The organism is Prochlorococcus marinus str. MIT 1214, from assembly GCF_027359355.1.
GTDB classification, from domain to species: Bacteria; Cyanobacteriota; Cyanobacteriia; order PCC-6307; family Cyanobiaceae; genus Prochlorococcus_B; species Prochlorococcus_B marinus_F.
The window spans coordinates 1-57,671 of the sequence record NZ_CP114777.1; the positions used below are offsets into that span (position 1 = coordinate 1).

At 36.3% G+C, this 57,671-nt stretch carries 52 protein-coding genes and 1 tRNA gene (1 of these 53 running past the window's edge); 24 read left to right on the top strand and 29 right to left on the bottom strand.

Annotated elements, in window-relative coordinates:
- Positions 1-129 precede the first annotated feature (129 nt).
- Entirely contained in the window at positions 130-1,530 is a 1,401-nt protein-coding gene (gene dnaA, locus O5639_RS00005) for a chromosomal replication initiator protein DnaA (protein ID WP_269624485.1), read from the top strand.
- Positions 1,531-1,566: 36 nt separating this feature from the next.
- On the opposite strand, the gene O5639_RS00010 is transcribed toward dnaA, so the two are convergent.
- Positions 1,567-2,808, bottom strand: coding sequence for a glutathione S-transferase N-terminal domain-containing protein (locus O5639_RS00010; RefSeq protein ID WP_269624486.1), 1,242 nt, complete (start codon positions 2,806-2,808; stop codon positions 1,567-1,569).
- A 41-nt stretch (positions 2,809-2,849) separates the two neighbouring features.
- On the opposite strand from O5639_RS00010, the gene gorA reads away from it, so the two are divergent.
- A complete protein-coding gene (gorA, locus tag O5639_RS00015; protein WP_269624487.1) occupies positions 2,850-4,211 on the top strand; it encodes a glutathione-disulfide reductase in 1,362 nt (453 codons plus the stop codon).
- A 14-nt stretch (positions 4,212-4,225) separates the two neighbouring features.
- On the opposite strand, the gene O5639_RS00020 is transcribed toward gorA, so the two are convergent.
- Positions 4,226-5,320 (bottom strand): calcium/sodium antiporter, encoded by a 1,095-nt coding sequence (locus O5639_RS00020; RefSeq protein ID WP_269624488.1) that lies wholly within the window; start codon positions 5,318-5,320, stop codon positions 4,226-4,228.
- Positions 5,321-5,468: 148 nt separating this feature from the next.
- Between O5639_RS00020 and pyrC the strand changes: the two genes are divergently transcribed.
- From pyrC to O5639_RS00050, 6 genes are all read left to right on the top strand, one after another.
- Positions 5,469-6,533, top strand: a complete 1,065-nt coding sequence (gene pyrC, locus O5639_RS00025; RefSeq protein WP_269624489.1) for a dihydroorotase — start codon at positions 5,469-5,471, stop codon at positions 6,531-6,533.
- A gap of 141 nt (positions 6,534-6,674) precedes the next feature.
- Positions 6,675-6,761: transfer RNA gene (locus O5639_RS00030), tRNA-Leu, on the top strand.
- Positions 6,762-6,763: 2 nt separating this feature from the next.
- The gene (gene ndhL / locus O5639_RS00035; RefSeq protein ID WP_269624490.1) at positions 6,764-7,033 is read left to right on the top strand and encodes an NAD(P)H-quinone oxidoreductase subunit L; all 270 of its coding nucleotides are present in this window, start codon (positions 6,764-6,766) and stop codon (positions 7,031-7,033) included.
- Positions 7,034-7,035: 2 nt separating this feature from the next.
- Entirely contained in the window at positions 7,036-7,368 is a 333-nt protein-coding gene (locus O5639_RS00040) for a DUF3007 family protein (RefSeq protein ID WP_269624491.1), read from the top strand.
- Between the two features lie 82 nt (positions 7,369-7,450).
- Entirely contained in the window at positions 7,451-8,251 is an 801-nt protein-coding gene (trpA, locus tag O5639_RS00045; protein ID WP_269624492.1) for a tryptophan synthase subunit alpha, read from the top strand.
- An 87-nt stretch (positions 8,252-8,338) separates the two neighbouring features.
- Positions 8,339-8,608 carry a YciI family protein gene (locus O5639_RS00050; RefSeq protein WP_269624493.1) on the top strand — a complete coding sequence of 90 codons (270 nt, stop codon included), beginning with the start codon at positions 8,339-8,341 and terminating at the stop codon, positions 8,606-8,608.
- On the opposite strand, the gene O5639_RS00055 is transcribed toward O5639_RS00050, so the two are convergent.
- The 5 genes from O5639_RS00055 to hisIE all read right to left on the bottom strand — a co-directional run bounded on the left by O5639_RS00055 (position 8,584) and on the right by hisIE (position 11,668).
- A complete protein-coding gene (locus O5639_RS00055; RefSeq protein ID WP_269624494.1) occupies positions 8,584-8,934 on the bottom strand; it encodes a c-type cytochrome in 351 nt (116 codons plus the stop codon). The genes O5639_RS00050 and O5639_RS00055 overlap by 25 nt on opposite strands.
- Positions 8,935-8,947: 13 nt before the next feature.
- The gene (locus tag O5639_RS00060; protein ID WP_269624495.1) at positions 8,948-9,280 is read right to left on the bottom strand and encodes a hypothetical protein; all 333 of its coding nucleotides are present in this window, start codon (positions 9,278-9,280) and stop codon (positions 8,948-8,950) included.
- Positions 9,277-9,642: a YkvA family protein gene (locus O5639_RS00065; protein WP_269624496.1), complete on the bottom strand. Its 366-nt coding sequence runs from the start codon at positions 9,640-9,642 to the stop codon at positions 9,277-9,279. Before O5639_RS00065 ends, O5639_RS00060 begins: the two co-directional genes overlap by 4 nt.
- A 2-nt stretch (positions 9,643-9,644) precedes the next feature.
- Positions 9,645-10,568: a sigma-70 family RNA polymerase sigma factor gene (locus tag O5639_RS00070; protein WP_269624497.1), complete on the bottom strand. Its 924-nt coding sequence runs from the start codon at positions 10,566-10,568 to the stop codon at positions 9,645-9,647.
- Between the two features lie 455 nt (positions 10,569-11,023).
- Complete coding sequence (hisIE, locus tag O5639_RS00075) at positions 11,024-11,668, bottom strand: bifunctional phosphoribosyl-AMP cyclohydrolase/phosphoribosyl-ATP diphosphatase HisIE (RefSeq protein WP_269624498.1); 645 nt, start codon at positions 11,666-11,668, stop codon at positions 11,024-11,026.
- Positions 11,669-11,747: 79 nt separating this feature from the next.
- On the opposite strand from hisIE, the gene O5639_RS00080 reads away from it, so the two are divergent.
- Entirely contained in the window at positions 11,748-12,218 is a 471-nt protein-coding gene (locus O5639_RS00080) for a 6-carboxytetrahydropterin synthase (protein ID WP_269624499.1), read from the top strand.
- Positions 12,219-12,269: 51 nt separating this feature from the next.
- On the opposite strand, the gene clpB is transcribed toward O5639_RS00080, so the two are convergent.
- The 9 genes from clpB to O5639_RS00125 all read right to left on the bottom strand — a co-directional run bounded on the left by clpB (position 12,270) and on the right by O5639_RS00125 (position 23,021).
- The gene (gene clpB / locus O5639_RS00085; RefSeq protein ID WP_269624500.1) at positions 12,270-14,861 is read right to left on the bottom strand and encodes an ATP-dependent chaperone ClpB; all 2,592 of its coding nucleotides are present in this window, start codon (positions 14,859-14,861) and stop codon (positions 12,270-12,272) included.
- Between the two features lie 385 nt (positions 14,862-15,246).
- Complete coding sequence (petE, locus tag O5639_RS00090) at positions 15,247-15,597, bottom strand: plastocyanin (RefSeq protein ID WP_269624501.1); 351 nt, start codon at positions 15,595-15,597, stop codon at positions 15,247-15,249.
- Between the two features lie 54 nt (positions 15,598-15,651).
- Positions 15,652-16,638, bottom strand: coding sequence for an NAD-dependent epimerase/dehydratase family protein (locus tag O5639_RS00095; protein ID WP_269624502.1), 987 nt, complete (start codon positions 16,636-16,638; stop codon positions 15,652-15,654).
- Positions 16,635-17,693, bottom strand: a complete 1,059-nt coding sequence (gene hemE, locus O5639_RS00100) for a uroporphyrinogen decarboxylase (protein WP_269624503.1) — start codon at positions 17,691-17,693, stop codon at positions 16,635-16,637. Before hemE ends, O5639_RS00095 begins: the two co-directional genes overlap by 4 nt.
- Positions 17,694-17,854: 161 nt before the next feature.
- Complete coding sequence (gene glgB, locus O5639_RS00105) at positions 17,855-20,122, bottom strand: 1,4-alpha-glucan branching protein GlgB (protein WP_269624504.1); 2,268 nt, start codon at positions 20,120-20,122, stop codon at positions 17,855-17,857.
- Between the two features lie 56 nt (positions 20,123-20,178).
- Positions 20,179-21,753, bottom strand: a complete 1,575-nt coding sequence (locus O5639_RS00110) for a CocE/NonD family hydrolase (protein ID WP_269624505.1) — start codon at positions 21,751-21,753, stop codon at positions 20,179-20,181.
- Positions 21,754-21,761: 8 nt separating this feature from the next.
- A complete protein-coding gene (locus O5639_RS00115; protein WP_011293556.1) occupies positions 21,762-22,031 on the bottom strand; it encodes a hypothetical protein in 270 nt (89 codons plus the stop codon).
- Between the two features lie 47 nt (positions 22,032-22,078).
- Positions 22,079-22,495 (bottom strand): DUF4332 domain-containing protein, encoded by a 417-nt coding sequence (locus O5639_RS00120; protein WP_011823368.1) that lies wholly within the window; start codon positions 22,493-22,495, stop codon positions 22,079-22,081.
- Positions 22,488-23,021 carry a Ycf51 family protein gene (locus tag O5639_RS00125; protein WP_269624506.1) on the bottom strand — a complete coding sequence of 178 codons (534 nt, stop codon included), beginning with the start codon at positions 23,019-23,021 and terminating at the stop codon, positions 22,488-22,490. The genes O5639_RS00120 and O5639_RS00125 overlap by 8 nt, the downstream gene beginning before the upstream one ends.
- 73 nt (positions 23,022-23,094) lie before the next feature.
- On the opposite strand from O5639_RS00125, the gene O5639_RS00130 reads away from it, so the two are divergent.
- From O5639_RS00130 to O5639_RS00145, 4 genes are all read left to right on the top strand, one after another.
- Positions 23,095-27,054, top strand: a complete 3,960-nt coding sequence (locus O5639_RS00130; protein WP_269624507.1) for a translocation/assembly module TamB — start codon at positions 23,095-23,097, stop codon at positions 27,052-27,054.
- Positions 27,055-27,199: 145 nt separating this feature from the next.
- Positions 27,200-28,516: a glutamate-5-semialdehyde dehydrogenase gene (locus O5639_RS00135; protein ID WP_269624508.1), complete on the top strand. Its 1,317-nt coding sequence runs from the start codon at positions 27,200-27,202 to the stop codon at positions 28,514-28,516.
- Positions 28,513-28,902: a dihydroneopterin aldolase gene (locus O5639_RS00140; protein WP_011823372.1), complete on the top strand. Its 390-nt coding sequence runs from the start codon at positions 28,513-28,515 to the stop codon at positions 28,900-28,902. The genes O5639_RS00135 and O5639_RS00140 overlap by 4 nt, the downstream gene beginning before the upstream one ends.
- Complete coding sequence (locus O5639_RS00145; RefSeq protein WP_269624509.1) at positions 28,903-29,505, top strand: esterase/lipase family protein; 603 nt, start codon at positions 28,903-28,905, stop codon at positions 29,503-29,505.
- Here O5639_RS00145 and O5639_RS00150 read toward each other — a convergent pair.
- From O5639_RS00150 to O5639_RS00180, 7 genes are read right to left on the bottom strand one after another with little or no spacing between them, the layout of a single operon-like run.
- Positions 29,502-31,613 (bottom strand): M3 family metallopeptidase, encoded by a 2,112-nt coding sequence (locus tag O5639_RS00150; protein WP_269624510.1) that lies wholly within the window; start codon positions 31,611-31,613, stop codon positions 29,502-29,504. The two genes, O5639_RS00145 and O5639_RS00150, sit on opposite strands and share 4 nt — an antisense overlap.
- 16 nt (positions 31,614-31,629) lie before the next feature.
- On the bottom strand, positions 31,630-33,183 hold the full coding sequence (locus tag O5639_RS00155) for an NAD(P)H-quinone oxidoreductase subunit 4 (RefSeq protein ID WP_420063679.1): 1,554 nt from the start codon (positions 33,181-33,183) through the stop codon (positions 31,630-31,632).
- 57 nt (positions 33,184-33,240) lie between these two features.
- Positions 33,241-34,188 carry a homoserine kinase gene (gene thrB / locus O5639_RS00160; RefSeq protein WP_269624511.1) on the bottom strand — a complete coding sequence of 316 codons (948 nt, stop codon included), beginning with the start codon at positions 34,186-34,188 and terminating at the stop codon, positions 33,241-33,243.
- Between the two features lie 11 nt (positions 34,189-34,199).
- Positions 34,200-35,243, bottom strand: a complete 1,044-nt coding sequence (locus O5639_RS00165) for a glucokinase (RefSeq protein WP_269624512.1) — start codon at positions 35,241-35,243, stop codon at positions 34,200-34,202.
- Positions 35,244-35,266: 23 nt separating this feature from the next.
- A complete protein-coding gene (gene thrS, locus O5639_RS00170; RefSeq protein WP_269624513.1) occupies positions 35,267-37,192 on the bottom strand; it encodes a threonine--tRNA ligase in 1,926 nt (641 codons plus the stop codon).
- 6 nt (positions 37,193-37,198) lie between these two features.
- Complete coding sequence (trpS, locus tag O5639_RS00175) at positions 37,199-38,212, bottom strand: tryptophan--tRNA ligase (RefSeq protein ID WP_269624514.1); 1,014 nt, start codon at positions 38,210-38,212, stop codon at positions 37,199-37,201.
- The gene (locus O5639_RS00180) at positions 38,213-38,743 is read right to left on the bottom strand and encodes a hypothetical protein (protein WP_269625552.1); all 531 of its coding nucleotides are present in this window, start codon (positions 38,741-38,743) and stop codon (positions 38,213-38,215) included.
- Between the two features lie 229 nt (positions 38,744-38,972).
- On the opposite strand from O5639_RS00180, the gene O5639_RS00185 reads away from it, so the two are divergent.
- The 5 genes from O5639_RS00185 to O5639_RS00205 all read left to right on the top strand — a co-directional run bounded on the left by O5639_RS00185 (position 38,973) and on the right by O5639_RS00205 (position 44,221).
- A complete protein-coding gene (locus O5639_RS00185; RefSeq protein ID WP_269624515.1) occupies positions 38,973-40,328 on the top strand; it encodes a YcjF family protein in 1,356 nt (451 codons plus the stop codon).
- Between the two features lie 74 nt (positions 40,329-40,402).
- Positions 40,403-41,368: a metal ABC transporter substrate-binding protein gene (locus O5639_RS00190; protein WP_269624516.1), complete on the top strand. Its 966-nt coding sequence runs from the start codon at positions 40,403-40,405 to the stop codon at positions 41,366-41,368.
- A complete protein-coding gene (locus O5639_RS00195) occupies positions 41,368-42,165 on the top strand; it encodes a metal ABC transporter ATP-binding protein (protein WP_269624517.1) in 798 nt (265 codons plus the stop codon). The genes O5639_RS00190 and O5639_RS00195 overlap by 1 nt, the downstream gene beginning before the upstream one ends.
- Positions 42,158-43,030 carry a metal ABC transporter permease gene (locus tag O5639_RS00200; protein WP_269624518.1) on the top strand — a complete coding sequence of 291 codons (873 nt, stop codon included), beginning with the start codon at positions 42,158-42,160 and terminating at the stop codon, positions 43,028-43,030. The genes O5639_RS00195 and O5639_RS00200 overlap by 8 nt, the downstream gene beginning before the upstream one ends.
- Positions 43,031-43,042: 12 nt before the next feature.
- Complete coding sequence (locus O5639_RS00205) at positions 43,043-44,221, top strand: DUF4336 domain-containing protein (protein ID WP_269624519.1); 1,179 nt, start codon at positions 43,043-43,045, stop codon at positions 44,219-44,221.
- Here O5639_RS00205 and O5639_RS00210 read toward each other — a convergent pair.
- Both O5639_RS00210 and lepB read right to left on the bottom strand, forming a co-directional pair.
- Positions 44,218-44,562: a DUF760 domain-containing protein gene (locus O5639_RS00210; protein WP_269624520.1), complete on the bottom strand. Its 345-nt coding sequence runs from the start codon at positions 44,560-44,562 to the stop codon at positions 44,218-44,220. The two genes, O5639_RS00205 and O5639_RS00210, sit on opposite strands and share 4 nt — an antisense overlap.
- A gap of 62 nt (positions 44,563-44,624) precedes the next feature.
- On the bottom strand, positions 44,625-45,191 hold the full coding sequence (lepB, locus tag O5639_RS00215; RefSeq protein ID WP_269624521.1) for a signal peptidase I: 567 nt from the start codon (positions 45,189-45,191) through the stop codon (positions 44,625-44,627).
- 63 nt (positions 45,192-45,254) lie between these two features.
- On the opposite strand from lepB, the gene menD reads away from it, so the two are divergent.
- From menD to O5639_RS00235, 4 genes are read left to right on the top strand one after another with little or no spacing between them, the layout of a single operon-like run.
- Positions 45,255-47,051, top strand: coding sequence for a 2-succinyl-5-enolpyruvyl-6-hydroxy-3-cyclohexene-1-carboxylic-acid synthase (gene menD, locus O5639_RS00220; protein WP_269624522.1), 1,797 nt, complete (start codon positions 45,255-45,257; stop codon positions 47,049-47,051).
- Positions 47,052-47,066: 15 nt separating this feature from the next.
- On the top strand, positions 47,067-47,960 hold the full coding sequence (gene menB / locus O5639_RS00225) for a 1,4-dihydroxy-2-naphthoyl-CoA synthase (protein WP_269624523.1): 894 nt from the start codon (positions 47,067-47,069) through the stop codon (positions 47,958-47,960).
- A gap of 48 nt (positions 47,961-48,008) precedes the next feature.
- Entirely contained in the window at positions 48,009-49,472 is a 1,464-nt protein-coding gene (gene glgA / locus O5639_RS00230) for a glycogen synthase GlgA (RefSeq protein ID WP_269624524.1), read from the top strand.
- A gap of 45 nt (positions 49,473-49,517) precedes the next feature.
- Complete coding sequence (locus tag O5639_RS00235) at positions 49,518-50,915, top strand: UDP-N-acetylmuramoyl-tripeptide--D-alanyl-D-alanine ligase (RefSeq protein ID WP_269624525.1); 1,398 nt, start codon at positions 49,518-49,520, stop codon at positions 50,913-50,915.
- Positions 50,916-50,929: 14 nt separating this feature from the next.
- On the opposite strand, the gene glmU is transcribed toward O5639_RS00235, so the two are convergent.
- Genes glmU through O5639_RS00255 form a run of 4 tightly spaced genes read right to left on the bottom strand, consistent with a single transcriptional unit; the run spans position 50,930 to position 56,172 of the window.
- Positions 50,930-52,270 carry a bifunctional UDP-N-acetylglucosamine diphosphorylase/glucosamine-1-phosphate N-acetyltransferase GlmU gene (gene glmU, locus O5639_RS00240; RefSeq protein WP_269624526.1) on the bottom strand — a complete coding sequence of 447 codons (1,341 nt, stop codon included), beginning with the start codon at positions 52,268-52,270 and terminating at the stop codon, positions 50,930-50,932.
- A gap of 31 nt (positions 52,271-52,301) precedes the next feature.
- Positions 52,302-53,204 carry an MnmC family methyltransferase gene (locus O5639_RS00245; protein WP_269624527.1) on the bottom strand — a complete coding sequence of 301 codons (903 nt, stop codon included), beginning with the start codon at positions 53,202-53,204 and terminating at the stop codon, positions 52,302-52,304.
- Between the two features lie 12 nt (positions 53,205-53,216).
- Positions 53,217-54,551: a 3-phosphoshikimate 1-carboxyvinyltransferase gene (aroA, locus tag O5639_RS00250; protein WP_269624528.1), complete on the bottom strand. Its 1,335-nt coding sequence runs from the start codon at positions 54,549-54,551 to the stop codon at positions 53,217-53,219.
- A gap of 55 nt (positions 54,552-54,606) precedes the next feature.
- Positions 54,607-56,172 carry a UbiD family decarboxylase gene (locus tag O5639_RS00255; RefSeq protein WP_269624529.1) on the bottom strand — a complete coding sequence of 522 codons (1,566 nt, stop codon included), beginning with the start codon at positions 56,170-56,172 and terminating at the stop codon, positions 54,607-54,609.
- 64 nt (positions 56,173-56,236) lie between these two features.
- Between O5639_RS00255 and O5639_RS00260 the strand changes: the two genes are divergently transcribed.
- Positions 56,237-56,965 carry a 2-phosphosulfolactate phosphatase family protein gene (locus O5639_RS00260; RefSeq protein WP_269624530.1) on the top strand — a complete coding sequence of 243 codons (729 nt, stop codon included), beginning with the start codon at positions 56,237-56,239 and terminating at the stop codon, positions 56,963-56,965.
- Between the two features lie 29 nt (positions 56,966-56,994).
- Positions 56,995-57,671, top strand: the 5' portion of a protein-coding gene (locus O5639_RS00265; RefSeq protein ID WP_269624531.1) for a carbon-nitrogen hydrolase family protein. 148 nt of this gene lie beyond the right edge of the window; only the first 677 of its 825 coding nucleotides appear in the window; the start codon lies at positions 56,995-56,997; its stop codon lies beyond the right edge, outside the window.

Here is a 57,671-nt window from a genome sequence, read left to right on the forward strand (position 1 = left end):
TTGCCTTTATCTTCATAATCCATTGCGATAGTTAATTTTTGCGATCGTTCAATTCAAATTTACAACTGGATTCCCAAATTTAAGAATGACTGATTAAAGTTTTTGGCTAAAATCATATTCCATTAGGTAATGCATGTGCCAACTCGGAATGAGCTATGGACGAAGGTGCAGCAATTACTGCAAAAGAACTTAAGTAAACCTTCATATGAGACATGGATACGTCCTGCTGAATTCTTTGATTTCAAAGGTGGAAGCTTGACCTTGCTAGCTCCAAACAGCTTTTCTAGTGATTGGTTAAGGAAAAATTATTCTCATAAAATTGAAGAGATCGCATCAGAGATTTATGGTGATGAAGTTAAAGTTTATATAAAAGTTAAGGAAGAATATTCATCAAACAAAACTAATCAGAAAAAGACCTTATCAAATCAAGAAAATAATTCAATTGACGCGAGACATAATTCAGCCATCAAATCGAAGCAAGCCCCAGTAAAAAAATTCTTACCGAGTTTAAATCTTCGATATAATTTCAATAGGTTTGTCGTAGGTCCTAATAGTCGGATGGCTCATGCCGCTGCAATGGCAGTAGCGGAGGCTCCTGGCCGAGAGTTTAATCCGTTATTTATTTGTGGAGGGGTTGGTCTAGGTAAAACCCATCTCATGCAATCTATTGGCCACTACAGGTTAGAAATCGATCCAGAAGCAAAGGTTGCATACGTTTCTACTGAGACTTTTACTAATGATTTAATAGTTGCGATTAGAAAAGATGGAATGCAAGCTTTTAGAAATAGGTATCGAGAAGCTGATTTGATACTGGTTGATGATATTCAATTTATAGAGGGCAAAGAATATACACAGGAAGAATTTTTTCATACTTTTAATGCTTTGCATGAGGCAGGCAGGCAAATTGTTCTTACAAGTGACAGGCCTCCAAGTCAAATACCTCGTTTGCAAGAACGATTAATTTCAAGATTCTCAATGGGACTAATCGCAGATATTCAAGCACCTGATTTAGAGACGAGAATGGCAATATTACAAAAAAAAGCTGAGCATGAAAGGATGCGTTTACCAAGAGATTTGATTCAGTTTATAGCTGGACGATTCACGTCTAATATTAGGGAGTTAGAGGGGGCTTTTACTCGTGCTGTGGCATTTGCTTCAATAACTGGCTTGCCAATGACAGTCGAATCAGTAGCACCTATGCTTGATCCTACTGGACAAGGAGTAGAAGTTAGGCCTAAACAAGTACTAGAAAAAGTAGCTGAAGTCTTTGGAGTCACGGAGGAGGAAATGCGTAGTTCAAGTAGACGTAGACCTGTTAGTCAGGCAAGGCAGGTAGGTATGTATTTAATGCGCCACGGGACAGATTTAAGTCTTCCTCGTATTGGAGAGTCTTTCGGGGGGAAAGATCATACAACAGTTATGTATGCCATAGAACAAGTAGAAAAGAAATTAAAAAGTGAGCCGCAATTGGCAAGTCAAGTTCAAAAGGTAAAGGATCTTCTTCAGATCGATTCACGAAAACGCCGTTAAATTTAAGATTCGATAGTTAGAGGGATTTCAGATTTTTTAATTAAACTGTATAGGATTTTGATCTAGCCTATTTCTTGTAGGTATTTTAGGACCTTGATCACTACCATCAAGATTTGCTGTGCGTTCAAGTGCTTGCCTAAATAATCTTCCGGATAATAAAGGCATATCTCTTGGAACTGAAATTCTATCTCGGAGGTAACGTAATGCAGAGGCACTATTCTTTTCTGGGTGGCAATCTTTTTTTAAAATCATAGAAGTTAAGGCTGCTCTCAATGGCTGATCAAATAATTTATTTTTCATGGGGCTAACAGCAATGATCCTTTCTTTATGTTTGATAACTCTTTCTAAAGCTAATGCCTCAAATTGTTGTTCCAATTCTTGATCAACGTTGAAATCTACTAGTTCTAATTCCCCTAATCCAGAACCTATATCAATTTCTTTGGCAAATAATTTTTGGTTTGTATTTGAATAAGTAAAGCAACCTCCCATTTGAGGAGGTAAATCATGAGCATGAGTGTGAAAATCTCCCTGAGTCCCTCTATATTCCTCAAGCTTTTCAAGATTTTTAAGCCATGTATTTATAAAAGGGTGCTCTTTTCTAAGTGAATATCCTTTGTAGTAAGCCAATGAGGCATTCATTCTTTCCACATATGGAATGAAAATTACATCTGCTGATCCAGGCTTTTCACCATTTTTTGATGAGATTGGTGTTAGCCATCCTGAAGCATTTTTTTCTATTTCTTTTTCAAATTTTTTGGCAACATTTTTGAAATTCTCTCTCTTTTCATCTTCTTGGGCTTGGGAAAAAGAGTTGCGACATAACCAGTTACACCATGATGAAAATAGTTCTCTTTCAAGTCTCCTATTCTCTAAGACTTTCTTCTCATTTAGAGATTGACCTAAAGGACCATAAATTTCTTCTAATGCAAATAAGATTTCATCACTTTCTGTGATTACATGATTTTCAATTTCTATTGCGGGGAGCATTCCTGAGGGCACTTTTTTTAAATACCATCTTTCTTTTTCTCCGTAGCAACGCATTGTGACTTTTTTAATCCGGTAAGGAATTTTTTTAAGCTCTAACCAAATCCAAACTTTTTGGCAATAAGGACACCAAGCATGATTGTCTCTGTAAAGAGTAACAATTGCCTCGGACTCATTTTTTTTAAAAAGACGAAGTGAGGAATATGGGTTGTTTAACCCATTGATTTGATCAATAGGATCAGCTGTATATATTGCTAATTCTTCCCAACTCATTGCATTTCTGGTTGGATTCATTTATTTAAAGGAGAATAGGGAAATAATACTAGGTTGCAAATTTGAAAAAATCTTTTGATTTAATTGTCATTGGTGCAGGATCCGGTGGCTTAGCTGCTGCAAAGAAAGCAGCCAGTTATGGAGCATCTGTCGCGATCATCGAGGGAGATCTTGTCGGAGGAACGTGTGTAATAAGAGGTTGTGTTCCTAAAAAATTATTAGTTTGTGGCTCTTCTCTTTTAGAGAGTTTTTTGTCGGCATCATCTTATGGTTTTGATTTTGATAATTTAAAGATCAAGTCAGAGACTTTATTAGCTAATGTTCGAAAGGAAGTGCAAAGGCTGAATGAATTACACGAGAATTTTCTAAATAAGGCTAATGTTGAGCTTTTTAAAGGTTGGGGTGAATTTAAAAATTCAAATTGTATCGCAATTAAAAATCGAATAAATGGAGAGACTTTAAATGAACTTTATGGAGAAAGAATTTTGATTGCAGTGGGAGGGAGGCCTAAAAGACCAAGTATCGAGGGGGCATCTTTAGGTTGGACAAGTGATGATATGTTTCTTCTTAAAAGCTTTCCGAAAAAAATTACAATTGTTGGTGCAGGCTATATTGCATGCGAATTTGCATGCATATTGCACGGTTTAGGTGTTGAGGTTACTCAATTAGTTCGAGGTGATCGGATCTTAAGAGGATTTGACTTTGAACTTTCTTCAGCATTAACCGAGGCAATGAAAAATAAAGGAATTAACATAAACTTTGGTGAGAATATTTCTTCACTAAAAGGAACTCCTGGATCTTTAATTATAAAAACAGATACAGGTAAAGAATTTGACTCGAATGGATTGCTTTTCGCTACTGGTAGAGAGCCATTTTTAGAGGGGTTGAAGTTAGAACAAGCGGGAATAGAAATTCTTGAAAATAAAATTAAAGTTGATAGTGAAAGTAAAACAAATATTTCTAATATCTTTGCTATTGGAGATGTAACTGACAGGATCAACTTAACACCTGTCGCAATTGATGAGGGTAGAAAGTTTGCTGATAGAAATTATGGCGAATCAGATCATAAGGTTAACTATGATTTTGTTCCTTATGCCGTATTTAGTCAGCCTGAAATAGCTTCTGTGGGCATGACTGAAGAGAAGGCTGTCCAGTCGATGGGGAAAGATAACATTAAAGTATATAGATCAATTTTTAGACCCTTATCTAAATCATTACCAAAGACTGGCTCTAAATGTATTTTAAAGCTAATAGTTGATAAAAATAATAATAAAGTTTTGGGATGCCATATGATTGGTGATAATTCATCTGAGATTATACAGATGGCATCAATCTCACTAATGCTAGGAGCTGAAAAATCTGATTTTGATAATACAATGGCATTGCATCCTACAATAGCCGAGGAATTCGTGACAATGAGATGATTTAAATAAATGCATTAGTTATTAGAGCTTTTCCTTAGCCTTAACCAGTAAGCAATTGTTTTATAGATTATTATTATTATTGATAATGATATGGCGATAAAAACTAATTCTTTGAATGCTGAATGTAAAGTTGGTAGAGTTAGAGGTATTATTTTTTCTGCAATGTAAAGCATATACAATCCCAATAAAACCCCACCTTCTCCTCTACTTATTATTCCTTTTGTCCAAAAAATTGGCATGCACGCAAGTGTAGTAATCACCATGATAGGAATATCCTTAGTTATTAGTAAATTCTCAACAACTAAACCACTGCCTCTAGATAATACAGAACAGCTACCTAAAACTAGTAATTGATTTAATAAACAACTTCCAATTACATTGCCTATTGCTAGATCAGTTTGACCACGAATAGCGGCCACTAATGAAGTGATTAACTCAGGTAAAGAGGTCCCCAGTGAAACTATCGTTAATCCAATTATAGCTTCGCTTACCCCTAATAATCCTGCAATTGTAGATGCGCCTTCTATTAACAGCCGTGATCCAAGAGTTAGCAAGAAAATGCCACCTAATAATTTCACGCCTGCATTTAATAAACTTGTTGAGTCTTTTTCCATATTGATTTCTGGCTCTGCTTCTTGGGTTTTTTGAGGTTCCTCTCTTGCTGTGCGAATTTCCCAAGTGGTATTTATTATTAGCGCAACTATCAAAGCTACTCCAAATTGCCAAGTTATCAGCTCTGAAGCGGCCATCCCCCAAACGGCAGTTGAGACTGCCAAAAGAAGAGGTATGTCTCTCCTTACAAGACGACTTTCAACTTTTAAAGGTCGTAAAAGTGCACTTCCTCCCAGAACTACCATCACATTGAAAATGTTGCTGCCAACAATGTTGCTCAAAGCCAGACTATCTGATCCAGTCAGGGAGGAGCTAACACTCACAAATAGTTCAGGTGCACTTGTCCCTAGAGACACTATTGTTAAACCTATAACTAGTTGAGGGATCCCAAGGATTAAGGCCAAAGCTACAGATCCTTGAATAAAGAACTCCCCACCGCTAAAAAGTAAAAGTATCCCAGTAATAAGCTCTAGAAATGACAATAATATTGATGGCATAATTGAGTAGTTTATTGAGAAACTAAATTCGTGAATTAATTTATATTATTTCCATTTGGTATTATCTTAATATCTTAGCTCTTTATTGATACTTGAAGACTTATAGACCAAGGTTGCATAAGATATATATTGAAAAAGCTTTAATCCTGTGATTGCGTCTGTGAATCAAATCTCATTATTAAAGCCGGATGATTGGCATCTGCATTTGAGAGATGGAAAGATTCTTAAAGGCGTTTTAAGTCATACCACTGATGTTTTTTGCCGTGCAATCATTATGCCTAATCTTGATCCGCCAATAACTACTTTAAACCAAGCACAAGAGTATAAAAAAAGAATTATTCAGTCTATCCCTGAAGGTGTTTCTTTTACTCCATTAATGACAGCATATCTTACAGATGATATGTCTACGGAGGTTTTAGAGAGAGGCTTTAGAGAAGCTGTTTTTCATGGGGCAAAGCTCTACCCAGCTAATGTGACAACTAATTCCTCTTATGGGGTTACAGATATAAGTAAAATCGACAATTTATTTGAGACGATGGAAAGGATTGGTATGCCATTATTGATTCATGGAGAAGTGACCGATTTCAATGTTGATGTGTTTGATAGAGAAGCTGTTTTTATTGAGCGTCATCTTGAACCATTATTACGAAGATTTTCATCACTTAAAGTGGTTTTAGAACACATCACGACCATTGATGCAATTGACTTTGTAGAAAACAGTGAGTTTGATATAGCCGCTACAATTACACCTCATCATCTACATATCAATCGAAACGCAATGTTCAATGGTGGATTAAGGAGTGATTTTTATTGCTTACCCACCGCTAAACGTGAAATTCATCGTATTGCCCTAAGACAAGCGGCTACCAGCGGTAAACCTTGCTTTTTCCTTGGAACTGATTCAGCGCCTCACACCCGAAGATTTAAGGAAAGCTCATGTGGATGTGCAGGAATCTTTAATGCCCCTTTCGCTTTGGAAAGCTATTTACAAGTTTTCGAAGAAGAAAATGCCCTAGATAGATTTGAAGCTTTTGCAAGTATTAATGGAGCAACTTTTTATGGATTACCTTTAAACACAGAGAGAATAACTTTAGTTAAAAAAGATATTTCCGTACCTCAAGTGATTGATGTTGGACTAGATGGTGACCCCAATGATTTTGTAAAACCATTTCATTCAGGAGAAACTCTTAGCTGGGTAATCGGGGATGTTTAGTGAGATTGGTGAATGATTCTTCCAAAGATTGTTTAACTCTAGACATTCTTAAGAGTACTGATTTAAGCACATACGTTTACGCTAATATGTATATGGCTTAGAGTTGAATCTCTAGCATTTTGACAATCCTTGCTATCACTGGGGAGTGTGGCGGAATTGGTAGACGCACCAGACTTAAAATCTGTTGGCCGCTTTTTGGCCGTGGGGGTTCAAGTCCCCCCACTCCCATTATGTTTTCTATCTTGATTGTGTTTTTAATACCTTTTGGATTAATGGGAGCGGTTAATCCAATAATTACATTATCTTCTTATGCGGTATTGGGAGGGATGTATTTATTGGTAGTTCCTTTGTTTCTTTTTTATTGGATGAATAATCGTTGGAATGTTATGGGAAAGTTAGAACGTCTTTTTATATATGGACTTGTGTTTCTTTTCTTCCCTGGAATGGTTTTGTTTGCACCGTTTCTTAATTTAAGAATGAATGGAAAAGAGGAGTTTTAACTTTGACAAGAGCACAGGTTTTTCAAATAGGTTTGATTGTTTTTGTTATTGGCGGCTTGGGATATGAAGTTTTTCAGTTACTTGGATTTGAATCAATATCAGCTGGTATTGCAGCACAGACAATATTAATTTTAATTATTTTTGCATGGACCGCTTCTTACCTTTTTAGAGTTTTTTCTGGAAATATGACTTTTATGGAGCAACGTAAAAGATACAGAGAGGCTTATGAAAAATTGACTGATGAAAAAATTAGAGAAAAATTTGAGACCATGACGGATGAAGAAAAAGTTGAATTACTAAAAACCATTGAGGAGGAAAGTATTGAACAAACTTAAGTTTTAATTACTAAATCTCAATAATTTTTTCTCTTAGGGATACAAAAATGATAAAAAATATAGATACCTAAGGCTTAGAACATTGAAAAGTACAAATATCAGTAAGTCTTTTTCAAAAATAAAAAAGGAGAAAAGAATTGCATTAATGCCTTTCCTCATGGCAGGTGACCCTGATTTGGAAACTACAGCAAAGATTTTGTTAGAACTTCAGGTAAATGGTGCTGACATGATTGAGCTAGGCATTCCATACAGTGATCCTTTAGCAGATGGCCCGATTATTCAATTAGCAGCTTCTCGAGCTCTCTCTGCAGGAACTTCTCCTGATAGGGTTTTTAAAATGTTGTCTGAATTGAGAGATCAATTGACAATACCAATAATTTTATTTACTTACTCCAATCCACTTATTAATAAAGGTCTGGAAGAATTTTGCTCACAAGCTTCGGAAGTAGGTGTTTCAGGACTTGTAGTGCCGGATCTTCCTTTAGAGGAAGCAGAAAAGCTTTCTGATATAGCTGAATCTAAAGAAATTGATTTGGTTTTGCTTGTTGCTCCTACAACACCCAAGGATCGTATGAAAAAAATCGCAGAGACCTCTAATGGATTTACTTATCTTGTTAGTGTTACTGGGGTGACAGGAGAAAGGTCGTCGCTGGAAGATAATGTTGGAACTCTTGTTAAACACCTAAAACACTCTTCATCTAGTCCAATTGCTGTGGGTTTTGGAATCTCGGAGGTAAAGCATATTAAACAAGTTAGAGAATGGGGCGCTGATGGCGCAATTGTTGGTAGTGCTTTAGTTAAAAGAATTGCTAATGCCTCTATCGGAATGAAAGTCGAAGAAGCTGGTTCTTTTTGTAAGGAACTAAGAGCCGCCACTAATTAATATTGTTTAAATAGCAACAGATCAAGTTGAAAATTGAATTGTCTATATTTTATCTTGTGAAGTCTCGTCTTTGTCTAACTTAGAGTTATGGATCAATTTGTACTCTTTGGATCTTACTGTCAAGATGCTCTAATAAAGAGAGCACCCTTTAGGGAGGAGCATCTTCACAGGCTTTCCTTACTCAAGAAAGAAGGTATATTAATAACATTAGGACCAACAAAATGTAATAAACATGTTTTTGGGATATTTAAATCTGAGGACATTGAACACATAAGAAGTCTTATCAAAGAGGACATTTACTGGAGAAAAGGAATATGGACTGATTTCGAGATTTACTCCTGGACCCAAGCTTTTTGAGCTTGTTCCCAGACCCAATTAGCTACAATTTGATCGCCATTGTCTTTGAGCTCATCTTCATAACCACTCATTATCCCTATCCCTTGTCTTGCTATCTTCGCTATGGCTTCTGGATTGTCAATTCCATTACGCTTTAAGGATGAAATCTTCAAATTCTTTGATCTCCTGATTATGTTCCCGCCATTAAGGTGACAGCCAGCACAGTTGTTTTTGAAAAGATTTTCCCCTAAATCTGCCTCAAAAGCATTTAGCTCTTTCGGTAAACTTAAATAAAAAAATATGCAAGAAAAACTGATTAGAAAAAAATATCTTAATTTTTTGTTCATTGTTTTGTATATTTTATTGATTGAAATTAATTTTTGAAAGATCCTCGCAAATCTCGTCAAGAAGATCGAGTTGTCCCGAAGCATTCAAGTCAAAACTTTTTTTCTTTTTCCCTACTTCACCGTTTGTCCAGAACTCTTCAACTTCACAAAGTCTGCTTGCGATTCTTGGAATTCCACCAGAGAAAAAATCTTTTTTTAAAAATTCAACTAGAGTTGGCATTCTTGCCGAAGGGAGATTAAGACTTTGGCAAAGTTCAGATTGTGTTCTACCTGTCTGCCTCAACCAATCTTTAATAAGAAGTATTAGATCTTCTTCAATCTCTTTTGACCAGCGCTCTTTGCTCATAGAGGAAACCATTTATCCAGCTTAGATTTTGCTCTGAATTTCATCTCGGGGGTTATGTAATTTTGCCAAAGACTAATTACAGCTGTTAGAGCTACAAGATCATCGCTAAAACCAGAGGCAGGAATAAAGTCAGGAATTAAATCAACAGGAACAATCAAATAAGTAAGTGCTCCCATTATGGATATTCTGACCTGGGGGGGGGTTGAATTATCCATGATAAGTTCAAATCCTTCTAAAGCAGGCTGTGCAATCGCTCTGCCTGCTCTTAATAAAATCTTTTTAAGTATTCCCTCGTCGATAACATAACTTTCAAGGACTTCTGCTTCAAATATTTCGTTATCTGGGTTTCTTGAACTAACCACAATTAAATACTTGTCTCTAAAAGGCCACTTTGAATGCCTGTCTTTCTCAATTTTCTTAATGCGCGTTGAACTACTTGTCTGCAATATTCTCTGCTGCAATTCATTTGTCTAGCTACTTCAGCTAACGTCCTCCATTCATTAGATCCATCTAGGCCAAATCGAAGACTTAGTATTGTTCTCTCTTTGGGCGTGAGATTTGATTTATCCAATAGTGACCAAGCTGAGGCACTCCTTTCTGCTAATTCGGCTAGTTCCATAGGAGGAACTTCTTCACTTGGAAGAATATCGACAAGCTCTGAAGGATCTGCTTTAGATTTGACTGCGCCTTGCAAACTTACTGTGATACTTCTCAACTCGCATGCAAGCAATTCTTCGACTTCCTCTAATGGAATTTTCATTTGTATTGCTATTTGGTTCGTTGAGGGATGAACCCCAAGTTCTTGCATTAGTTGAGACTTTGCAGCACGAAGTTTTGTTAGCTTTTCGTTTATGTTTACAGGGATTCTTATGGTTCTACTTTGCGTTGACAACGCTCTATTTAATCCTTGTCTAATCCACCAGTAAGCGTAAGTTGAAAATCTATGCCCTCTTTTGGGATCGTATTTCTCAACAGCTCTTGTTAATCCTAATGTGCCTTCTTGAATCAAATCAAGCAAATCAAGACCTTTCCCTTGATAACGTTTAGCTAAATTCACAACAAGCCTCAAATTAGCTGTGATCATTAGATTCTTTGCACGCTCACCTGCTTTAAGTGTTTTCTTTTCTTCTTTTGAATATTCGCACTCTGGGCCATTGCCTCCAGCTTGTTGGCAGCGTTCATTAAGTGCAACCATTGCCTGCACTTCTCTACCCATTGTGAGCTCTTGCTCAGGTGTGAGCAATTCGTGCCTTCCTATTTCTCCAAGAAAGTCGCTTAATGAACTCACGATTTGTTCCTCCTTGTATTAACAACCTAGAGAGAAATTGTTTACTTTCAATAGGCGTAATAAAGTGTTCGGAATTTATTATTTATCCTTTATCTATTTTTATATGCCTTAACTAGGTCAATTCAATCATAAGAAAGCTCATATGTTTTTTTGCTTGGCTCCTTGAAAATGCGTTTAAATAAATTATTTTCTAATTAGAATATCTCAAAACCTTTGATATCAATGACTTTTTACAATAGTTTTTTGATCTATAAAACTCTATAATAATTTTTTAGTCTCGAATAATTATTTCCAAGCGCTATCCCTTATTTTAGGGAAACGATAAATTACCAAAGATTTAAGAAAATCGATTGATTTGTTTTTTTCTCTTTCAAGACTTTTTTAAGAATATAATCCTTTGTCTTTCTACCAAAGCAATTAATTTTTAAATAAATAATTTAAGAGTTAGTTTTTTGCTAATGAGTTCTTCTTGGAGCACCTCTTCTTTTAACTAAAACTTTTAGAACGTCTTCCCAGGAAACATTTTGGTGGGTTAGAGAAACTTGCAGATGGAAAAGTAGATCGGCAGCCTCATTAGCAACTGAGATCGGATTTTTATCTTTACAAGCCATAATAAATTCGGCTGTTTCTTCTCCTATCTTTTTTAGGATTTTATTATCACCTTCCTTCAGAAGACTATTTGTATAACTTCCTTCCTCAGGATTACTTTTACGATTCTCTATGACTTTGAATAATTCACTACAAGCATCAGATGGAGGGTAAAGAACGTTTTCATTTGTTTCTAAATCTTTAAAGAAACAACTTCTTTTCCCTGTATGGCATGCGATTGAACCAATTTGCTCAATTGATAAAAGTATTGTATCTGAATCGCAATCAGTCCTAATTCCTTTCAATTTTTGAAAATGACCACTCGTCTTTCCTTTGTGCCAAAGCTCTTTCCTTGAACGACTCCAATAGTGAACTTCACCAGATTCTAATGTTTTCGTAATGGATTCTTTGTTCATCCATGCCATCATTAAAATTGAGCCATCAAGCCAATCTTGCGCTATGGCTGGGATCAATCCGTTTTGATCAAAATGTAGATTATCTATAAAAAGCATTTTTAATTAAGCCAATTAGGCTTTTTATAACTCTAGTTATTTAAATTTAATCCTCTATAGGTTTTTTATTCATCTTTTTATGACGATTAAAGATATTCCATTTAATTGCTCAAAGCATTTTAAAGACTATCCATGCTCTCACCGTCAATGGAAACATAAAGGAAACTGTCGTTATGTTCATGGATACAGTCGAAGCTTTACCTTCTGTTTTGCTTCAAATCAACTTGATCTAAATGGCTTCGTTGTCGATTTTTCAAGTCTGAGGCCTTTGGAAGAGAAGTTAAGAGATCATTTTGATCATACTTTTCTAGTCAATTTTGATGATCCTTTTCTAGAAACATGGAAAAAACTTCACTCTGAAGAAGTACTGAATCTTAGAGTCATGAAAAATGTTGGGATGGAGGCAACTGCTGAATTGGTTTGGGGATGGGCTAATGATTTTTTATTTTCAAGAGAGAAAGCTAGAGCTTGTTGTTGGAAAGCAATAGCACATGAAAATGAAATTAATTCTGCTAGTTTTACCTTTTTCCCTGAGTGGTTTAAACCTTGATAGTTTAAAATCTTTTAGTCAAGATGTAATCTGCTTTCAGATCTTATATTTTTAGTTGAAAATTAATTTTGAATCTTTCTTATCTATTTTGATTGTGCTTCCTTCTTTGTATTTACCTTTTAATATATATTTTGCTATTTCACTTTCTAATTCTTTTTGAATGACTCTTTTTAAGGGTCTAGCACCATAGCTCGGATTATATCCAATTTCAGTAATTAAAGATAGAACATCATTATTTATCTCAAGCTCAATTCCTTTCGCTTCTAATCTTTCTCTTAAACGATTTAATTGTAAATCAACTACTTTAAGTAAAGTTTCTTTTTTGAGAGGTTCGAAATTAATTATTTCATCAAGTCTGTTTAGAAACTCAGGTCTGAAATTTGATTTCAGTTCTTGATTAATAAGTTCATCTATATTTGTCGACAGATTATTCGTTATATCCTTATCAACGATTAATTCGCTTCCTAAATTACTGGTGAGAATAATAATAGTATTTTTGAAGTTTGTTGTTCTTCCTTGCCCATCAGTCACTCGGCCCTCGTCAAGTATTTGTAGCAATACATTGAAAACATCTTTATGTGCTTTTTCAATTTCATCGAATAGCAAAACACAATAAGGTTTTCTTCTGATTGCTTCTGTTAATTGTCCACCTGCTTCGTAGCCAACGTAACCAGGAGGAGCGCCAATCAAGCGACTTATAGAGTGCTTTTCCATATATTCAGACATGTCTATTCTAATTAGGGCATTTTCACTATCAAAAAGTTGTGAAGCTAAAGCCTTAGACAATTCTGTTTTTCCCACTCCTGTCGGCCCCAAAAATAAAAAACTTGCGATTGGTCTGTTTGGATCACTAAGTCCTGTCCTGGATCTTTGTATCGCAGAAGATATTGATTGAACGGCTTTATTTTGACCAATAACTTTTTTATGAAGTTCAGATTCAAGATTGAGTAATTTCTCAATTTCAGTTTGAGCAAGTCTTTTAACTGGGATAGATGTCCACTTTGCAATTATTTCAGCCACATCATCGGCTATAACTTCTTCTCTCAAAAGTGATTTCTCGGCATTTTGAGAAGAATTTTTTAAATTAAGTTCTTTAGATTTTAAATTTTGTTGAAAATTTACAAGGGTCCCGTATTCAAGTTCAGCAGCCCTGTTGAGGTCATAATTCCTTTTTGCTTTTTCTATTTCTAGTTGTACTTTCTCAATTTCTTCTTTAAGTGTTGAAATTTCTTCGATTGACTCTTTTTCTTGTTCCCATTTCTTGTTTACTTCAATTTGATTTTTTGTTAATAATGTTAGTTCTGTAGTAATTAATTCGAGCCTATCTTTACTTGAAGTATCTGACTCACCTTCCAAAGATAATTTTTCCATCTCGAGTTGGATGATTTTTCTATCAATCTCATCGATTTCTTCTGGTTTTGATGTTATTTCCATTTTTAAACGTGAGGCTGATTCATCTATTAGATCAATAGCTTTATCAGGTAAAAATCTTTCGGATATATACCTATCACTCAATATCGCCGCAGCTATTAGAGCGTTATCAGAGATACGAACACCATGATGGACTTCATATCTTTCTTTTAATCCACGTAAGATCGAAATCGTATCTTGGACTGAGGGTTGTTTTACAAGTATTTGCTGAAATCTTCTTTCCAGCGCAGGATCTTTCTCAAAATTTTCTCTATGTTCATTGATGGTTGTTGCTCCAATACATCTCAATTCCCCTCTAGCAAGCATTGGTTTTAGGAGATTACTAGCATCCATTGCACCACCACTCGCGCCTGCTCCGACGACAGTATGTATTTCATCGATGAACAAAATTATTTTTCCTTCTGAATCTGTGACATTTTTTAGAACTGACTTAAGTCTCTCTTCAAATTCACCACGGAATTTTGCACCTGCTATTAGTGCCCCCATGTCTAAGGAAATTAGCTGACGGTCCTCAAGGGATGTAGGAACATCTCCGTTGATAATTCTTTGTGCTAAACCTTCAATAATTGCTGTTTTACCCACGCCAGCTTCCCCAATTAATACGGGATTATTTTTAGTTCTACGGCTAAGAATTTGAATCGTTCTTCGGATTTCCTCATCTCTTCCAATTACAGGATCTAGTTTCCCCTCTCTGGCTGCAGAAGTAAGGTCTAGGCCGTACTTTTGAAGTGCTTCGTAGCTATCTTCAGCATTTTTCTGGGTCACTTTTTTGTCACCTCTAATAGCATTTACAGCCTGAAGAAGGCTGTTTTTGTTGATTTGATTTTGTTCAAACAACCTATGACAAACTCTCTCGTCATCAAATAGGGAAATCACTAAATGTTCGCTTGAAATAAAATCATCTTTAAATGATTCTTTAATATTTTTTGCTCTTGAAATTGAAAAAGACATGTTTTTGCCAAAGAAAATTGATTCTTGAGCCTTTTGCATTTTTGGTTGGTTTTGTGTAAATTTCTCTATTTCTGTGAGTAGAATTTTTATTTTTCCGCCTGACCTTTCTATTACTTTTATTGCGATTTCATTTTTCTTTAAAAGAGACCAAAGAAGATGTTCTGTTTCTAAAGTCTGATGTTTTTCATTTAATGCTATATCTTTTGCATCAATGATCCCTTGCCAAGCACTGTTAGTAAAATCATCAGGATTAATCTTCATCCTTAAAAATAATTTATTCTTTGATACTATTCAAATCTGTTTATTGTATAAATATAAGAAAACCGACCTTTTTGATTTTGTAAAATATATTAGTGAGATCACTTTAATTTTTTGGAACGAATTAGATTAATTTTAAATATGTAAGTTTTATCTACTTAAGATCTATTATTTATATTGATTAGAAGTTTTATCGAAATTAAAATCATTCCATCTGATTACAAATTAAAACTTTTTCGCAACTAACAATAAATTCTTTGATGTTTAAAATTGCAATAGTTTATTTTTAAAAAATATTTATGCTCCAAGCTTTTGATTGAATTCCAAAATATATTTTTTCAAAAAAAAAGATGGGGTAGCCCCATCTTTAATAAATTCTTTTGAAGATTTATTTGACTACGACTTTTCCAACCATGCCAGCCCCCCTGTGAGGCTCGCAGTAAAAGTCGTATGTTCCAGCAGTGTTAAAAGTTCTCTCCCAAGATTCTCCTGGAGCAAAAGCTAAATCTGGATGACTTAGATCATCATTTCCGTCAAAAACAGCATTATGAGGAGCAAGTTTGTTGTTTACAAACTTTACGGTGTCACCAGCGCTTATGTTTAGGGTGCTTGGTTCGAAAGCAAGCATTCCTGCATCGGTGCCAAGCTTAACTTCAACAGTTGAAGCATTCACATTGGATACGCCAATTACAAGGAATGCAAAGAAAGCAAATAAAGCTGTTGAAATAGAACGAATCATGAAATTAATTCTTTTCTTTTTTTAATTTTACTACTTTAGCTTCTGTTTACCATTTTAGTGTTTAGTTAAACCAGAATTATGTAAAACTTGACTTAGCGTTTTGGCATAGCTGATACCTCCAAAGGTTTCAGGAGAGGTTACGGGCTCATGTATAAAGTGTTTTTGTCTAAGACTAAATCTATCCCAGTTTGTAATTTGAATTGGGAGTAAAATAACTAAAAGTTCAACAAGCCAGGTCCAAAGAGGGATTTGAGGGACTTTACTCATTCCTTTCCACCTTAGAAGCGTCTGAATTACTACATCTATACTTATATAAGGTTGCCCTAAAACGAATTTCCTTATTTTAGTGCCAGTAAAAGGTTGTTCAGGTTCGAAATCAGAGGTAGCCAGATGCCCGCAAATGAATGCGATATCTGCTGCGTGAATAAAATGAAACCTTGAGAAGAATTTTAACCATCTTGCAAGCCAGATCCATTTCAATGCATCTCTAAGTCCTTCTGTGAGATAACTAGTTGGGAATTTACTTTTACCGTCTAAACGTCCGCCAAAAACTAGTGTTGGGAAAACAGCTATGATCCTCGTAGCAAACTTGTGAGATTCAAGCTCTCTGAGGCATTGTGCTTTCGTTTGTATGTATTCTGTTCCATAGGTAAAAGCTTCTGGTAATAAATTTAAGTTCCTATCAAGAACACTTGCAGTTGAGAAATAAATAATTTGTTTGATATTTGAAGGATTTAGTAAATTAAGTAAATTTTTTACTGCATTAATATTGACTTCTTTGGCTCTTTTAGGATCACCCCAAGCAGTTGCTGTATGAATAACTCTGTTGACTTTTGAAAATTCTTTCTCGAACTTATCTGATTGTCTCAAATCTCCTACTAAAACTTTAATTCGAGGATTTTCTAAATTTATTGAAGTTATTTTTTTTGGATCTCTAACCAATAAAAATAATTCTGAAGTTGAGTTTTCGATTAGCCAATTTGTTATGTATTGCCCAACACATCCACTTGCTCCAGTGATCAGAATTATTTCGTTTTTCAAGACGAAACTTTTATAAGTTCATTGACATTTTTACCAGTCTCGAAAAATACCCTTGCATTTGCTTCCGGCGTCCCAGGCAGTATTCCATGACCAAGGTTAAGAATATGTTTTCTACCTTTTGCTTTTTTGACTACATCAACAATTCTTGATTTGATCGCATCAGGAGTACCAAACAAAAGTCCTGGATCAACATTCCCTTGGACTCCCACTGATTGAGGCAGCCTTTTTAGTCCATCTGCCATGTCAACGGTCCAATCTAGAGAGACTATATCTACTCCGGTTTTTCCCATCCTTTCAAGAACTCCCGCACTGCCAGAGATGTATAAAATCATAGGTGTATCTGGATGTTTTTCTTTTACTAAATTGACTACTTTTTGTTGATAAGGCGCAGCAAATTTGTCATAATCTTGTGGACTTAATTGTCCTGCCCATGAGTCAAACATTTGAACTACTTGGGCCCCAGATTTGATTTGATAGGACAAATAGTTCGCAATTGATTCTGCAAAGTGATTTAAAAGTTGATGCAGTAGTTCTGGCTCTTGGAATGCCATCGCTTTTATAACTGCATAATTTTTGCTGCTTTTCCCCTCTACAACATATGCAGCAAGAGTCCATGGAGCACCTACAAATCCAAGAACTGCAGCCTTGTTCCCAACGCTTTCCCTTAACCTTCCAAGGACATCACCAACAAAAGACATGCTTTCTTCTGGTTGAAGGGGCTTTAGGTCTTTAACCTGTTTGAGGCTTCTTATTGGGTCATTTATCAAGGGCCCTTTACTTTCAACGATGTCAAAGTTAATTCCCATTCCAGGAAGAGGAGTCAAGATATCTGAAAAAAGTATTACTCCATCTGGTTCAAAAGCTTTAAAAGGCTGCATTGAAATTTCATAAGAAAGATCGGGGTTTTCGGACCTTTCCCTAAAACTTGGATGATTATCACGCAGGTCGCGATATACCTTCATGTATCTCCCTGCTTGTCGCATCATCCAAACCGGTGGCCTTTCAACATTTTCTCCGCGAGCGGCACGAAGTAGTAAAGGAGTAGTTTCGTTCATTATTTTGTCCTTTTAATCGAAAAACTTACATGAAGCAGTAACTTGAAAATCATGAAATACGTTCTCTGCAAAAGTTCGTCATACCTTTTGAATTTTTACATCCAGACGACAGTTGAAATTAGTTTTTGAGGCAAGGTTGAAACATTTCTATTCGAGGAAGGTTAATTCTTCTTGGATTTATGCTTTAGAACCAGAACGCTAAGAGGAGGAAGGCAAAGATCTATCGAATTTTCATAGCCATGTATGTTGTAGAAATCTGTTGATTTACCCCCCATATTACCTAGATTTGAGCCTCCATATTGACTCGCATCTGTATTGAAAATTTCTTCATAGAATCCATCAACAGGCACACCTATTCTGTAATTAGAATGGTTTTGAGGGGTAAAGTTTGCAACTATTACTAACCATTCTCCATCAGTTTTTTCTCTTCTCATAAAACTGATTACTGAATTTTTATTATCATCGCAATCAATCCACTGGAATCCATATTCGTCAAAATCATTTCTCCATAAAGCTGGTTCTCTTTTGTATAAAGTATTCAAATCACCTACTAATTTCTGTATTCCTTTGTGAGGTTCATAATTTAGAAGATCCCATTGCAAATCATCCCAAACATTCCATTCTTGCCGCTGACCAAATTCCATTCCCATAAATATTGTTTTTTTACCTGGATGTGTCCACATATATGCAAGCAAAGCTCGTGTATTTGCATACTTCTGCCAGTCATCGCCTGGCATCTTGTGTAAGAGATGACTTTTCCCGTGAACAACTTCATCGTGGCTTAATGCAAGCATAAAGTTTTCGGTAAAGTTATAACAAATGGAGAAAGTAATATTGTTTTGATTAAATTGTCTAAACCATGGGTCAATTTCAAAATAATCGAGCATATCGTGCATCCAACCCATGTTCCATTTTAGGTTGAAACCAAGTCCATCCATGTCAGTTGGTTTCGTTACGCCTGTCCATGTGGTTGATTCTTCGGCAATAGAAAGTGCACCTGGAAAATGTTGAAAAAGAACATGATTAGCCTGCTGCAGAAATCTGACTGCTTCAAAATTTTCATTCCCTCCATCTTCATTAGGTATCCATTCACCCTCCGGACGAAGATAGTCTTTGTAAAGCATTGAGGCAACAGCATCAACACGTATTCCATCTATATGAAATTGATCAAACCAGAAAATTAAATTTGCAACTAGAAAATTACGAACTTCATTTCGACTGTAATTGAAAATTAATGTTCCCCATTCTTTGTGCTCTCCAATTCTGGGATCTGAATGCTCGTATAGATGGCTGCCGTCAAAATAAGCAAGTCCATGCTGATCTTTAGGGAAGTGACCTGGTACCCAATCGAGAATGATTCCTATCCCCTCTTTATGGCATGAATCAACGAAGGCACGAAACTCATCTGGTGATCCATATCTACTTGTAGGCGCATACCAACCAGTAACTTGATATCCCCAGGAGCCATCAAAAGGATGCTCTGAAATTGGCATAAGCTCGATATGAGTGAAGCCTCTATCTTTGACATAGGGAATGACCTTATTTGCCAGCTCTTTGTATGTAAGCAATCTTGAGCCAGGCTTCATATCTGCTGCTGGGACAGGGGCTCTCTGCTCTCCGTTTGAGTTGATAAATGGATCATCTGAGGAAGCATGCATCCAGCTCCCTAGATGCATTTCATAAACCGATATTGGTTGCTCTAAAGGATCTCTATTGTCACGATTGGATATCCAAGACTGATCATTCCATTGAAATGAATCGATTTTTGATATGACCGAGCTTTTTGCAGGTCTTATTTCATGTTGAAAACCATATGGGTCGGCTTTCTCGTAGCAATGTCCTTTTTCAGTTCTGATTTCATATTTGTATAAATCTCCCTCGCTTAGACCAGGTATAAATAGTTCCCAAATTCCTCCCAGACGTTTTTGCATAGGGTGATGTCGGCCATCCCACGAATTGAGATCACCAATAACAGAAACGCTTTTTGCATGAGGCGCCCATAAGCAAAACATAACTCCTTGCTTTTTATCTATTTCTGTAAGGTGAGCCCCCATTTTTCGCCATATGTGATGGTGATTTCCTTCCGCGAAAAGATGTCTATCTATTTCACCCATCCACTCTTTTCGGAAGCTCCAAGGATCATTTTGAACATGTTCAATGCCTCCTCTGTTTACCTTTACTTGGTAATCAGTGCCAGGATCTTTTTCGATAACTCCTTCAAAGATCCATTCGTGGTTTGGATTTTGTAGCTGGATTTTTTTTTCTTTTATTATTAGTTCAACTGCACTTGCTTCAGGCATCCATATTCGAATTATCCATTTATCTTTAAATGGTTGAGGACCAAGAATTGAAAATGGACTTTCATGTCTGCATTCAGAAAGTCTTTGTCCGTCATCTTTCAAAGAATCTAGAAGAATAGAGACGGTCATGACTTATCGCTTAAATAGCTAGTAAGCTTAATCCTATGCCAGTAAATATTGAACCCCTAAGAGGAAATAAGTGATTCAAATTTAAGTTTTGAATTTAAAAGTAAGAGAGAAATTGTAGTCACTAGGCAGTTAGGGCTAGGTCCCTCGCACAAATATTCACTCTGGCCAGGATTTATTCCAATTGCTGGCCATCCAGATCCTGAGAGTGAAATTCTTAAACGATCCCCTTCTTTAAATGTAGCGAGAATTGGTTGAAGTCTGATTTGTCTAGCGCTTTTAATACCTCTATCACAATTGGCAATTCTGAGTACACCAGTCGAAAGTTGCGTGGCAGTATTCTCAACCTCACTAGGAATTATTGATAATGCAACGAATAGATCAAAACTTTCCCTGTCACACTTGGTTTCTAAAAAAAGAGTTGGAATTCCCTCCAGCCTAAGATCATTCAAAATAGGTTCTGATGTAAATACTGCGACATCAGGTCGAATATCTAGCTTAAACCTGTTAGCTTCTCCAGCTGTATCACTGAGATGCCCTCCGATTGCTGGTATGGGCCTCCATGGGTCGTGAACTAAATTCACTTCACTATCTGCTTTCAAATCAGAATTAGGGACTAGGCATCCTTCAAGATGACTTATTGAGGCTAAACCTTCGCTACTAAGATTCCATGTAGGCGTTTTATTCTGAACCGAAAGCTCCCAGCTCTTAGTGGTTAGATTCCAAAGATTGATTTGAGGGATATGAATTTCTTTGTTTTCTTTTAAATGAGAATCAAAAAAATCTAACTGGGTGTGTTGTGCTCCCTCCCACCATTGAAGATGAGTCGCAGGACCAATTAGTAATTTAGGATTACCTCCTGCCTTTTTAGATTTCTCAAAAATATCTAAAATACCTTTTAAATGAGGATCCCACCAACCCCCAATTAGAAGCAAAGGTTTTTTTAACCAACTATCTAATGGCTCATGGGTTTTCCATTGTGGAGTTTTAGTACACGAAAGGTTTAGCCATTTATATGCCATACCTTCTGGGTCATTTTTTTTAAGTAAATTATGACCGTCATATAAATATTTTTTTGAGTTAAGACTCTCACGGATTTCGTGCCAAGCTGTCCAATTCTTCTCTCTTTTTGCTTTTTGAGCGGCTAATTGCAAACCCCATCCAATTCCCAAGTGCCACCAAAACGCTCCTCCTTCACAACTCCAATGTTCATTCTCTGAAAGGCCTGTCATTGCAGGAATAATGCAATCAGGTGGAGTAGTTCCTTCCTCCGCAATGAGTTGTGTTAACCCTTGATATGAAAAACCGTATGTGCCTAGTAGGCCATTGCATTCAGGCAAGGATCGCACCCAATCATGAGTTTGACTAGTGTCTGAAGCTTCTTGCTTGAAACCTGAAAAATCTCCTTCAGAACCACCTTGACCGCGTACATCTTGTATAACAACTAGATAGCCCTTACTGGCCCACCAAGATGGATGTGCATATGTAATTGTTGAAGCAATTTCTCTTCCGTATGGCTGGCGCATAAGCAAGACAGGCCACGGCCCGTTTCCTTGAGGCGACCAGATTCGAGATTTTAGTAATGTTCCGTCTTTAAGTTTTAAGTCTTCGTCTCTGTATCTTATTGAATTCATTATTTGTTTTAAAAAGTTTCTGGGCAATAAAGACCTCTTACGTACATAGAAAGGATCTCAGCATCTCCTTCGCTTATATTTTTTTGAATTGAGATTTTTTGAATAGATTTTTGTGAACCGGCTGAAATGTTTTCTTTATTTAGTTTTCTAAAGCTTTCACAAATAGACTTCGCTTCATCAGGATTCCTTTTTACACCTTCAAGAAGTCTTGATTGAGCGATTACACCTTGATTGATTCCAAATGATGCAAATATTAAAGTGATTAGTAAACCATTCATTTCAATTAGTTTACCAAGTTTCTATTGGATTAATTATATTCTATTACCTAATGGCACTTGGGTACATTAAATAAATTTTTTTTTGCTTTCTCTATTAAAAAATGAGCTTTTTTTAGATCTATTATTGGAATTCTTCCTGTTCGTAGAGTTCTTTCAAAGCGCCCAGTCTTTTGAACTAGCTCTTGAGGCGTAAGTCGTGAAATGGCCTTATTAGAAATTAACCCTGAGTGCATCAATAAGGCAGCTTCGCTAAGTTGAATATCTAAAGTACATATAAAATATGCTATGCATTTAAGTCTTTTTAGATTGCGAACACTTCCCAAGCTTCCATAGATTAGATTATTTATTTCTTCATCACTAATAGATAATAAAGAATCCCATGTTTTTATATTATTTGATATGAGTATTTTTTCTTCTTGATAAAAGCTTTTAGGAAGATCTTTCAATAATGACTTATTACTCATCAGTCTCTAATAAGGAAATTTCTTCAATATCAGCATCATTTGATAAATTTTCACTTGGAGAATAATTCCTGTCTGGTAATTCTATTATCTTTGATTCTTTTAAATCATTTATTAATTCACCTAGAATAATTGGTTTACTTATTCCATCACCAGCGGATTCTATTGTTCTGAGCCTGACTTTGACCTGAGCGCCATTTCTTCCTCCCCCTTTCAAATTTCCGGCTATTTGTAACAATGTTGGTTTTATTGCTTCTTTAGGGAAATCATTAGATGCTTGTGCAACAACTAAATCAAATCCATTGTCGTAAACAATAGGAGCATATTTGTAGCCCTCAACATTAAAGGGAGGAGTATAGCTTTGCTCAAAGGCCCAGCAACTAGCAGATAATAAAAGTGTGAAAATTGTTGTCCCAGTTAGTCGGAATTTAATTCCCCAGTTAAATAAATAAGCCAAAATAGTCAATACGCCCAGTCCTGCACCCCCCCAGGCTAGCCATTTTGTAACATCTTGGATAACTTCAATCATAGACATAGGCTGGTTTCTCCTGAATTGATTCTTTATAGTTTGTTAGCTCCCCCAAGTTTGAGAATAATGTTTCATGGGAGATGAGTGGAGCTCTAAAAGATTAAAGCGTTGGGGACTTGCTGGAACCTTTGCTGCGTTGGGTGGTGTTTTGATTTGGAGTGGCGCAGATCTACTAGTAGATAGAACTATAAGCCGTTTTTCTCCACAAATAGAGAAAACATTATCTAATTCATTAGGTCATCCTTTAAAAATAGGTTCATACAGGGGGCTCAGACCATGGGGAGTTGAATTGGGGCCAACAAGGCTTCTTCCAGGGACTAAAGATGCTTCCTCAGTTAATATTTCAAATTTAACAATTAAATTTGCTCCTTTTGCGAGTTTATTGAATTGGAAACCAGTAGCAATATTTAATCCAAAAGGAACAGAAATTATATTAAACAAAAATGATACTGGTTCATTTTGGGTTGTTCCCCAGAAAGATAATCCTAAACAAATCAATCTTCAACTAAAATTTAATTTAAAAGAACCAACCAAAATTGTATTTAATGCTGGGGATACGACATTATTAGCAAAAGGTAATCTATCTCTAAATCTTGGTGAGAAAAAAATTTTTGGTGCGATTAATCTAGAGTCCAAAGAACAAGGAAGCCTCTATCTTTCAGGAAAGGGTTATTGGGATGGAATCGAATTTCAAACTAAAGTAAAAATCAATAAACTTGGTCTTTCTATCTTTGAGAGAATTTTAGGAAATAATTCTAATTTTATTGCAAGAGGAAATATAAATGGAAGTCTAAAATTGGGAGTTAAGAAAGGCTTGATAAGGTGTAATGGTGGTTTATTGCTTAATAACTTAACTCTGAGGGGAGGACCTCTAAGTGATACATTGTCTACAAGTAATTCAAAAATAGAATGTGATAAAAATAAGCTTAAGTTAATTGATTCTAATTGGAATTATGGATATTTGGATATATCTAATTCATCTGAAATACCATTCTATAAAAAAGATAAAACTTATATAAATTCTGAAACTACTATTAAAATTAAAGATTTTGATCATAAACCACTTTCTTTAAAATTAAAATTACCAATCTCAGTAGTTGACAGACAATTTATTCCTGGGGAACTTAATGCTAATTTTAATTTAGAATCTTTTCCTTTAGGTGCTTTAAATCCAATACTAAATGCATCATTATCAGGGAAATTAAATACAAAAGGTGATTTTCAGGGTCCTTTATCTTCTCTGAACTCTACTATTAACCTTTCCTTGGAAAATCCACAAGTTAATGGTATTCGATTAAGGGAAAAATGGAGAGGTTCTTTTACTCGAATTCCAAGTGAAAAGAAGTGGGGGATTTTGAGAATGAAATCAGAAGGTGCTTCTATCCCAGGTAATCTTCAAATTAACTTTAATAAGGATGGTGATTTTAATGATTTAAATCTAAATAGATTAGGAGGTGAAATAAGTCTAAATCCTAAATCAAATGCTTTTGAATGGGAGGCTAATAAATTCAAATTAGATCGTGTAGAAGTGGCATTCCCGCCAGAGAAAAGTTTTAAACGAATCTTTGGGGAAGTTACAGGTAACGGATTATTTTCTCTTGACCCATTATTTCTTAATGGTGATTTGAGTTTAGATTATTTTAGATTGTTAGGTTTCAAATTAAAAAATGCAAGTATTAAAGGTCAAATTAAAAATTCAGAAACTAATTTAACAGGTGAATTAATACCATCTGAAAATGGAAAGATTAAATTTGATATTAATAATGGCTCCAAATTTTCTTTGTTAGCTCAAGTGAAGGATGTAAGCGCTAGTTGGATTACTGCTACAGCTTTAGAGTTTCCTAAATTAGGATTGAAATATTCAGATGCAATTGGGAAGGCTGAAGATTTAGAGAAATTTATAATTGGTTATCCAATTAGTTCTATAGATTCTCAGTTCGAAGCTTTAACTAGGTCTCAAGATTCATATAGAGAAGAGATTTCTAAGGTAAATAGTGAAAGCATTATTAATCCTTATGATCTAAAGGGGGATATTAATGCTGATATTAAATTAAGTGGTCCAAACCTATCTGATTTAAATTTAGAAGCAAAAGCTTTTGGTAAGGTTTGGACAAATAAATTAAAGATTATAAATTCTAATAAAATCAGACCCTTTAAGGTGACTTTTAATGGGAACCTAGCTTCAGGTCTGGGAGATTTTTCTTTACTTAATTTAAATTTTTCATTATTATCTCTAGTTGCACCAATACCTTCAGCGGTTGATGGGTATTTTGGTTTGAAAGGTAAATATAGTTTAGCTAATTCAACTCCACAAGTTACAGCAGATTTAATTATTAAAGATACAGTAATTTATAACAGAAAGATTATTTTAGATAATGGAAATATTATATTTAAAGACAATAATCTCGAATTTGATATCACTCTAAGGGATAAATCTTCGGCAAATCCTGTTCAGTTAGGTGGAACCTACCCATTAATTAGTTCTTATCCTATTGATCTAAAGATCGAAAGTCATGGAGATGGGTTAGCGTTCTTGACTGGGCTAACGAAAGGGAATGTCTCTTGGACCTTAGGGACAGCTGATTTAAGCTTGTTGATTAGAGGAACCCCTGCGAAACCGGTTGCTAATGGTTTTTTGGTTTTAAAAAACAGTGAGCTACTTTTTCAAGATAAAGAAATTAATAATTTGAATAGCATAATAGTTTTTGATTTCAATAGACTTGAGGTTCGAGAACTCAAAGCAAATATTGGAGCAAAAGGTGTAATTAATAGTCAAGGTGGAATTTCGTTGTTTGATTCTCAATTAAGTGAAAGCGAGCCATTGGCTCTTTCGATAGAAAAAACACGTATTAAGACGGCATTTACTGACATCAGAGCTTCGTCTAACCTTGTTGTTAAGGGATCTATTTTGAAACCTCAATTATCAGGTGAAGTCTTTATCTCAGAAGGTTCGATTTTTGCTAAAAGGGCTAACAATCCAAGTAAGACTTCATCTGAAAAATCGGATCGTTATCAAGATTCTAAGGTCAAAATAATACGTAAATTACCAGAACAAAACTGGAACCAGAAAGAACCTCTGGTTTTATTTATTCAAGATGAAGATGCACCTGCAAGTCGAATAGTTAGTGCTGGTTTGCCTAATGGATTTGAATCACTAACCTTTGATAATTTAAAGCTCGCACTTGGCCCTTCATTGCGATTAGTTTCTCAACCCTTGGCAAGCTTTGAAACAAATGGATTCCTTGTCTTGAATGGCGCTTTTGACGAGACTCTTGATGTTAGTGGAGTTATTAAACTTGATAGTGGCTACGTTAATCTCTTTACGACTACTTTTAATCTAGATCAAAGTGAACCTAATGTAGCCGTATTTGTACCATCTATGGGCTTGGTTCCATATGTTGACGTGACTCTAAATAGCCGTGTTCCAGATAATGTTAGAGACGTAAGTAATTTTGCCTCTAATGGCATGGCATCATTTGGTATTGGAGGATCTCGTTTCGTAAATGTCGAAGTAGCGGCTTCTGGACCTGCAGATCGCATTAGTGAAAATTTTCAATTGAGAAGTACTCCATCTTTGGGAAGAAGTGAGTTGATAGGACTTTTAGGAGGTAATTCCCTTGCAAATCTAATAAGTAGTGGAGGCAATGGTGATGTGCTTGCAAGCTTTTTGAATAGATCTTTTGCTTCGTATCTTCAAGGCAATATCAATGGTTTTTTGAGTGATAGGCTTCAAATATCATTGTATCCGGCATATATAAATGGATCAGATTCAGAGGATGATACTAGTGATAGTAGTTCTTCAAGTGCTGACCAGGAAGATACTAATCTACCTGGTCAACAGGCATGGGTGACCGAAATAGGAGTTGATCTTAACGAAAAAATTAATTTCTCAGTTCAGGCTGCGCCTAACCGAAAAGATATTCCACCGAAAGGAAATATTACTTTTCAAATGAATCCCAACGTAGGTCTACTAGGCTCGTTTGATAAGAATGGGAATTGGCAAAGTCAACTCCAACTCTATTTTAGATATTAAATAATGAATAGTTAAAAAAATGATCTACTTAGAAAATGCTCAGCTAGATAGATTTTTATCTTCTTTTATTGCTTGATTAGCCATTAAAGGAATATTTTAAAGATAGTGAAAAATTATCTTTGATTAAATAGTTGATCTAAATCAAATGAGTACAAACTTTTCAGTTCCTGAGCCTACCCCCCAGCTAGTAAAAATAGCCGAGAGTGCAAAAGAGGCTTCTATTTCGCTTGGTCAATCCACAAACAAACAACGGTGTGAGGCTTTGACTGAAATGGCAAATGCTTTGAATGATAATGCTGATGAAATATTAAAAGCAAATGTTCAAGACCTTGAAAGGTCAGAAAAAGAAGGGTTGAATAAGTCACTTCTATCAAGACTTCAGTTAACAAAAACTAAACTCAAAGGATGCATAGACGGAGTCCTCAAAGTTTCAAATCTTGCAGATCCAATAGGTAAAAGACAACTTCATAGGGAATTGGATGAAAACCTTATTCTTGAGAGAGTGACAGTTCCATTAGGAGTCTTAGGAGTGATATTTGAGTCGAGACCAGATGCATTAATACAAATAGCGTCTCTTGCTGTTCGTTCTGGTAATGGAGCGTTATTAAAAGGAGGAAGTGAGGCAAAAGACACAAATCAAGCAATAATGGATTCTCTTGATAAAGGATTAAGAAAATCAAATGTGGGTTCAGGAGCGTTGTCTTTGCTTACCACACGTCAAGAAAGTCTAGGCTTACTACGTTTAGATAAGTTTGTGAATTTGATAATACCTAGAGGTAGCAATGAGTTGGTTCAATTTATTCAAGAAAATACTCGTATCCCTGTCTTAGGGCACGCTGATGGAATTTGCCATTTATATGTGGATAATTCTGTAGATATTGATAAGGCTATAAGCATAGCTTTAGATAGTAAGATTCAATATCCTGCTGCTTGTAACGCAATTGAGACATTATTAATTCATGAAGATGTTGCCGAGATGTTTTTGAAGAAAGGCTTGCCAATTTTTTCAAGTGAAGGAGTTACTCTAAAGGGAGATACAAAGAGTCAAGCTTTAGGGGTAAAAAATAAGGCTGATGAATCAGACTGGTCTAAAGAATATCTTGATTTAATTCTATCAATAAAAATTGTTCGTAATGTAAACGAAGCTATTGAACATATTCGTAAATATAGCTCTCGACATACAGAGGCAATAGTTACTGAAGACAAGATGATTGCTGAAAAATTTTTAAATTCGGTTGATAGTGCAGGTGTTTATCATAATTGCTCTACTCGTTTTGCTGATGGTTTCCGATATGGGTTTGGAGCTGAAGTTGGTATAAGCACACAGACTCTTCCACCAAGAGGACCAGTTGGATTGGAAGGCTTAGTTACCTATCGCTATTATCTCAGAGGTGATGGTGATCTCGTTAAGGACTTCGCTTCTGGAGATAGAAGTTTTTCTCATATTGATCTACCATTATGAGTCAACTTCATAATTTAAGCGCAATTCATATCAAAGATATTAATCTATGGGCTCATGTAGGTGTTTTAGAAAGTGAGCGAATACATGGTCAAAGATTTCTTCTTGACCTCAGTTTTTGGTTGGAATTGGATGAGTCATCCAAGCTTGATAAATTAGATAAATCAATAGATTATAGCGAGGCAATTAAAGCTGTTAAAAAACTTTCATTTGAAATCAAATGCTTAACGATTGAATATTTTAGTGATCAAATTTTGAATCTTCTTGAGTCTCTATATGGTCCAGTCCCAATTCATATTCTGCTGACAAAATGCTCTCCACCAATAGATGGATTTACTGGAAGTGTTCTAATCGAAAAAAAGAGAAATTTCTTATTTCCTATTAATTAATTGTATATAAACAAAAGACCAATTTTTCTTGTTCATGGTTTGTGGAACAATCCTAAATTATTTGAAAAACTAATTAAAAAAATAAACGAAGATGATTATGAATTGTATAGACCACATTTGCCACACAAATATGGAAAGACCTCCCTTAAGCGTTTAGCTCTAGATCTTGATTCTAAGATTGAAGAACTGGTGGGTCCTGAAATCGAAATTGATATTGTTGGTTTTTCAATGGGTGGATTAATAAGCAGGGTTTGGTTACAAAATCATGATGGTTTTTTAAGAACTAAACGTTTCTTTAGTATTGGTACTCCTCATTTTGGTACTTACACAGCCCAAATGATCCCTTCATTTTTTATGCCAGGAATTGCAGAGATGAAAAGAGGAAGTAGCTTATTATCCCAACTAAATAATGACTTGACTTCCTTAGAAAAAGTTGAATGTACGAGCTTCTTTACAAAATGGGACTTGATGTCATTCCCAGGCTGGCAAGCAAAACTTTCTGTTGGTGATTCTTATCACTTACCTGTATTGACACATAAAGAGTTGATAACAAATCCTAGGTCTTTAGATGTTTTAGCTAAAAAGATTTTTACTAATAGCTAAGTAAGACCACTATGTCTTATTAGGGCTTCAGTAGAGGGAAGTCTTCCTCTAAATTGTTTGAAAACCTTATTTGGTGAACGACTACCACCAAGACTAAGAATTGAATCACGATATTTTTTACCAATCTTTCGGACTTCATCCTGATTAGCAAGACCTGCCTCTTCAAATGCTGCAAAGGCATCAGCACTGAGTACCTCAGCCCATTTATAAGAGTAGTACCCAGCTGCATAGCCACCAGCAAAAATATGACTGAAAGCACAGAGAAATTGATCTTCTGGAATAGGATCCATCACTGTTGTGTTTTTTGCGATTTCTCGTCGTAACTCATCTGGGGAAATTTCTAAATTTTCATTCCATTGACTGTGGAGTTTTAGATCAGTAAGAGCAAAATGTATTTGCCTAAGTGTCGCAAGCCCAGAATTAAATGTTCTGCTTAGTCTCAATTTATTGATTTCCGATTCTGGTAATGGCTCTTTAGTCTTCCAATGTATTGCTATTTCAGAAATTGTTTGATCCTCTAAGCACCAATTTTCCATGAATTGGCTTGCCAATTCCACAGCATCCCATTCAACGTTATTAATACCGGCTGCTTGAGGGTAATTTACTGTTGTCAGCATATGTTGTAGTCCATGCCCAAATTCATGGAAGAGAGTTTCTACTTCTTCGAAACTCATCAGACTGGGTTTGTCCGCAATAGGAGGCGTTTGATTGCAGACTAAATAGGCTACCGGGAGAACAATATCATCTTTCGTTTTTTGATTTCGGCACAAACATTCATCCATCCAGGCTCCCCCTCTTTTTGTAGCAGGACGACTGAAGGGATCTAGATAGAATGATGCAATTTTCTGGCCATCTATATTTTTAACATCGAAGAAACGGACATCTTTATGCCATAAAGGAGCTGTGTTACTCGCTTCTTTAATCTCAATTTCAAAAAGTCTTTTGCATAGATTGAATAGACCGTTAAGGACTTGATTTAAAGGAAACCATGGCCTGAGTTTCTCTTGGTCAAGATCGTATTTCTCTTTGCGTAGAACTTCAGCCCAAAAACTTATATCCCATGGAGATAGCTCAAAATCTTCGTTTTCTCCGTTTCTTTTGGCACAATCACGAAGATTTATAAGTTCTTTTTCAGCATGAGGCATTGCAGCTAATCGTAATTCTTCGAGTAACATCTCAACAGCATTTTCACTATCCGCCATCTTTGTGGCCAAACTAATTTCACACCAGTTTTTATACCCCAATAGTTTTGCCTGTTTGTTTCTGAGATCTAAAATTTCTTCAATAATTTTTTTGTTACTAATCTTTCCATCGCTAGCTCTACTTACAAAGGCTCTATAAACTTTCTCTCTTAGACGTCTATCTCTTGCATAAGTTTGGAAAGGAATGTACCTAGGCATATCTAAGCCAACTCTCCATGGGCCATTTGATGCTGATGGATCATTACCTTCTTCATCTTTGTCACCAGACTCCTTTGCTGCAAGAGCCAATGTTTCAAGTGCTCTTTCAGGAAGTCCCTCGACTTCTGACTTGTTCTTTAATAAAAGACTCCAATTCTTAGTCGCATCTAATACATTGTTACTAAAAGTAGTTGACAATTCAGCTAATCGCTCACTGCGAGAATTAAATAGTGCTTTTTCATTAGCTTCTAGACCAATCCCCTTGTTTTTCATCGTTATTAATTCTGTCTCAATTATTCTGATTTGAGTTTCATCCTTTATGTTCCCATGCTCTTTTAAATTTGAGAGCGCCTTAAAAATGACTTCGTTTTGAGCAAGCTGATTACTAAACCTAACGATTCTAGGTTGCTGATTTGAATGAACCTCACGTAGCTCACTGGAATTGCATACGGCATTCAGGTGACTTACAACTCCCCAGCTCCATCTGAGCTTTTCACCTATATCATAAAGCTGAGGCATTACATCTTCCCAACTTAGAGAGCTCTTGGTCGGTAATTGTTTTTCGAGTTGTTCTTCTAGTTTATTTAATTCTTCATTTAGTTCTTTTATCAGTTTAGGTATATTTTCAGTAATCTCGTTAGGGGTGATTTTATCGTAATCAGGAAGACCTTCACCTTTTAACAATGCTGTTGGCTTAATTGAAGTCATTTTTTAGGTTCAAAAATTAACTAATGGGTACAAGGTTATTGGTAATTAATGATTGTGCGAGAGCATTTGTTGATACCTCATATAAATCAATAGCTATCCTTGGCCAAAAACCTATTACTAATGTAGGAACTAAGAGGCTTAAACCTATTGAAAGCTCTCTCGCATCCATTTCTTTGACTATCGACAAAGCAGGTATCCTTGGGCCAAAGAATACTCTTCTACACATTGAAAGAAGGTAGATAGGAGTTAAGACCAGTCCAATAGCTGCTAACAAGATTGTTATTGCTCTGAATAACGAAGTGAATCCTTCTTGACTAGTTATGCCTAGAAAAACTGTGATTTCACTTATAAACCCACTCATCCCTGGTAAGGCTAGTGATGCTAAAGAACTGGCTAAGAAGAATGCAAAAGTAATTGGCAAAGCCTTTGCGAGACCACCCATATTCGGTATTGACAGAGTATTAGTTCTTTCATAAAAACTTCCAGTAACAAAAAACATTGCGGCAGCAATCAGTCCATGGCTAATCATCTGGAGCATCGCTCCACTGATTCCAAGTGCATTCACTGCACCAATTCCAACAAGAACAAAACCCATATGACTTACAGAACTGCAGGCTATGCGCCTCTTTACATTGTCTTGAGCAAAAGCATTTAGAGCGCCGTAAATAATATTTACTATCCCAATGATGATTAAAGCTGGGGCGAGTATTAAATGAGTGTCCGGTAATATTTGGACGTTAAATCTTATGAGAGCGTAACCTCCCATTTTTAATAAAACACCAGCTAATAACATTGAAACCGGTGCATTTGCCTCTCCATGAGCATCTGGGAGCCAGGTATGAAGTGGAAAGATAGGAAGCTTTACTCCAAAACCAATTAAAAAACCTAAATAACAAAATATACCAAAATTACCAGTAAAAGATTTGGCTGCGATTTCACTTAAATTAAAGGTAAATTGATCTCCAGAAAGAGCCAAAGCAAGCCCACTAATTAATATTAAAAGGGAAGCTAGAGCTGTATAAAGGATGAATTTTGTTGCTGCATATAGTTTTCTTTTCCCTCCCCAAATAGCAATCAATAGATAGACAGGAACAAGTTCAAGCTCCCAAGCTAAAAAGAATAGTAAGAAATCTTGTGATAAGAAAACTAAAGCTTGGGCTGAAGCTTGAATCAGTAGTAAAGCAAAGTAAAGCCTTGTTTTTTGTTTTACTTTCCAACTTGCAGCTGCGGATAAAAAAGTTATTAGACCGCTTAGAACTACTAGCGGTGCAGATATACCATCTACACCTAATGACCATTCGAGTCCTATTGAAGGAAGCCACTGAAGTCTTTCAACTAACTGCAGACTTTCGCTACTTGGATCAAACAAATTGGTAAAAGCCAATACAATTATTAGAAAATCGGCTAGTAAAATAATTAGGGCTATATTTCTTGGCAGATTTGAATTTTTACTTTCTTGCGTTGGGAGGAAAGGCATTATTAATGCTCCAACTATGGGTAGGAGCACAATTAGTGAAAGCCATGGAAATACTGTCTGAGAATCAATACTCATAGGCAGATTGGCATCCATAATTTGGGGCATGTCAGCCATAAAGCTATCAGTTTTTGTTCGTTTTCATGAGTAGAACTACCCAAAGGTGTTTGAAATACATTCGCTTCCTCTGAGTTGGAGGCTCATTAAAGGAGCACGACTTGCTACACCAGCAGCTTCCCAGGCTTTGACCATTGCGACACTGACTTCTCGGCCTTTAGTCGCTTTGCACAATGCAAGAATGCTTGGTCCTGCTCCACTAATTGCACATCCTAAAGCTCCGGCAGCCTTTGCTGCTTCTCTTACCTCCAACCCACCTTTGATTAATCCCCATCTGTAGGGTTCATGAAGCTTGTCATGCATACCATCTGCAATTAGATCAACATTTCCAGTTCTTAGTCCTTGAAGCAGAAGCGTAAGGGCACCTAAATTGACTACGGCATCATTTACTGGAATGTTTTCTGGCATGACACGTCTTGCTTCGCTGGTGCTAAGGCGAATAGATGGAATTGCAACTACCGCTTTTATTGATTGATCCCAATCACAGCGGACTACGCGCCATCTGTCGTTTGCGGTTTTAGCTGTTACGCAAAGACCTCCTATTAATGACGGAACAACATTGTCTGGATGACCTTCAATATCTATTGCTAGCTCCAATAATTTTTCCTTAGGCAAAGGATATCCAGCGAGTGCATTTGCTCCAACTAATCCTGCCACGATTGCTGTAGCACTGCTTCCAAGTCCTCTTGCAGGAGGCACAGCTAATTTTACTCTTGCTTCAAGAGCGACAGGCTCTACACCTGCTGTTCTCCAAACTCTCTGCGCGGCTCGATAGAAAAGGTTTTCAGGACCGCCTCTTAAATGATTGCCTTCAGTACTTTCCATTATTAATTCAAACCTTTCAGCATTACCCTCAATTCTTTTAATAGTGAACTGATTGGAAAGATCCAGTGCTGCACCAAGGCAATCAAACCCTGGACCAATATTGGCTGTAGTAGAAGGAACTTCTACTACGACAGTTTGTCCTATTTTTGGCGGCCCCATGTTTTTATCCTTTAGCTAAGTCTCCCATTTGATTCGGCACTTAAGCGTGCTCTGCAAGCTGAACTGAATAATGTCGCTTCTGGATCTTTAAGAACAATCAATGGGATTTCCTTTAAATAAGATTGAAAGCGACCCTTATTACTAAATGCATTAAGGAAGTTAGAAGAGTTTATTCCATCGAGGTTTTTTGCTGCTGTTCCGCCTGAAATCCATAACCCTGAAGTGCAAAGTTCTTGTAAAGCAAGGTCTCCAGCTGCAGATCCATAAGCATTGAGCCATATTCTCAAAGCTTCAGACATTAATTTGTCTCCGTTAGTTGCTTTTTCCCATACAAGTGCAGGTAAATCTGTGAAAGCTGATTTGTCATTATCTATTTTTTTTAAAGTTTTCTGAAGTGGGTGGTTTTCATTTATTGGATCATCCAATTTCCATCTAGCAATCATTCCAAGGCCAGTCCCACTAACTATTCTTTCAATCGAGACTCTTTGAATATTTAGCTTAATTTTTAGCCATTTGATTAATTCCCATTCGTTCTCAGTCCTTGGGGAAAATTCCCGATGCCCCCCTTCACTTGGAAATATAAAAATGTTTGTAGGTGTAATTAATCCTCTGGACATTCCTAATCCAGTACCAGCTCCGATAATGGCAACTAATTTTTGATTAGTTTTGTACTCAGTATTTAATGTTCCTTGGATTACTTCATATTGGGATTTTTTGAAGAATGGTATCCCATATATTAAAACTGAAAAATCATTTATTAATTCAATATTATTTATTTTTGAAAGCTTAGATAATTCTTCTATGTCGATATCCCACCCTAGATTTGTAATCTTAACTTTCTGGCCATTTATTGGGCCTGCTACTCCAATACAAACATATTCAGGGAGTGATATATTCTCTGGTAAATGTTTAATAAAATCTTCAAATATTGAGTAAAAAGATTTCCATTCTAATGATTTGTAGTGCTTTTTAAATAATTTTTTTGGATAGTTCTCGTTCGAATAAACAGCTAATATGGTTTTAGTTCCTCCAAGGTCTCCAGCAAGTAAATTCATTAGTTATTAAAATCGTTTTTAATTTAGATTTGATTAACTTGTATCCCTTTTTTGCTAATTGATTCGTCAATTATTAATTTAAACTTGTCTATACTCATATTACCAAGATCTTTACCTTCTCTTGTCCTTACTGATATTTCATTATTCTCTTCTTCTTTATCTCCAATAATTATCAAGAAAGGTATCCTTTGCATAGTATGTTCTCGTATTTTAAAACCGACTTTTTCATTTCTGATATCAATTTCAGCTCTGAAGCCAAAGTCAACTAATTTATTTCTAGCACTAAAACATGCTTCATTATTTCTATCAGTTATGCCCATAATCATTATTTGAACAGGTGATAACCATGTAGGAAAATTTCCTGAATAATTCTCAATTAAAATCCCAATAAATCTTTCAAAAGAACCTAGAATAGCTCTGTGAAGCATTACAGGTGTTTGTTTCCTTCCTGTAATATCTATATAACTTGCATTGAGCCTTTGAGGCATGGAAAAATCCACTTGTATTGTTCCGCACTGCCATACTCTGTTGAGACAATCCTTTAAGGAGAATTCTATTTTTGGACCATAGAAGGCACCTTCTCCAGGGAGTAGCGACCAATCTAATCCTTTTGAATCAAGTGCTTCAGATAAGGCTTTTTCTGATTTGTCCCAGATATCATCACTCCCAACCCTTTTCTCTGGTCTTGTTGAGAGCTTAATAAGAATTGAATCAAAGCCAAAGGTTTTGTAAACCTCAAATACCAAATCAATAAAATTTTGGACTTCTTCTTGGATTTGTTCATCAGTACAAAATATGTGTGCATCATCTTGAACAAAATTTCTTACCCTCATTAAGCCATGCAGTGCTCCAGAGGGCTCATTGCGATGACAAGAACCAAATTCAGAAAGTCTAATAGGAAGATCTCGATAGCTTTTTAAACCTTGATTGAATATTTGTATGTGGCATGGACAATTCATAGGTTTTATTGCATATTCCCTGTTCTCTGAAGTTGTGGTAAACATATCTTCTTTAAATTTATCCCAATGGCCTGATTTCTCCCAAAGACTTCTATCAACTACTTGCGGAGATTTAACTTCTTGATAATCATATTTTGTAATGGTTTCCCGAATAAAATCTTCTAAAATTCTATAAATAGTCCACCCTTTAGGATGCCAAAAAACCATACCTGGTGCTTCTTCTTGTGAGTGAAAAAGTGAATACTTTTTTCCTAACTTTCTATGATCTCTTTTCTCAGCTTCTTCAATTCTAGAGATATATTCTTTTAATTCTTTAGAGCTTCTCCAGGCTGTTCCATATATTCTTTGTAGCATTTCATTCTTAGAGTCGCCGCGCCAATAAGCCCCGGATACTTTCATTAGCTTAAATACTCTTAGATGCCTTGTATTTGGCACATGAGGACCTCTACACATATCAATATATTCTTGATGTTTGTATAGCTTTATGATTTCATTTTTAGGGATATTTTTAACTATGTCTAGCTTGAAAATTTCACATCTATCAGTAAAAACTTCCGTTGCTTTCTCTGGACTAACTATTTCAACAACTACATTATAATCTCTATTAACTAACTCTTTCATTCTTTTCTCAATTTTGATAAGATCATCAGGAGTGAAGGTATCTTTATAAGAAATATCATAATAAAAACCATCTTCAATTACTGGCCCTATTGCCATTTTTGCTTCGGGGTATAATTGTTTTACAGCATGTCCAAGAAGATGAGCGAATGAATGTCTAATAATTTCTAGTCCTTCATCATCTTTAGATGTAATAATCTGTATATGAGAATTTTGAGTTATAGGGATACAAGTATCGATTAATTCCCCATTCACTCTCCCTGCTAGCGCTGCTTTTGCTAAACCAGGACCAATTTCTGATGCTATTTGATCAATTGTTACAGCGGAATTATATTTTTTTTCGGTTCCATCAGGTAATGTAATTATTGGCATAATTTTCTACAAATTCGAATAAAATCCTAGAGCTTCTTTAACTCTATTTAATGTTAACTTAGAAACCTCCTCAGCAGTAAGCTTACCTTTATTTAGTATTCTTTTTAACTCTTCTGGATCATTCATTAATTCTTTATATTTTTCTTGAATTGGTTGGAGCACGTTAATCATTGCCTCTGTAAATTCTGGTTTGAATTTACCCCAGCCCATTTCTGCACAATACTCAGCTGCTTTTTCTCTACCTAAGCCAGAAATTATTGAATAAATTGTTAAAAGATTATCAGCTTCAGGTCTTGAAGGATTCCCGAACTCTAATCCTAATTCTGAGTCGGTTTTTGCACGTTTTATTTTTTTAGTAATTACATCTGGACTATCTAATAAAGTAATCCTACTATTCTCGTTTGGGTCGCTTTTACTCATTTTCTTTGTTCCGTCTGTAAGGCTCATGACTTTGGAACACTCTTTTATAATTAAAGGATTTGGAACTTTGAGTATTGGATTTTCTTTGGTTCCGAATTTTGAATTAACTCGTTGAGAAGCAATATCTCTGGCAAGCTCTAGATGCTGCTTTTGATCTTCTCCAACAGGAACTAAATCAGCGTCATAGAGAAGAATATCCGCTGCCATGAGGACTGGATAATCTAATAATCCAATAGATACATTGTCACCTTGTTTAATTGACTTTTCCTTGAACTGAATCATTCTCTCCATCCAGTTTAAAGGAGTTAAGCAATTTAATATCCAGCAAAGTTCGCTATGCGCGCTTATCTGACTTTGAATGAATATTGAGCATTTATCAGGATTCATCCCACAAGCGATATACAAAGCCGCAGTAGATATTGAATTTTGATAAAGAGATTTAGGTTCATGCGGAGTCGTTATTGCATGAAGATCAACAACGCAAACAAAAGTTTCGTAGTTTTCTTGTAATTCAACCCAATTTCTTATTGCTCCAAGCCAGTTACCAATATGAACATCTCCTGTAGGTTGAACACCAGATAAGACTCGCTTCTGATTCACTTATCCTTGCTCGCTTGTATCTGTGGAAGCATCTTCATTTGAACTTGCTTCTGGCGCTTGATCATTATCTTTTTCTTCAGGATCTTGAGTAACATTGTTTTCCTGATCAGTATCAGCGACCTCTTTTTCTTTAACTGGTTTTTCTGGCCTTGCAAAAGGGTTGGGCTTTGTGTTGACTGAGTTGTTATTTTCACCGTTATAGTTTCCCCTGTTACCCCGGCCTCTTCTTTGGTCATTGGCAGGCGCTTGAGACCTATATTCGTTGACTAAATTTTCAAGACTTCCATCTTCAAGCATTTGCGCAAGAGTTCTTACTGCGAAACCTAGAACAGCGACAGTAGATCGAAGATTAAAGGCTTCTTGTAATGATCTGGCTGCTCGCATCTCATTATCACTTAAGCGAATACGAAAGCCTCCCTCTCTATTGTTAGGGCCTCGGCCACCTCTAAAGTTATTACGGACATTTTGTCTTTGGTTTTGGAAATCGCCACCACCGGACTGATTATTGGTGTAAGAGTCACCCATGAACATATTTGCCAATAGGGGCAAGTGTGACGCATAGCCGGTACTTTTGCGACATATTTGAATATCTTGATTAGCACTTTCACATCTAAGGATATTGATTCCAGCGGAATGATTTGATTTCTTTAGGCATAAATTTTCTTCGTAAAAACGTAAAACCTTCTTTCTTTGCGGTTATTAAGGGAAAATTTGCTTTAAAATGAAAGTTAGCTAAGAAGAAACTGTATTTATTGAAATCGTGGAAAATCATTCATTAACAAAATCTCCTCTCTCCTTTCCTTCTTTTTCGATTCCGAAAATTAGTCTTTTTATTGGGCTAACTATTACAGGTCAATGGGTTTTGAGTGATGTAGCCCATATTCCTGGGGGTGGACTTGGATTGCTATTAGGACTTGGTTGTATTTTTTATTTTTTAAAACCAGGAAAGGTTTCATTTGAGGCTCCCTCTACTGTTCAAGGATGGGTAAGAAGATGTCATGACGTTTTAGAGAATTTTGAGTACTTACTTGAGGATGGAGAGCAAAGTGAAAGAAAAAAAGAAAGAATATATTCCTTGCAAAAAATTATTGATAGAAGCGAAGATCAAAGCATTGGTTTCTTGAAAACAAAAGGCGTAAAATTACCTGATAAAGAGCAATTGGAAAAAGTTTTAGGCATAAAAAATCAAATAAAAGTTTCTTTTCCACCAGCTCTTCCTGTAAGAGATCGAAATTGGATTTTGCCAGATTTAATCCAAGAACAAGATTTTATTGTTTATTCTTTGGTACTTCCAATGAGCGCAGCTGATCTTTTGTGGATAAAAAATATCCCTACAGATCAACCAGCCTGGCTAATGGTTGCCAGTAAAGAATCTACTGATTGGTCTGATGAGCGAAATGCATTAGAGGCTCAATTACCTGATAGATGGACTCACAGAGTATTGAAATGGGATGGATCTCAAACAGAAATGGCAACGGTTCTTTCTCCAATTAAGAAACTTCTTGAAAATCCAAAGAAGAATACAGATATTACTAAGCAAAGACTTTTGTCTCGATTGCATACTTCTTGGCAAAAAGATTTAGAAAAATTAAGAAGAGAAAAATTCAAGGTTATTCAAACAAGATCTCAGTGGATAGTTGCTGGTATCGTTTTCGCCTCCCCTGTCGCCTCAACTGATTTGCTTGCAGTTGCAGTTGTTAATGGCTTGATGATCAAAGAAATGTCAAAAATATGGTCTTCCAAAATGAAGCCAGAATTACTTGAAGCAGTCTCAAGACAACTAGCAATGGCTGCAATTGCTCAAGGAGTGGTCGAATGGAGTGGACAGTCGTTGTTGAGTTTGGCAAAGCTTGATGGCTCCTCTTGGGTGGCTGCTGGAACAATTCAGGCCTTAAGTGCTGCTTATTTAACCAGAGTGGTTGGAAGATCGATGGCTGATTGGATGGCCCTTAATAATGGAGTAACTCAACCTGATTTAGAACTTATTAAGCAACAAGCTCCTCAACTTGTATCAAAAGCTGCTGAGCTAGAAAGAGTTGATTGGGTGGCTTTTTTAAAGCAATCAAAAGAATGGATTCAGACTCAATCTATTAATTACAAAGTTAAATCAGTTTAAGTTGATAACTTTTCTTTTGGTATATCTTTGACTTACATTTAGATAAGATATTAATAGTTTCTAATTTAAAATATATGTTTAATAAAAAGATTTTTTCTGAGTATATGTATAAGAAAAAAAAGATACTTAGTTTATCTATCTTTATTGCTTTAAATATTTTATTCTTGACAGGATGTGTAAATAAAAAAACTTCTGGACCAAACAATGAAAGACCTTTCGTTTTAACTACTTTTACAATTTTGGCGGATCTTGCTAGAAATGTCGCTGGGGATAGACTTCTAGTTGAATCAATAACGAAACCAGGGGCAGAAATCCATAGTTATCAATTTACACCTAGTGATATTGTAAAAACTAAAGGAGCAAAACTGATTATTGAAAATGGTTTAGGTCTTGAAGCATGGTTTTCGAAATTCATGAGTAGTACGGGTGATATTCCCAAGGTGAAATTAACCGAGGGGATAAAGCCATTATTGATAGATGGTGATGCTTATGCAGGCAGGCCAAATCCTCATGCCTGGATGTCACCCAAAAGAGCTATGAATTATGTAGATAAAATAGTCGATGCTTTTATCGAAATCGATCCTGATGGAGCTCTTGAATATTCATCTAACGCTTCAACCTATAAAGCTAAACTTGAATCACTTGATAAAGAGCTAAGGGATTCTTTATCCTCTATTCCGAAGGAAAGAAGATTTTTGGTGACATGTGAAGGAGCCTTTACTTATCTCGCCCGTGATTACGGAATGAAGGAGGCATATTTGTGGCCAGTTAATTCTGAAAGTCAAGTAACCCCAAGAAGAATGGTGAATCTAATAAAAAAAATTAAAGAAAATGAAGTCCCTACAATTTTTTGTGAAAGCACAGTTAGTGCTGAAGCACAACTGGAAGTTGCGAAATCCAGCGGGGCTTTTTTTGGTGGAACCTTCTACGTTGATTCTCTTTCAGATCTAAATGGTCCTGCCCCAACCTATATAGATTTACTAAGACATAATGTTCGATTAATTATTGATGGTTTATCTATCTCAGCAGTGAAAAAATAATGAATCCAATTTTTAAAAGTCACGAGAAAGATTTTATGCGTATTGAGGCAGATCAAGTTTGTGTTGACTACAACGGTACAGTTGCTCTTTATGACGCAAGTTTAAATTTAAAAGCTGGTTCTATATGCGGCCTTGTTGGGATGAATGGCGCAGGAAAATCAACTTTTTTTAAAGCTCTAATGGGTTTTGTTAGACCATCAAGGGGAAAAATAAGGATTAATGGGATCAAGGTTAATCAAGCACAGAAGGAGCAGTCGGTTGCATATGTTCCGCAAAATGAAGGAATAGATTATTCATTTCCCGTGAGTGTTTGGGATGTCGTGATGATGGGGAGATATGGCTCGATGAATATTTTCCGAATCCCAAGAGAGTCAGATAGAACAGCAGTTTTTCATGCCCTTGAGAGAGTTGATCTTTTGGATCTCAGAAAAAGACCAATAGGTTCTTTATCTGGAGGGCAACGCAAAAGAGCTTTTCTTGCAAGAGCAATTGCTCAAAGGGCATCAGTACTTCTTTTAGACGAGCCTTTCTCTGGAGTTGATGTGCCTACTGAAAAGCTTATGGCTGAGCTATTCCTTCAGTTTCGACAAGAAGGACACACTATTTTGATATCTACTCATGATTTGAATCATGTGAGAGATTTTTGTGATTTTGTTGTACTTATCAATAAGACTGTTCTTGCTTATGGTGAAACCTCGGAAGTTTTTACTTCAGAAAATCTAAATAAAACATTTGGAGGAATTCCACCAAATCCTTTATCAGGGCCGACTTCAAGTAAAGATTTTGTAAATGAGTGAATTTCTAATATCCATTACGCCAGTTGATTGGCTATTGGATCCATTAACTCATGACTTCATGAGAAGAGCTTTAATGGTTAGCGCATTAGTAGGAGGTGTTTGTGGACTTTTATCTTGTTATATGACCTTAAAAGGTTGGGCCTTAATGGGTGACGCAGTTTCCCATGCGGTTATGCCAGGGGTGGTTGTTGCTTATGCATTAGGGCTCCCTTTCTCCTTAGGTGCGTTTGTTTTTGGAGTTGGTTCAGTTGCTTTGATTGGATTTGTTAAACAGAAATCTAGAATTAAAGAAGATACAGTAATAGGACTTGTTTTTACTGGCTTTTTTGCATTAGGCCTTGTATTGGTTTCAAAAATTAAAAGTAATATTGATCTAATGCAAATACTTTTTGGAAGTCCTCTAGGGATCTCTCGTTCAGATGTTAACCAAACTTTAATAATTTCGTTTATTGTTATATCTATTTTGCTTATATTTAGAAAAGATTTAATGCTTTATTGTTTTGATGCTAAGCATGCTAGATCTATAGGAATTAATACAGGCGTACTGCATTATTTGTTGTTAACTTTATTATCTCTATCAGCAGTAGTTGGTTTGCAAACTGTTGGTATTATCCTCGTAGTAGCAATGCTTATTACGCCTGGTGCTACAGCATACTTATTGACTGATCGTTTTGATCAAATGACTTTATTAGCAGTTATTAGTAGCTCATTCTCAAGTATTTTAGGTGTCTATATAAGTTATTGGTCAGATATTGAAACAGGTGGATCTATCGTTTTAGTTCAAACATTAATATTTCTAATAGCATTTTTATTCGCTCCGAGATATGGAATATTTAAAAACCAATCTCTAATAAATAATGATTAATTTATTACAACTATGAGTAACCTAGCTTCTGAACAAAAATGGAGTTGGTGGCCACTTTTACCGCTCTATCCTTATGGCAGAAAAAGAACAATATTCAGGGAATTAGTTCCAAATCAGATTTGGAGTTTTGAGCAACTTCAGGGGATTTATTATGTTGCTGTCCCTGTGAGGCTATTAGTTTTAAGAGTAAAGAATGAATTGATGATAATTAACCCTCTCCCTCCGACGGAAGAATTGCTGAGTGACATCGACGTACTTGTAAAAAAAATTGGTCCTGTAAAAACTATTGTTTTACCAACGGCCTCTGGTTTGGAACATAAAATTGCTCTACCTGCATTGGCTAGAGCTTTTCCTGATTCAAAAATATGGGTTTGTCCAGGACAATGGAGTTTCCCATTTCAATTGCCTTTTGATTGGTTGGGAATTCCCTCTAAAAGAACAAATATTTTATTAGCTGATGGATTCCCTCATAGTGATTATTTAGATTGGATTCCATTGGGACCAATTGATATTGGACTTGGACGATTTCAAGAAATATCTTGTTTTCATAAACCATCAAAATCTTTGTTGGTTACTGATGCCCTTGTGGGTATTGAGGAGACTCCTCCTGAGCTCTTTGATTTAGATCCTACCCCTTTATTGTTTCATTCAAGAGAGAAGGGGTCTGAAGAGCTAATTGATACGCCAATTGCGAGAAGGAAAGGATGGCTTCGTTTGGTTCTTTTTGCCTCCTACTTAAGACCTGAAAAGTTAGAGATACCAAAAATGAAAGAAATTTTTGGAAACGCTTTTAAACCAAATTTAAGAAATAAAAGAGCACATTTTGGTATATATCCTTTTTCTTGGCAGAAAGGCTGGGAGTTGTCTGCTAAAAAACTTGTTGGGAAAAACAATCCTCTGATACAAATTGCTCCTGTTATAGAAAGGCTGGTTTTCCCTAGAGGACAAAAAGCTTTAATAACTTGGTTAAATAAAGTTGAATCTTTGCAAGGTCTTTCTTGGTTAATATCTGCTCATTACAGCGGGAAAGTTAGATTTTCAAAAAATGAAGTAACAGCGTTAAAAAATAAAATTAACAAATCAGATTGGGCTACAAGTAAAGGTGATTTTGGATTCTTAAGTTGGTTAGATCAAAAATTATTAAAAATCGGCGTAGTACCTAGAGACCCTCTGAAAAAATTTGGTGATTAAATTTTATCTGGATCGACTGACATTTCCTCGTCAGATAAAAGGGTTTCCTCTAATTGTTTCCTTTGCTCCATTTGTCTAAGGAAGTACCCTGTCATCATCGCAGAGGCTAATAAACTGGCCAGATTATCCTTGCTAGAAGTTACTTTTACGTCAAATTGTTCTCCCGGAAGCATTCCAAGTAAACCTTGAACATTGTGTCGGATTATTTCTTGAATTTCGGGACTGGCAGATTTTGCGACTCTTTGCAAAACGTCAGCAGGTTGATCTTGTAAGTACTGAATTAGAGCATTTGCCTCATGGCCCTCATTATTGTCTGTAGCTAAAAATTCAGGATTAAACATTCAGTTTTTTCCATGTGATTACACAATATCGCAAAACGTACTCCAATAAAATTTAATTTAGGTTATGGGAACCGAATAGGTCCTATTTTTTTTATGGGCCAGTACCTTGCAAGCGCCGTACCTATAAGATTTTTTTCTGGGAGAGCTCCCCAAATATGAGAGTCTAAACTGTTATTTCGGTTGTCTCCTAAGACCCAAAGTGAATAATCAGGTACATTTATTGCATCCATTTCATATTGGATAGGTTCTTTAATCCAAGGTTCATTTATTTCTTTTTCATTTCTATATAGTTTCCCATTAGTAACTTCTATTTTGTCTCCAGGTAATCCAACGACTCTTTTTATAAGCGCTGAACCATCACTGTAGCCTGCTTCTGTAAGAATTTTTGGAGGTTTGAAAATAACAATGGTATTTAAATTTAAATGCTTATTTAGTTTATTATTAAGTCTTGGGGTTATTTTTTCTATCAATATTCTGTCTTGAATTTGCAAAGTTGGAATCATTGATCCAGATGGAATCCATCTGGGTTCAACTGCTTGCCATCTTAATAAAAGCGCAATTAATATCCAAACCAACAATCCTTTCCAGCTATTTTGGTTTTGATTCTTTTTTGATCCAGTTGATGTCATGAACTTTCTTTGTTTTAGTTACTTGTTGGAAAGTTTTTTACAAAAATCGAAGTAGTTGTTCTTTTGGCAATTTCACTAGCTCGTTACAATTTTTTTATCAGCTTAGAGCTCCTTAAAACTCTAATAGCTAAGGGAGTGAAATATTTTGTCCTTTGCCCCGGTAGCAGATCAGGCCCTCTTGCTTTAGCAGCAGCAAGTCTCTCAAAAAGAAAAGAATTAACTCTCATAACATCAATTGACGAAAGGTCGGCTGCATTCCTTGCTTTGGGAATAAGTGCAGCGAGTGGACAATTAAGTTGTGTCATTACAACTTCTGGAAGTGCTGTCGCAAATCTTTTGCCAGCTGCTGTTGAAGCAGATAGGTCATGCCATCCTCTCCTGTTTTTAACTGCAGATAGACCTTTGCGATTAAAAGAATGTGGAGCCAATCAAGCAGTTAATCAACAGGATTTTCTTAAATCAGTTTGTAGACATTTTGATGAATCTCCAAAAGAAGGAATCCATTTGATTTCAAAAGAGAGACTGACATCCTTAGTTGGGAAATCATTCGAAATGGCTTCTAACATTCCTGGACCAGTTCATATTAACCTTGCTTATGAGGAACCTTTGCATCCTTGCGAAATTGACCAGAATAAAGTTCTTAATGGATGGGGCATTGAAGGATTTTTAAAAGAAAAAATCAATTCATATAAGGTTGAGGTCGTTAAAAATTTTCCATGTTTAAAACTACCAAAATTAGATCCATTCTCTTTAGGAATAATTATTATTGGCCCATGGAGAGGAAAAGCAAAACAACTTCTTTCTTTTAGGGAAGCATTAAAGAAATGGCAAAAATTAACTGGATGGCCAATTCTTGCTGATCCACTTTCTGGGGTTGAAAATGATCAAGAAGGTTTGATAAATCACTGGGATCTTTTTTTCTCAACAGGGTTATTTGAAAAAATCAAAGAGATTCAAGTTTTACGTTTGGGTCCAATCCCACCAAGTAGAGAATTACAAAATTGGCTTAAAAAACCTGGAAAAGTTCAATTACTTATTACTGAGGGAGATTGTCGAAATCTTGATCCAATAGGTAGCGCAACTCAATTTAGTGAAGGGTTTTCTTATTGGGTTAACAAGTTGCTTGAAGGTATTCCCACAAAAAAAGAAATAGATAAAGAAATTGTTAGTCAAAAGTTGACTAAAAAGCTTTTAAAATATGATCTGTTCATAGATGATTGGCTTGATAATAGGTTGTTAGGAAATGGATTAATTACTGAACCTGCTTTAGCTAGATTGCTTCCTCGCTTGTTGCCAACTTCTATTCCTGTGATGCTTGCTTCAAGTAGTCCCATAAGAGATTGGTTAAGTTATTCGGGAGAGGGGGCTTTCACAAGAAGGTGCTTTGGCTTTAGAGGAGCATCAGGAATTGACGGGACACTCTCACTGGGAATGGGATTATCAATAATTATGGGAAGAATGATACTAGTAACTGGTGACTTGGCACTTCTTCATGATACAAATGGATGGCTATTTTCAAAGGATAAAAATATTAGTCTAATCGTAATCATGATTGATAATGGAGGAGGAGGTATATTTAATCAGTTAAATATAGATACAATTCAAGAAGGAGATTTTAAAGAAATTTTTCTTATGCCTCAGCAAGTTTGCCACCTTACACTTGCTAAGGCTTATGGATTGAAATATAAGCAAGTTGCTTGCTTGGATGATTTAGAACATGCAATTGAATGGAGTTTTTCTTTGTCAACAAATGTATTAATAAGAGTTTGTACTAACTCCGTTGAAGATCATAAATTGAGAGTAAGTTTACGTGAAGACTTGAAAAGAACATTATCTGAGAATTTATCAAGTTTTGACTAAATTTAATTTAAAAAAATGACTTTAAAACCTATTACTCCTAACAATATGTCTAGAAGAGTTCTCCCAGGGGAAATTATTACCTCATGGGTTTCTATTGGTGAATACAAAGATATCTTGCTTGATATAAGTCCTGAAGGAATTGCTCGTGTTGCGATAAATCGTCCTGAGAAAAGAAATGCTTTTCGACCTCGTACTATTTCAGAACTTTGTGATGCATTTATTAGAATAAGAGAAGATCCAAAAATTGGAGTCGTTTTATTTACAGGGGTAGGACCTTCCAAAGATGGAAAGTTTGCTTTTTGTTCTGGCGGAGATCAGGCTATACGTGGAAGTGGAGGATACCTTGGAGATGATGGAATCCCGCGTTTAAATGTTCTTGATTTGCAACGTATAATTAGGAGCCTTCCTAAAGTAGTAATTGCGCTTGTCCCTGGTTTCGCTATAGGGGGGGGGCATGTTTTGCATTTAATTTGTGATCTAAGTTTGGCTGCAGATAATGCAATGTTCGGTCAAACAGGACCTAAGGTTGGGAGCTTTGATGCAGGGTTTGGTTCTAGTTATTTAGCAAGGGTTGTAGGTCAAAAAAAGGCTAGAGAAATTTGGTTCCTATGCAGGAGATATGGAGCGAAGGAAGCATTGGATATGGGGCTTATAAATGCCATCTCACCAATTCATTTGCTCGAATCAGAAGGTGTTAAATGGGCTAGGGAAATACTTCAAAACAGTCCAACCGCTATAAAGTGTTTGAAATTTTCTTTTAATGCTGATACAGATGGCTTGGCAGGTATTCAAGAGCTTGCTGGCCAGGCAACACATCTTTTTTATACGACTGATGAGTCAAAGGAGGGAAGAAATGCTTTCATGGAGAAAAGGGATCCTGATTTCTCCGAATCAAAATGGCTTCCATGATTTTATTTGGTTTATCCAAAAAATAAATCTTTCTTTTTCATGAATTAAATGCGAATACTTTTTGCTGCTGCTGAATGCGCCCCAATGATAAAGGTTGGAGGTATGGGTGATGTTGTTGGTTCATTACCTCCTGCGCTTAAAAAACTTGGACATGACGTTCGATTAATAATTCCAGGGTATGGAAAATTATGGTCGTTGATGGATATTGCTCCTGAACCTATCTTTCGAGCGAACACAATGGGGGTTGACTTCGCTGTTTTTGAAACAAGGCATCCCTCTAATGGGTTGCCAATTTATTTGGTTGGACATCCATGTTTTGATTCCGAGCGTATTTACGGAGGAGAAGATGAAGATTGGAGATTTACTTTTTTTGCTAGTGCAGTCTCTGAATTTGCATGGAACTCTTGGAAACCACAAGTCCTCCATTGTCATGATTGGCATACTGGAATGATCCCAGTTTGGATGCATCAAGACCCTGAAATCAGTACGGTATTTACTATTCATAATCTCAAGTATCAAGGCCCATGGAGATGGAAGCTTGATCAAATAACTTGGTGCCCCTGGTATATGCATGGTGATCACACTATGGCATCAGCAATGTTGTATGCCGATAGAGTGAATGCAGTATCTCCGACTTATTCAAGGGAAATCCGAACATCTGAATATGGAGAAAAATTAGAGGGACTTTTAAATTATATTTCTGGGAAATTACGAGGAATATTAAACGGAGTTGATTTAGATGAGTGGGATCCAGGAACGGATAATTCATTGCCAGCTAAATTTAGTGTAGATAATATTTCTGGTAGAGCAATTAATAAAAGAGTCCTTCAAGAAAGAATGGGACTTGAAGTGAATCCAGATAAATATCTAATGGGAATGGTTGGTAGGCTCGTTGACCAAAAAGGTATTGACCTTTTACTACAAGTAGCTAATAGGCTTCTTTCTTATACTGACTCTCAGGTTGTTGTCCTTGGGACTGGGGATCGCTATTTAGAGTCATCTTTATGGCAGCTTGCAATTGAGTATCCTGGTCGTTTTTCTGTTTTTCTTACTTACGATGATGCATTATCTAGGCTCATTTATGGAGGCGCTGATGCATTCCTAATGCCTAGTCGCTTCGAGCCATGTGGTATCAGTCAATTATTAGCTATGCGTTATGGTGCTATTCCGATCGTTAGAAAAGTCGGCGGTTTAGTGGATACAGTAGAACCTTATAACCCCATGAATGAAACAGGTTCCGGATTTTGCTTTGATCGGTATGAACCAATTGACTTTTATACAGCATTAGTTCGTTCTTGGGAAGCATATAGACATCAAAAAAGTTGGAAGGAGTTACAATTAAGAGCAATGTCAAATAAATATAGTTGGGATAGATCCGCGAAGGAATATGAATTAATGTACAAAGATGTTTGTGGAATTAAGGAGCCTTCTCCTGATGCTGCAGAGGTTGAAAAGTTTTCTTACGGCCAAGAAGCAGATCCTTCAAGGAAAGGGAAAAAAATAAAATTATAGGATTTTTGAGTATTTAGATTACTTTGCTTCTATTCAAATTTTTGTATGGATATTATTTTTAAGGACTTAATTGAACTATGGGGGAAGCCAGATATTCAAAAGGAAATAGATCTTAATTTAGCTGTTGGTCGTATATCTACTGATTCGAGGACAATTGAAAAGGGTGATTTCTTTGTCCCTTTGGTAGGCAATAAATTTGATGGCCATGATTACTTAGATATGGCTTTTGATCTTGGTATACAGGCAGCAGTAGTTTCTGAAAAATATAATGGTTTGGTCCCAACTGACCTGCCTCATTGGGTGGTTCCAGATACTCTGTACGCCTATCAACAGATCGCATTGCTTCATCGTAGAAATTTAAGTCTTCCTGTAGTTGCTGTTACTGGCTCTGTTGGTAAAACAACTACAAGAGAATTGATTCGAGCAATACTGTCTCCTCTTGGTGAAATTGTCTCTAGCAGAGGGAATGAAAATAATGATGTCGGTGTTCCAAAAACGCTGCTTAGTGGGTCGGGAACAGATGCTGCATTTGTTCTAGAAATGGGTATGCGTGGTTTCGGTCAAATTGCACGTCTTTCTCGAGTTGCTGAACCTGATATCGCTGTAATTACAAATGTGGGTCAAGCTCATATTGGTATTCTTGGTAGTAGAGAAAATATTGCAAAAGCCAAGTCTGAAATCACCTTAAACCTAAGACCTGATGGTGTTGTGATTATTCCTTTTGGCGACTACCTCTTAGAAAAAGCTTTGTTAGAAAAATGGTCAGGACGTATTGTTCGAGTAGGGATAGAGGGCTTTTCACTGAACTGGTTAGATTGTAATGATGAGCATTATGCTTTTCAAGATATTGAACCAGATTATATTTCTCAAATTGACATGCAAAATAATTTCATGCTTTTTGAGGGAAGTAAATTCAAATTGCCCCTTGAAGGAAGACATAATGCTATGAATTTTCTTCTTGCATTGACTGTTGCAACAGAATTAGGAGTATCAATAAAGAATCTTGATCAATTAAAAATAAATATGCCAATGGGAAGAAATAGATTGATTGATTGTGGAGAATATTTAGTTTTAGATGAGACTTACAATGCATCTCCCGAATCTGTTATTGCATCTCTAGAGCTATTGATAAGCAAGCCTGGCAGACATTTTGCAGTTTTAGGTACGATGCTTGAGTTGGGCTCTGAGAGTATTTCACTTCATCAGAAAGTTCTTAACAAAGCCGTTGAATTAGGTCTTACTGGAATTGTGTTCGTCTCTTGTGGGGAGGAATCTAATATCATAAAAAAGATAATCAATAAATTACCAAATCATGACGTAGTAAGCACCCCAAAAGATGCGGCTATATCACTATTATCATGGCTTTCGCCGGGAGACAGTATTTTAATTAAAGGTAGTCGTAAGTTGGAATTAGAAAAAGTATTACCCTATCTACAGAAATAACTTCGCCGTTGTAGTTAATCAGACTTAGTTCTAATAATTGCTTTTGATCTTTCAACTACTAAACTTTTATCAGGAATATCTTTACTTATTGTTGAGCCTGCACCAATAGTTACATGTGCCCCAATCTTGATGGGCGCAACAAGTACTGAATTTGCACCGGTTTTTGAATAATCATCAATAATTGTTCTATGTTTATCTTTACCATCAAAATTAGCTGTGATAGTTCCTGCTCCAATATTAATATTTTTTCCTAGAGCTGAATCACCTACGTAGCTTAAATGATTGATTTTTGTTCCTTCTCCAATACAACTTTTTTTTATTTCTACAAAGTTCCCTATTTTAGAATTTTGTTTTATGGTTGATTCCGGTCTTATGTGGGCGAATGGACCAATTGATGTATTATTTCCAATCGTTGCCTCATTGATGAATGAATGAATGGCTAATACATTTTCCCCAAGAGTTGAATTTGTTATGATACTACCTGGCCCTAAATGACATCCATTGCCAATACTACATTTGCCGCGAAGATGAGTTTGTGGCTCAATAACTACATCTGTACCAAAGTTTGAATCCTCACTTAGAGAGCAACTAATAGGATCAACAAAAGAAACTCCCTTCCTCATCCATAAGGATTTAAGCTGTTCTTGGATATAATGTTCGCATTCAGATAATTGAACTCTATCATTAATGCCTTTAATCTCAAATGGATTATCTACCTCAAAATGCAATGCTTTTTTAAGTAAACTTATAGTATCTGTTAAATAAATCTCATTTTGACTATTTTGGTTAGATAACAAGCTTAATACATCTGATAATTGTTGCCAATCGAAACAATATATGCCTGCATTTATTAATTTATTTTTTCGCTGTTCATTAGTGCAATCTTTCTCTTCAACAATTTTTTTTACTAGTCCCGAGTCATCGGTAAATACTCGCCCATAACCTGTTGGAGAGTCTAAACTTGCAGATAAAAAAGTTGCACTCGCGTTGGATTCTTTGTGAAATTTTAAAAGTGAATATAGAGTTTCTTCCTTTAGCAGTGGTACATCTCCATTTAATACTAAAAGTTCTCCATTAAATCCTTTTAATTTAGAACTTAATTGTTGAATCGCATGTCCTGTTCCATTTTGAGGTTGTTGAAGAACAAAATCCAAGTCTTGATGATGTTTTAGAGAGTCCTCTACTAAATTAGCTTGATGTCCTATGACTATTAATTTACGGTTTGGGTTGAGCCCTTTAGTACAAGACAAAACCCTATCAATAAGTGATTTCCCTGCCAAAGGGTGAAGAACCTTAGGTAGCTTACTTTTCATTCGCGTACCTTTTCCAGCCGCTAAAATTGCGATGGCAAGCATTAGAGTCCTTTTTTGAAGAAATCTAATTGCTTTATTGCTTTTGCGCAGTATTCCATCGTTTTCTCCATGATGAAGTGTTTATTAATTGACTTTTAGATTGCTCTAATTCTCTTGTTGAAATAATTTCTTTAGAGTTTCCTCTACCTGTTGGATCCCTGTAAGGAATAGATGAACGCGTAGCAAGGTGTTCTACTTCCCTAGTGCTTAAGTCTTTAAACTGACATTTTTTTGAAATGAACGGTCGCTCTATTCCCTTTTTCATAGCAACTGTTCCTGCACTCCATTTGTTTTGGTCGTCGATTGAGGGAACTATTGAATAGATCTTTAAACCAGCTCTTATAAAACTCGCTCTAATTGAGGCAGCTGTTGAATATGTAATCAAACGGCCTTCGAAAGAAAGCCTTTTTGTTAACAAAGAAATGAATTCTTCGCTCCATAGCTCGGGACACTTTTGTGGAGAAAAAGGATCAAGAAGAATTAAATCAAAGCTTAGAGAATCTTTTATTTCGTATATTTTTTGTCTTGCATCTCCCCAGTGAATAGTTCCTTCGTTAAAACCTTCAGACCATTTCCCTGATTTCTCTAAGCATTTATAAAAATGCAATACTTTTGGAGACCAAATTCTCTGAAATGTTTTTTCATTAAGAGCAAGCTTAAGAGGCCTTTGATCAATCTCAAGCCCATGCCATTCAATTTTTATATTGCTTTGAATTAACTTTTCGAGAATACATCCTGTGTTATATCCCAATCCCATGCAAACATCTAAAATAACTATTTTTTCATTATTAGAAAATTGTTCTAATTGAGCAGGTAAGAGATATTTAGCAGTTGATTCTCTAAGTGCTCCGTCCTTATCATGGAATCCTTCTTCATAGCACAAGCTATAGAGACTTAAGCTCCCATCTTTTGTCGTATGTTTTTTTAAATCATCCAATCCTAAGAAAAACTAACTTGTTTGTTGAAGTCTCATAAGATCATTCCAGAAATCAGGATATGAGATTGCTGCAGCTTCACTACGTCGTAATGTCGAATTAGAATTAGCCATTATTGATGCAATAGCTAAGCTCATTGCTATACGGTGATCATCTTCGCTATCAAGCTCGCATCCTCTTAATTTATTTCCTCCATAGATAGTTAGACCATCTTGATGTTCATCTACTTTTGCTCCCATTCTTTTTAATTGCCTGGCCATTACAGCTAATCGATCAGTTTCTTTTACTCTCAATTCACTTGCTCCTTTTATTTGACTGATACCATTACAAAAACATGCTGCTACAGATAATATAGGTATTTCGTCTACGAGCCGAGGCATTATCTCCCCATTTATTTTAAATGGTTTTAAGCTTTCGTTGTAGAAAACTTTAATGTCACCAACAGGTTCACCGGCTACATCTCTTTTGTTTGTTACGTTGATATTTGCTTCCATTGCTTCCAATATATCAAGTATTCCAGTTCTTGTAGGATTTAAACCGACATTTTCTACAACCAATTCTGACCCGGGTATGATGCTACCTGCAACTAGCCAAAATGCAGCGGAACTAATATCACCCGGAACAATAATTGATTGACCTTTTAGCTCTTTGCCCGGGGAAACAGTTATATGTCTACCCATTTCACCACCAACCTCTAGATTAGCTCCGAAGGCTTTTAACATTCTCTCGCTATGATCTCTTGATCTGGCCGGCTCGATAACTGTCGTTGAGCCTTCTGCATTAAGAGCAGCTAGTAGGATTGCAGATTTTATCTGAGCACTTGCTACTGGAGTCCCAATTACGGCACCTCTTAATTTGTTCCCAACAATAGATAGAGGAGCTAAGTCTCCACCGCATCTTCCAGAAACTTTAGCCCCCATCATTTTTAAAGGTTGTCCTACTCTTTTCATTGGCCTGTTTCGGAGTGATTTATCTCCTGTAAGGATGAAATGATGATCTTTTTGACCGGCCAATAATCCCATTATTAATCTCATCGTTGTTCCTGAATTTCCGCAGTTCAAAATATCTTCAGGCTCTTGGAGGCCATTTAATCCAACGCCTTCAATTTCAACAATGTCTCCTTTTTTAATTGGACTAATCTTTACGCCCATTGATCTAAGGCATTCAGCAGTGCTTAATGGATCTTCAGCAGGTAAAAGGCCCTCAATTATTGTTTTCCCCTTAGCGATAGCCCCAAATAGTAGTGCGCGATGGGAGATTGATTTATCTCCGGGTACTTTCACTTTTCCACAGAGCTCCCCTCCTTTTTGAAGGTCTCTTAAAGACTGATCTTTAGTGGGAACTTTCAATGAAAAAACAATATATTTTTATATATTTTATTTATCGATAAGCTTTATTCCTAATTTATGAATTGTTTATTTGTTTTTGACGCATTAGTTCATCGATAACATAACCAAATAATTCTGGACTTGGTTGCTTGTTTTCCAGCTCCGACAACCCTAGTTCTGCCCATCTTTCATCTACTTTGTCTTCAAGTTCTTTAGGCCTTGATAATGGTTTACCCCAATCATGATTTTTCTCTGGGCCAATTTTTGTTGTTGCATCAATAGCTAATCTCCCTCCTAAGCCGATATTCTCACTCGCAAAGTCAAGGGTATCAAAAGGAGTATTTTCAAGTATGAATAAATCTCTTTGAGGGTCAACTTGACTAGATATTACCCAAACTACTTGTCTAGGATCTCTTACATTAATGGTTGAGTCGACCACGACGACAAATTTTGTATAAGTAAATTGGGGTAAAGCACTCCAAAAAGCCATAGCAGCTCTTTTCGCCTGACCTGGATATGCTTTATCAATAGATATGACTGCTAACTTATAACTCAAAGCTTCCATTGGAAGGAAAAAATCAATAATTTCAGGTATTTGTTGTTTAAGTATTGGTGTATAAATCCGATTTAATGCTATGGCCAGCATGGCCTCCTCCTTTGGGGGCCTGCCGCTGAAAGTGGTTAAAAATATTGGTTTTTTTCTTTGAGTCATACAGTGGAATCTAATCAAAGGTGAGGCCTCAGCTCCCCCATAGAACCCCATATGGTCTCCAAATGGACCATCCATCATCTCTTCACCGGGAGATATAGATCCTTCCAGAACAATTTCACTGTGACTAGGTACTTGAAGATCGATAGTTTTGCAATTAGTTAATCGAACACCCTCTCCAGCATATAAACCTGCAAAAAGCCATTCGCTGAGCTGTACTGGAATAGGAGTTGCTGCAGCCATTACAAGAAGTGGGTGTACTCCAATTGCTACAGCAACTTCTAACTTTTTATTCATGGCAGCTGCTTTGCGAAGATGCCTGGCTCCTCCTCTGACACTTAGCCAGTGAACTGTCATGCTTTTGGCAGATTGTCTTTGGAGTCTATAAACGCCAATATTTGGTACGCCTGTTTCAGGATCTTTTGTTATTACTAGACCTAAAGTGATAGCACCTCCAGCATCTTCCGGCCATGGGCGTAGAAGTGGTAAATGATTTAGATCCAAATCTTTTTCACCAATTACTTTTTGATGGCATGGTGGTAAGAGATCAATATCAGGACGAGCTTTAAGTAGATCCCAAGCAACTGAAGCAAAAGCTTTTGTTTCTTTAAATCCTTTCGGAGGCCTTGGTTGCTGAAGAAGGGCTAATTTTCTCCCTAAATCTTCTAATTGTTCTTGTTTCTCTAAGCCCATACTCCAAACCACGCGTTCCATCGTGCCAAGTAAATTAACTGCAACAGGAATTGATGATCCTTTTACATTTTCAAAAAGTAGAGCAGGCCCTCCCATCCCCAGGACTCGGTCGCTTATCGCTGCAATTTCTAGGTCACTATCAACTGGACTGCTTATTCTCTTTAATTGACCTTTCTTTTCTAGAAGAGTTAGAAAATCTCTAATGTCCCGTGTAAGAGGTTCTTGACGAAATAATTTCATGAAGGTCTGCACGATTAACCTATTTATCTAGTTACTGTGACGCAAGTTATCAGCCTTTGTGGAAATGAAACTTTCTTATTTTTATGTAGCGGCAGATGTCCCTAGTGGAATTGTTCCTGAATCATCAGTAGTAATTGATGTTCTTAGAGCTACAACGACTATTGCCTGGGCTCTTGAAAATGGAGCTGATTCAGTACAAGTGTTTGCAGATGTTGATGAACTTAAAAGTCAGGCAAAGACTTTTGACTCTAAAGATAAAATTCTCGTTGGGGAGAGAGGAGGAAAAAAATTAGATGGATTTGACTTAGGAAATTCTCCATTGGGAGTTTCAACTGAGCTAGTAAAAGGGAAAAGAGTTTTTATGAGCACCACAAATGGGACTAGGTCACTTCATCGTGTCAGAGAATCAAAAAGTTTATACACAATGGCACTCCCAAACAGAAAAGCTATTGCTGAAAGATTGAAAAGTGATAATCCCAATGAAGTATGGATTGTTGGTAGTGGTTGGGAAGGTTCTTACTCTTTAGAAGATTCTTTAGCAGCTGGCGCTTTAGCCTCTCTTTTAATGGATCAATTAGAGTCTGTTCAGATATTAAATGATGAATTGATGTCCTCCATAGCACTATGGAAAAATTGGGAGAATGATGTTGAAGGATGTTTACGTGTTGCAAGTCATGGACAAAGACTTGCAGGGATAGGTAATCATGATGATGATTTCGCTTGTTGCTCTTCTTTGGACAACCTTTCTATTATTCCAAAACAGATTGAGATGGGCGTACTTCGCTCAAACTAACTTTTAAATTATTTCTTTTTTTTAACTCAGTGTCAGATTTTTTGGCTGCGGCCTTACAGCTAACTAGTACCTCAGATGTAGACGCAAATCTCAATGCTGCAGAAGAACAAATTGAGTTGGCCTCAAGGCGTGGGGCTGATCTTGTTGGACTGCCTGAAAACTTTGCATTTCTGGGTGAAGATCAGAAAAAATTAAAAATTGCATCTTCAATCAATGAAAAATGCAATAGTTTTTTAGTAACCATGGCAAGGAGATATCAAGTTGTTTTGCTTGGAGGTGGTTTTCCTGTCCCCGCTGGCGATGGAGTTAGAACTTTAAATAGAGCGGAGTTGTTTGGAAAAGACGGTCAATCTTTAGCGAGATATGACAAAATCCACCTTTTTGACGTTGATCTTCCTGAAGGTAATACCTATAGAGAATCTGAAACAATTGTTTCCGGGAGTGAATCTCCACCTGTCGTTGAGGTGCCTGGTCTTTGCAAAATTGGATTATCTATTTGTTACGACGTTCGATTCCCTGAGCTTTATAGGGATTTGGTCAATAAAGGCGCAGATTTATTAATGATTCCAGCGGCTTTTACTGCTTTTACGGGGAAGGATCATTGGCAAGTCTTGCTACAAGCAAGAGCCATTGAAAATACCGCTTACGTTGTTGCACCAGCCCAAACTGGTCGCCACTATGGCAGAAGGCAAAGTCACGGTCATGC

Bases quoted from the DNA above. Each gene is read 5' to 3' on its own strand.
- O5639_RS00010 (WP_269624486.1), bottom strand. From the start codon at position 2,808: ATGAATCCAACCAGAAATGCAATGAGTTGGGAAGAATTAGCAATATAT.
- O5639_RS00115 (WP_011293556.1), bottom strand. From the start codon at position 22,031: ATGAATGGTTTACTAATCACTTTAATATTTGCATCATTTGGAATCAAT.
- O5639_RS00080 (WP_269624499.1), top strand. From the start codon at position 11,748: ATGACGATTAAAGATATTCCATTTAATTGCTCAAAGCATTTTAAAGAC.
- O5639_RS00050 (WP_269624493.1), top strand. From the start codon at position 8,339: ATGGATCAATTTGTACTCTTTGGATCTTACTGTCAAGATGCTCTAATA.
- O5639_RS00120 (WP_011823368.1), bottom strand. From the start codon at position 22,495: ATGAGTAATAAGTCATTATTGAAAGATCTTCCTAAAAGCTTTTATCAA.
- ndhL (WP_269624490.1), top strand. From the start codon at position 6,764: ATGTTTTCTATCTTGATTGTGTTTTTAATACCTTTTGGATTAATGGGA.
- O5639_RS00195 (WP_269624517.1), top strand. From the start codon at position 41,368: ATGAATCCAATTTTTAAAAGTCACGAGAAAGATTTTATGCGTATTGAG.
- clpB (WP_269624500.1), bottom strand. From the start codon at position 14,861: ATGAAGATTAATCCTGATGATTTTACTAACAGTGCTTGGCAAGGGATC.
- O5639_RS00055 (WP_269624494.1), bottom strand. From the start codon at position 8,934: ATGAACAAAAAATTAAGATATTTTTTTCTAATCAGTTTTTCTTGCATA.
- glmU (WP_269624526.1), bottom strand. From the start codon at position 52,270: ATGCTTGCCATCGCAATTTTAGCGGCTGGAAAAGGTACGCGAATGAAA.
- petE (WP_269624501.1), bottom strand. From the start codon at position 15,597: ATGATTCGTTCTATTTCAACAGCTTTATTTGCTTTCTTTGCATTCCTT.
- O5639_RS00140 (WP_011823372.1), top strand. From the start codon at position 28,513: ATGAGTCAACTTCATAATTTAAGCGCAATTCATATCAAAGATATTAAT.
- O5639_RS00200 (WP_269624518.1), top strand. From the start codon at position 42,158: ATGAGTGAATTTCTAATATCCATTACGCCAGTTGATTGGCTATTGGAT.
- glgB (WP_269624504.1), bottom strand. From the start codon at position 20,122: ATGACCGTCTCTATTCTTCTAGATTCTTTGAAAGATGACGGACAAAGA.
- lepB (WP_269624521.1), bottom strand. From the start codon at position 45,191: ATGACATCAACTGGATCAAAAAAGAATCAAAACCAAAATAGCTGGAAA.
- hemE (WP_269624503.1), bottom strand. From the start codon at position 17,693: ATGAACGAAACTACTCCTTTACTACTTCGTGCCGCTCGCGGAGAAAAT.
- hisIE (WP_269624498.1), bottom strand. From the start codon at position 11,668: ATGCTTTTTATAGATAATCTACATTTTGATCAAAACGGATTGATCCCA.
- O5639_RS00255 (WP_269624529.1), bottom strand. From the start codon at position 56,172: ATGAAATTATTTCGTCAAGAACCTCTTACACGGGACATTAGAGATTTT.
- O5639_RS00110 (WP_269624505.1), bottom strand. From the start codon at position 21,753: ATGAATTCAATAAGATACAGAGACGAAGACTTAAAACTTAAAGACGGA.
- O5639_RS00180 (WP_269625552.1), bottom strand. From the start codon at position 38,743: ATGTTCATGGGTGACTCTTACACCAATAATCAGTCCGGTGGTGGCGAT.
- O5639_RS00020 (WP_269624488.1), bottom strand. From the start codon at position 5,320: ATGCCATCAATATTATTGTCATTTCTAGAGCTTATTACTGGGATACTT.
- thrB (WP_269624511.1), bottom strand. From the start codon at position 34,188: ATGGGGCCGCCAAAAATAGGACAAACTGTCGTAGTAGAAGTTCCTTCT.
- O5639_RS00260 (WP_269624530.1), top strand. From the start codon at position 56,237: ATGAAACTTTCTTATTTTTATGTAGCGGCAGATGTCCCTAGTGGAATT.
- menB (WP_269624523.1), top strand. From the start codon at position 47,067: ATGACTTTAAAACCTATTACTCCTAACAATATGTCTAGAAGAGTTCTC.
- O5639_RS00060 (WP_269624495.1), bottom strand. From the start codon at position 9,280: ATGAGCAAAGAGCGCTGGTCAAAAGAGATTGAAGAAGATCTAATACTT.
- O5639_RS00125 (WP_269624506.1), bottom strand. From the start codon at position 23,021: ATGATTGAAGTTATCCAAGATGTTACAAAATGGCTAGCCTGGGGGGGT.
- O5639_RS00190 (WP_269624516.1), top strand. From the start codon at position 40,403: ATGTTTAATAAAAAGATTTTTTCTGAGTATATGTATAAGAAAAAAAAG.
- thrS (WP_269624513.1), bottom strand. From the start codon at position 37,192: ATGCCAATAATTACATTACCTGATGGAACCGAAAAAAAATATAATTCC.
- glgA (WP_269624524.1), top strand. From the start codon at position 48,009: ATGCGAATACTTTTTGCTGCTGCTGAATGCGCCCCAATGATAAAGGTT.
- O5639_RS00155 (WP_420063679.1), bottom strand. From the start codon at position 33,183: ATGGATGCCAATCTGCCTATGAGTATTGATTCTCAGACAGTATTTCCA.
- O5639_RS00235 (WP_269624525.1), top strand. From the start codon at position 49,518: ATGGATATTATTTTTAAGGACTTAATTGAACTATGGGGGAAGCCAGAT.
- O5639_RS00205 (WP_269624519.1), top strand. From the start codon at position 43,043: ATGAGTAACCTAGCTTCTGAACAAAAATGGAGTTGGTGGCCACTTTTA.
- dnaA (WP_269624485.1), top strand. From the start codon at position 130: ATGCATGTGCCAACTCGGAATGAGCTATGGACGAAGGTGCAGCAATTA.
- O5639_RS00130 (WP_269624507.1), top strand. From the start codon at position 23,095: ATGGGAGATGAGTGGAGCTCTAAAAGATTAAAGCGTTGGGGACTTGCT.
- O5639_RS00165 (WP_269624512.1), bottom strand. From the start codon at position 35,243: ATGAATTTACTTGCTGGAGACCTTGGAGGAACTAAAACCATATTAGCT.
- O5639_RS00150 (WP_269624510.1), bottom strand. From the start codon at position 31,613: ATGACTTCAATTAAGCCAACAGCATTGTTAAAAGGTGAAGGTCTTCCT.
- O5639_RS00210 (WP_269624520.1), bottom strand. From the start codon at position 44,562: ATGTTTAATCCTGAATTTTTAGCTACAGACAATAATGAGGGCCATGAG.
- O5639_RS00135 (WP_269624508.1), top strand. From the start codon at position 27,200: ATGAGTACAAACTTTTCAGTTCCTGAGCCTACCCCCCAGCTAGTAAAA.